The organism is Pseudomonas carassii (genome assembly GCF_036324045.1).
Lineage (GTDB): Bacteria > Pseudomonadota > Gammaproteobacteria > Pseudomonadales > Pseudomonadaceae > Aquipseudomonas > Aquipseudomonas peradeniyensis.
This window is the reverse complement of sequence record NZ_JAZDCT010000005.1, coordinates 1-57,076: the sequence shown is the minus strand read 5'-3', so window position 1 is coordinate 57,076 and position 57,076 is coordinate 1. Positions and strand designations below refer to the sequence as shown.

At 63.9% G+C, this 57,076-nt stretch carries 50 protein-coding genes and 1 pseudogene; 16 read left to right on the top strand and 35 right to left on the bottom strand.

Annotated features, from left to right (window positions below):
* Positions 1 to 133 precede the first annotated feature (133 nt).
* From tcyJ to tcyN, 3 genes are read left to right on the top strand one after another with little or no spacing between them, the layout of a single operon-like run.
* Complete coding sequence (gene tcyJ / locus V0R62_RS05320; protein ID WP_203649525.1) at positions 134 to 940, top strand: cystine ABC transporter substrate-binding protein; 807 nt, start codon at positions 134 to 136, stop codon at positions 938 to 940.
* Complete coding sequence (tcyL, locus tag V0R62_RS05315) at positions 937 to 1,605, top strand: cystine ABC transporter permease (RefSeq protein ID WP_046857530.1); 669 nt, start codon at positions 937 to 939, stop codon at positions 1,603 to 1,605. The genes tcyJ and tcyL overlap by 4 nt, the downstream gene beginning before the upstream one ends.
* Before the next feature lies 1 nt (position 1,606).
* Entirely contained in the window at positions 1,607 to 2,368 is a 762-nt protein-coding gene (tcyN, locus tag V0R62_RS05310; protein ID WP_330103005.1) for an L-cystine ABC transporter ATP-binding protein TcyN, read from the top strand.
* 16 nt (positions 2,369 to 2,384) lie between these two features.
* On the opposite strand, the gene V0R62_RS05305 is transcribed toward tcyN, so the two are convergent.
* Positions 2,385 to 3,035 (bottom strand): gamma-glutamylcyclotransferase, encoded by a 651-nt coding sequence (locus tag V0R62_RS05305; RefSeq protein ID WP_330103004.1) that lies wholly within the window; start codon positions 3,033 to 3,035, stop codon positions 2,385 to 2,387.
* Between the two features lie 365 nt (positions 3,036 to 3,400).
* Here V0R62_RS05305 and V0R62_RS05300 point away from each other — a divergent pair, with 365 nt between their 5' ends.
* Genes V0R62_RS05300 through V0R62_RS05290 form a run of 3 tightly spaced genes read left to right on the top strand, consistent with a single transcriptional unit; the run spans position 3,401 to position 5,666 of the window.
* Positions 3,401 to 4,645 (top strand): type II and III secretion system protein family protein, encoded by a 1,245-nt coding sequence (locus tag V0R62_RS05300; RefSeq protein ID WP_330103003.1) that lies wholly within the window; start codon positions 3,401 to 3,403, stop codon positions 4,643 to 4,645.
* 26 nt (positions 4,646 to 4,671) lie between these two features.
* The gene (locus V0R62_RS05295; protein ID WP_330103002.1) at positions 4,672 to 5,403 is read left to right on the top strand and encodes a tetratricopeptide repeat protein; all 732 of its coding nucleotides are present in this window, start codon (positions 4,672 to 4,674) and stop codon (positions 5,401 to 5,403) included.
* 2 nt (positions 5,404 to 5,405) lie between these two features.
* Positions 5,406 to 5,666 carry a DUF3613 domain-containing protein gene (locus V0R62_RS05290; protein ID WP_186716369.1) on the top strand — a complete coding sequence of 87 codons (261 nt, stop codon included), beginning with the start codon at positions 5,406 to 5,408 and terminating at the stop codon, positions 5,664 to 5,666.
* A gap of 78 nt (positions 5,667 to 5,744) precedes the next feature.
* Here V0R62_RS05290 and V0R62_RS05285 read toward each other — a convergent pair whose 3' ends face one another.
* The 12 genes from V0R62_RS05285 to V0R62_RS05230 form a co-directional block, all read right to left on the bottom strand.
* Positions 5,745 to 6,713 carry a type II secretion system F family protein gene (locus tag V0R62_RS05285; RefSeq protein ID WP_330103001.1) on the bottom strand — a complete coding sequence of 323 codons (969 nt, stop codon included), beginning with the start codon at positions 6,711 to 6,713 and terminating at the stop codon, positions 5,745 to 5,747.
* 27 nt (positions 6,714 to 6,740) lie between these two features.
* Entirely contained in the window at positions 6,741 to 7,727 is a 987-nt protein-coding gene (locus tag V0R62_RS05280; RefSeq protein ID WP_186734156.1) for a type II secretion system F family protein, read from the bottom strand.
* A gap of 2 nt (positions 7,728 to 7,729) precedes the next feature.
* The gene (locus V0R62_RS05275) at positions 7,730 to 9,163 is read right to left on the bottom strand and encodes a CpaF family protein (RefSeq protein WP_330103000.1); all 1,434 of its coding nucleotides are present in this window, start codon (positions 9,161 to 9,163) and stop codon (positions 7,730 to 7,732) included.
* Between the two features lie 3 nt (positions 9,164 to 9,166).
* The gene (locus tag V0R62_RS05270; RefSeq protein ID WP_330102999.1) at positions 9,167 to 10,384 is read right to left on the bottom strand and encodes an AAA family ATPase; all 1,218 of its coding nucleotides are present in this window, start codon (positions 10,382 to 10,384) and stop codon (positions 9,167 to 9,169) included.
* A complete protein-coding gene (locus V0R62_RS05265) occupies positions 10,378 to 10,881 on the bottom strand; it encodes a TadE/TadG family type IV pilus assembly protein (protein ID WP_186716038.1) in 504 nt (167 codons plus the stop codon). Before V0R62_RS05265 ends, V0R62_RS05270 begins: the two co-directional genes overlap by 7 nt.
* Positions 10,881 to 11,351, bottom strand: coding sequence for a TadE/TadG family type IV pilus assembly protein (locus V0R62_RS05260; RefSeq protein ID WP_330102998.1), 471 nt, complete (start codon positions 11,349 to 11,351; stop codon positions 10,881 to 10,883). The genes V0R62_RS05265 and V0R62_RS05260 overlap by 1 nt, the downstream gene beginning before the upstream one ends.
* 8 nt (positions 11,352 to 11,359) lie before the next feature.
* Positions 11,360 to 12,700: a TadE/TadG family type IV pilus assembly protein gene (locus tag V0R62_RS05255; protein ID WP_330102997.1), complete on the bottom strand. Its 1,341-nt coding sequence runs from the start codon at positions 12,698 to 12,700 to the stop codon at positions 11,360 to 11,362.
* Between the two features lie 92 nt (positions 12,701 to 12,792).
* The gene (gene cpaB, locus V0R62_RS05250; RefSeq protein ID WP_186734151.1) at positions 12,793 to 13,608 is read right to left on the bottom strand and encodes a Flp pilus assembly protein CpaB; all 816 of its coding nucleotides are present in this window, start codon (positions 13,606 to 13,608) and stop codon (positions 12,793 to 12,795) included.
* Positions 13,609 to 13,624: 16 nt separating this feature from the next.
* Complete coding sequence (locus V0R62_RS05245) at positions 13,625 to 14,947, bottom strand: DEAD/DEAH box helicase family protein (protein ID WP_186716031.1); 1,323 nt, start codon at positions 14,945 to 14,947, stop codon at positions 13,625 to 13,627.
* A 14-nt stretch (positions 14,948 to 14,961) separates the two neighbouring features.
* The gene (locus V0R62_RS05240; RefSeq protein WP_330102996.1) at positions 14,962 to 15,480 is read right to left on the bottom strand and encodes an A24 family peptidase; all 519 of its coding nucleotides are present in this window, start codon (positions 15,478 to 15,480) and stop codon (positions 14,962 to 14,964) included.
* A gap of 29 nt (positions 15,481 to 15,509) precedes the next feature.
* Positions 15,510 to 15,701, bottom strand: a complete 192-nt coding sequence (locus V0R62_RS05235) for a Flp family type IVb pilin (protein ID WP_186716029.1) — start codon at positions 15,699 to 15,701, stop codon at positions 15,510 to 15,512.
* Between the two features lie 608 nt (positions 15,702 to 16,309).
* On the bottom strand, positions 16,310 to 16,501 hold the full coding sequence (locus tag V0R62_RS05230; protein WP_186716028.1) for a Flp family type IVb pilin: 192 nt from the start codon (positions 16,499 to 16,501) through the stop codon (positions 16,310 to 16,312).
* A gap of 333 nt (positions 16,502 to 16,834) precedes the next feature.
* On the opposite strand from V0R62_RS05230, the gene V0R62_RS05225 reads away from it, so the two are divergent.
* Positions 16,835 to 17,713 carry a response regulator transcription factor gene (locus V0R62_RS05225; protein WP_186716027.1) on the top strand — a complete coding sequence of 293 codons (879 nt, stop codon included), beginning with the start codon at positions 16,835 to 16,837 and terminating at the stop codon, positions 17,711 to 17,713.
* Between the two features lie 68 nt (positions 17,714 to 17,781).
* Here the strand turns inward: V0R62_RS05225 and V0R62_RS05220 are convergent, their stop codons facing one another.
* The 4 genes from V0R62_RS05220 to trxA form a co-directional block, all read right to left on the bottom strand.
* Positions 17,782 to 18,750, bottom strand: a complete 969-nt coding sequence (locus V0R62_RS05220) for a CDP-6-deoxy-delta-3,4-glucoseen reductase (RefSeq protein ID WP_050707468.1) — start codon at positions 18,748 to 18,750, stop codon at positions 17,782 to 17,784.
* Entirely contained in the window at positions 18,750 to 20,216 is a 1,467-nt protein-coding gene (gene ubiD / locus V0R62_RS05215; RefSeq protein WP_330102995.1) for a 4-hydroxy-3-polyprenylbenzoate decarboxylase, read from the bottom strand. Before ubiD ends, V0R62_RS05220 begins: the two co-directional genes overlap by 1 nt.
* Positions 20,217 to 20,376: 160 nt before the next feature.
* Entirely contained in the window at positions 20,377 to 21,636 is a 1,260-nt protein-coding gene (gene rho, locus V0R62_RS05210; protein ID WP_011536308.1) for a transcription termination factor Rho, read from the bottom strand.
* A 309-nt stretch (positions 21,637 to 21,945) separates the two neighbouring features.
* The gene (gene trxA / locus V0R62_RS05205; protein ID WP_330102994.1) at positions 21,946 to 22,275 is read right to left on the bottom strand and encodes a thioredoxin TrxA; all 330 of its coding nucleotides are present in this window, start codon (positions 22,273 to 22,275) and stop codon (positions 21,946 to 21,948) included.
* Positions 22,276 to 22,519: 244 nt separating this feature from the next.
* Here trxA and ppx point away from each other — a divergent pair, with 244 nt between their 5' ends.
* Positions 22,520 to 24,022 carry an exopolyphosphatase gene (ppx, locus tag V0R62_RS05200; protein WP_330102993.1) on the top strand — a complete coding sequence of 501 codons (1,503 nt, stop codon included), beginning with the start codon at positions 22,520 to 22,522 and terminating at the stop codon, positions 24,020 to 24,022.
* A 139-nt stretch (positions 24,023 to 24,161) separates the two neighbouring features.
* Here ppx and ppk1 read toward each other — a convergent pair whose 3' ends face one another.
* Positions 24,162 to 26,402: a polyphosphate kinase 1 gene (ppk1, locus tag V0R62_RS05195; protein WP_198745210.1), complete on the bottom strand. Its 2,241-nt coding sequence runs from the start codon at positions 26,400 to 26,402 to the stop codon at positions 24,162 to 24,164.
* Between the two features lie 19 nt (positions 26,403 to 26,421).
* Positions 26,422 to 27,432, bottom strand: a complete 1,011-nt coding sequence (hemB, locus tag V0R62_RS05190; protein ID WP_050707473.1) for a porphobilinogen synthase — start codon at positions 27,430 to 27,432, stop codon at positions 26,422 to 26,424.
* Positions 27,433 to 27,639: 207 nt separating this feature from the next.
* On the opposite strand from hemB, the gene V0R62_RS05185 reads away from it, so the two are divergent.
* Positions 27,640 to 28,284, top strand: coding sequence for a DedA family protein (locus tag V0R62_RS05185; protein ID WP_082337832.1), 645 nt, complete (start codon positions 27,640 to 27,642; stop codon positions 28,282 to 28,284).
* A 501-nt stretch (positions 28,285 to 28,785) separates the two neighbouring features.
* On the opposite strand, the pseudogene V0R62_RS05180 reads toward V0R62_RS05185, so the two are convergent.
* Positions 28,786 to 29,412: pseudogene (locus tag V0R62_RS05180) on the bottom strand (sterol desaturase family protein); the annotation flags it as partial.
* 113 nt (positions 29,413 to 29,525) lie between these two features.
* On the opposite strand from V0R62_RS05180, the gene elbB reads away from it, so the two are divergent.
* Entirely contained in the window at positions 29,526 to 30,194 is a 669-nt protein-coding gene (gene elbB / locus V0R62_RS05175; protein WP_330102992.1) for an isoprenoid biosynthesis glyoxalase ElbB, read from the top strand.
* Between the two features lie 117 nt (positions 30,195 to 30,311).
* Here the strand turns inward: elbB and V0R62_RS05170 are convergent, their stop codons facing one another.
* Together V0R62_RS05170 and V0R62_RS05165 are read right to left on the bottom strand one after the other, a co-directional pair.
* Positions 30,312 to 30,764, bottom strand: coding sequence for a YaiI/YqxD family protein (locus V0R62_RS05170; RefSeq protein ID WP_050707476.1), 453 nt, complete (start codon positions 30,762 to 30,764; stop codon positions 30,312 to 30,314).
* A 133-nt stretch (positions 30,765 to 30,897) separates the two neighbouring features.
* Positions 30,898 to 32,841, bottom strand: coding sequence for a cytochrome c/FTR1 family iron permease (locus V0R62_RS05165; RefSeq protein WP_330102991.1), 1,944 nt, complete (start codon positions 32,839 to 32,841; stop codon positions 30,898 to 30,900).
* Positions 32,842 to 33,129: 288 nt separating this feature from the next.
* Between V0R62_RS05165 and V0R62_RS05160 the strand changes: the two genes are divergently transcribed.
* Genes V0R62_RS05160 through V0R62_RS05145 form a run of 4 tightly spaced genes read left to right on the top strand, consistent with a single transcriptional unit; the run spans position 33,130 to position 36,260 of the window.
* Positions 33,130 to 34,521, top strand: coding sequence for a COG3014 family protein (locus tag V0R62_RS05160; RefSeq protein WP_330102990.1), 1,392 nt, complete (start codon positions 33,130 to 33,132; stop codon positions 34,519 to 34,521).
* Positions 34,522 to 34,535: 14 nt separating this feature from the next.
* On the top strand, positions 34,536 to 34,904 hold the full coding sequence (locus V0R62_RS05155; protein ID WP_062575563.1) for a YcfL family protein: 369 nt from the start codon (positions 34,536 to 34,538) through the stop codon (positions 34,902 to 34,904).
* A gap of 21 nt (positions 34,905 to 34,925) precedes the next feature.
* Positions 34,926 to 35,513 carry a penicillin-binding protein activator LpoB gene (gene lpoB / locus V0R62_RS05150; protein ID WP_028689243.1) on the top strand — a complete coding sequence of 196 codons (588 nt, stop codon included), beginning with the start codon at positions 34,926 to 34,928 and terminating at the stop codon, positions 35,511 to 35,513.
* 3 nt (positions 35,514 to 35,516) lie between these two features.
* On the top strand, positions 35,517 to 36,260 hold the full coding sequence (locus V0R62_RS05145; protein WP_330102989.1) for a penicillin-binding protein activator LpoB: 744 nt from the start codon (positions 35,517 to 35,519) through the stop codon (positions 36,258 to 36,260).
* 151 nt (positions 36,261 to 36,411) lie between these two features.
* On the opposite strand, the gene V0R62_RS05140 is transcribed toward V0R62_RS05145, so the two are convergent.
* The 6 genes from V0R62_RS05140 to V0R62_RS05115 form a co-directional block, all read right to left on the bottom strand.
* Positions 36,412 to 37,830 (bottom strand): TolC family protein, encoded by a 1,419-nt coding sequence (locus V0R62_RS05140; RefSeq protein ID WP_330102988.1) that lies wholly within the window; start codon positions 37,828 to 37,830, stop codon positions 36,412 to 36,414.
* Entirely contained in the window at positions 37,827 to 38,702 is an 876-nt protein-coding gene (locus V0R62_RS05135; RefSeq protein WP_028689246.1) for an efflux RND transporter periplasmic adaptor subunit, read from the bottom strand. The genes V0R62_RS05140 and V0R62_RS05135 overlap by 4 nt, the downstream gene beginning before the upstream one ends.
* Positions 38,699 to 38,911 (bottom strand): DUF1656 domain-containing protein, encoded by a 213-nt coding sequence (locus V0R62_RS05130; protein ID WP_016392395.1) that lies wholly within the window; start codon positions 38,909 to 38,911, stop codon positions 38,699 to 38,701. Before V0R62_RS05130 ends, V0R62_RS05135 begins: the two co-directional genes overlap by 4 nt.
* The gene (locus tag V0R62_RS05125; RefSeq protein ID WP_330102987.1) at positions 38,908 to 40,995 is read right to left on the bottom strand and encodes an FUSC family protein; all 2,088 of its coding nucleotides are present in this window, start codon (positions 40,993 to 40,995) and stop codon (positions 38,908 to 38,910) included. The genes V0R62_RS05130 and V0R62_RS05125 overlap by 4 nt, the downstream gene beginning before the upstream one ends.
* Positions 40,992 to 41,429, bottom strand: coding sequence for a MarR family winged helix-turn-helix transcriptional regulator (locus V0R62_RS05120; protein WP_330102986.1), 438 nt, complete (start codon positions 41,427 to 41,429; stop codon positions 40,992 to 40,994). The genes V0R62_RS05125 and V0R62_RS05120 overlap by 4 nt, the downstream gene beginning before the upstream one ends.
* A gap of 262 nt (positions 41,430 to 41,691) precedes the next feature.
* Positions 41,692 to 42,504, bottom strand: a complete 813-nt coding sequence (locus V0R62_RS05115) for a tetratricopeptide repeat protein (RefSeq protein ID WP_330102985.1) — start codon at positions 42,502 to 42,504, stop codon at positions 41,692 to 41,694.
* Between the two features lie 206 nt (positions 42,505 to 42,710).
* Between V0R62_RS05115 and V0R62_RS05110 the strand changes: the two genes are divergently transcribed.
* Entirely contained in the window at positions 42,711 to 43,268 is a 558-nt protein-coding gene (locus V0R62_RS05110) for a WCX domain-containing protein (protein WP_330102984.1), read from the top strand.
* Between the two features lie 12 nt (positions 43,269 to 43,280).
* On the opposite strand, the gene V0R62_RS05105 is transcribed toward V0R62_RS05110, so the two are convergent.
* The 7 genes from V0R62_RS05105 to V0R62_RS05075 all read right to left on the bottom strand — a co-directional run bounded on the left by V0R62_RS05105 (position 43,281) and on the right by V0R62_RS05075 (position 52,208).
* The gene (locus V0R62_RS05105; protein ID WP_096049112.1) at positions 43,281 to 44,144 is read right to left on the bottom strand and encodes an ABC transporter permease; all 864 of its coding nucleotides are present in this window, start codon (positions 44,142 to 44,144) and stop codon (positions 43,281 to 43,283) included.
* Positions 44,145 to 44,157: 13 nt separating this feature from the next.
* Complete coding sequence (locus V0R62_RS05100; RefSeq protein ID WP_330102983.1) at positions 44,158 to 45,021, bottom strand: ABC transporter ATP-binding protein; 864 nt, start codon at positions 45,019 to 45,021, stop codon at positions 44,158 to 44,160.
* Between the two features lie 6 nt (positions 45,022 to 45,027).
* Entirely contained in the window at positions 45,028 to 46,047 is a 1,020-nt protein-coding gene (locus tag V0R62_RS05095; RefSeq protein WP_330102982.1) for an ABC transporter substrate-binding protein, read from the bottom strand.
* 18 nt (positions 46,048 to 46,065) lie between these two features.
* A complete protein-coding gene (locus tag V0R62_RS05090; protein ID WP_330102981.1) occupies positions 46,066 to 46,965 on the bottom strand; it encodes a TauD/TfdA dioxygenase family protein in 900 nt (299 codons plus the stop codon).
* Between the two features lie 339 nt (positions 46,966 to 47,304).
* The gene (locus V0R62_RS05085) at positions 47,305 to 48,681 is read right to left on the bottom strand and encodes an HlyD family type I secretion periplasmic adaptor subunit (protein ID WP_028689255.1); all 1,377 of its coding nucleotides are present in this window, start codon (positions 48,679 to 48,681) and stop codon (positions 47,305 to 47,307) included.
* Positions 48,671 to 50,827 (bottom strand): type I secretion system permease/ATPase, encoded by a 2,157-nt coding sequence (locus V0R62_RS05080; protein WP_186716004.1) that lies wholly within the window; start codon positions 50,825 to 50,827, stop codon positions 48,671 to 48,673. The genes V0R62_RS05085 and V0R62_RS05080 overlap by 11 nt, the downstream gene beginning before the upstream one ends.
* Positions 50,828 to 50,870: 43 nt before the next feature.
* The gene (locus V0R62_RS05075; protein WP_186734129.1) at positions 50,871 to 52,208 is read right to left on the bottom strand and encodes a TolC family outer membrane protein; all 1,338 of its coding nucleotides are present in this window, start codon (positions 52,206 to 52,208) and stop codon (positions 50,871 to 50,873) included.
* A 349-nt stretch (positions 52,209 to 52,557) separates the two neighbouring features.
* On the opposite strand from V0R62_RS05075, the gene V0R62_RS05070 reads away from it, so the two are divergent.
* Positions 52,558 to 57,076: retention module-containing protein (locus tag V0R62_RS05070; RefSeq protein WP_330102980.1), on the top strand; the 4,519-nt coding region annotated here is incomplete at its 3' end.

Below are 57,076 nucleotides of genomic sequence, written 5' to 3'. Positions count from 1 at the left end.
GCTAAGTCGGGCATAAGCGACTGCAAAATGCAGAAACGGGAATAACAACCTGATTTTTTATTATTTCCCGACCTATGAAGCCCACCTCTATAGTCGCCACCTCACTACTTCCACAACAAGCGCGGGGCCTGCCATGACCAAATTCGCCAAACCCCTTCTCAACGCCAGCCTGGCGCTCCTGCTCGGCGCCGGCCTGCTCGGCCAGGCCTTCGCCGGCGAGCAGTTGAAGACCATCCAGGAGAAAGGCGTGATCAACGTCGGCCTGGAAGGCACCTACCCACCCTTCAGCTTCCAGGACGAGAACGGCAAGCTGGCCGGCTTTGAAGTCGAACTGTCCGAACTGCTGGCCAAGGAGCTGGGGGTCAAGGCCAAGGTCCAGCCGACCAAGTGGGACGGCATCCTCGCCGCCCTGGAGTCCAAGCGCCTGGACGTGGTGATCAACCAGGTGACCATCTCCGAAGAGCGCAAGAAGAAGTACGACTTCTCCGAGCCCTACACCGTTTCCGGTATCCAGGCCCTGGTGCTCAAGGGCAGCGACAACGAGAAGAACATCAAGACCGCTGCCGACCTCGGTGGCAAGAAGGTCGGCGTCGGCCTGGGCACCAACTACGAGCAATGGGTGAAACAGGACGTGCCGACAGCCGATGTCCGCACCTACGAAGACGACCCGACCAAATTCGCCGACCTGCGCAACGGCCGTATCGACGCCATCCTGATCGACCGCCTGGCCGCGCTCGAGTACGTGCAGAAAACCGCCAAGGACAAGAAACCGACCGCGCTGGCCGGCGAGAAATTCTCCAAGCTGGAATCGGGCGTAGCCCTGCGCAAGGGCGAGCCTGAACTGCTCGCGGCGCTAAACAAGGCCATCGACAAGCTCAAGGCCGACGGCACGCTGGCCAAGCTGTCCGAGAAATACTTCGGTGCCGATGTCACCAAATGATCGCTGAAAGCCTGCAACTCGTTGTCGATTCCGCGCCCTTCCTGCTCAAGGGCGCGGGCTATACCGTGCTGCTCAGTGTCGGCGGCATGTTCTTCGGCCTGGTGCTGGGCTTTGCCCTGGCGCTGATGCGCCTGTCGAAGATCCTGCCGCTGGACTGGCTCGCCCGCATCTACGTGTCGTTCTTCCGCGGCACCCCGCTGCTGGTGCAGCTGTTCGTGATCTACTTCGGCCTGCCGCAGATCGGCATCGAGCTTGACCCGATCCCGGCATCGCTGATCGGCCTGTCGCTGAACATGGCGGCGTATATCTGCGAAATCCTCCGCGCGGCGATCTCCTCGATCGACCGTGGCCAGTGGGAAGCGGCAGCCAGCATCGGCATGACCCGCACCCAGGCCATGCGCCGGGCGATTCTGCCGCAAGCCCTGCGCACCGCCCTGCCGCCGCTGGGCAACAGCTTCATCTCGCTGGTCAAGGACACCGCCCTGGCGGCGACCATCCAGGTGCCCGAGCTGTTCCGCCAGGCGCAGTTGATCACCGCCCGGACCTTCGAGGTCTTCACCATGTACCTGGCTGTCGCGGTGGTCTACTGGATCCTCTGCAGCATCCTGGCGCACTTCCAGAACCGCATGGAAGCGCGGGTCAACCAGCACGACCAGGAGCACTGAGATGATCGTAGTAGAAGGCCTGAGCAAGCAGTTCAAGGGCCATACCGTGCTCAACGGCATCGACCTGACCGTGCAACCCGGCGAGGTGGTCGCCATCATCGGCCCCAGCGGCTCGGGCAAGACCACCTTCCTGCGTTGCCTGAACCTGCTGGAAACCCCTGATGCCGGGCGCATCCAGATCGGCGACATCAGTATCGACGCCAATCGCCCGCTGGGCGGCCAGCAGGGTGCGATCCGCCGCCTGCGCCAGCAGGCCGGATTCGTGTTCCAGAACTTCAACCTGTTTCCCCACCGCACCGCCCTGGAAAACGTCATCGAAGGGCCGGTGATCGTCAAGAAGACGCCCCGCGACAAGGCCATCGAGCTGGCCAGGTGCCTGCTGGCCAAGGTCGGCCTGGCGGGCAAGGAAGACGCCTACCCGCGCCGCCTGTCCGGCGGCCAGCAGCAGCGGGTAGCCATCGCCCGCGCCCTGGCCATGGAACCCGAAGTGATCCTGTTCGACGAACCCACCTCGGCGCTCGACCCGGAACTGGTGGGCGAGGTGCTGGAGACCATCCGCGGCCTGGCCGAGGAAAAGCGCACCATGATCATCGTCACCCACGAAATGAGCTTTGCCCGCGATGTCGCCAACCGGGTGATCTTCTTCGACAAGGGCGTGATCGTCGAGCAGGGCGAGGCCAAGGCGCTGTTCGCCAACCCCAAGGAAGAGCGCACCCGTCAGTTCCTGCGCAAGTTCCTCGGCACCGCCGCCGGCCAGGAATGAGCCCGATGCGCGGGGCTCACACCTCGCGCAGGTTGTGGCAACGCCTGAAACGGGCTTCCAGGTTGCGATCGGGCATCTGGTGGCTGCGCAGGGCGTTGAGGGTCTGCTCCACGTAATCGCGCGTCGTGCCGTAGCGCCCCTTGGCGCTGGCGAGGATCTGGCTGAGCAGGGTGTCCGGCAGGTTGCCCGCGTAGCACGGCAGGTGCCGTTCCAGCACGAAGCCCAGGGCCTGGACCTTGCTGCCGTCGCTCAGGCGGCAGCTGAGCCAGTGTGGGCGATAGGCCGGGAAAGGCATTTCCCGTTGCCACAGGGCCATCAGCGAATCATCCAGGTTGCTGTCATCCAGACGGTAGGCGAAACCGCTGCAGGAACCGCCACGGTCCAGGCCAAACACCAGGCCCGGGCATTCCGGAGTGCCGCGATGCTCGTGAGACCACAGGTACAGGCCGCGATGGTAGCCATGCACCCGTGCCCGCTGACGCTCGACCGAATTGCATTCGGGGCGCCAGATCAGCGAGCCGTAGGCGAACAGCCAGACCGGGCCGCCTTCGTGCAGAGACATGGTTTCCTGCATCGAGCGCTGCAGTTGTTCGCGGGTCAACTGCTGCCCGAAGTCGAGTGACGGCGGATAGGCTATTTGCCAGGATGAACTTTCAAGTGTCGACATGAGCTGCCGCCATAGGGGTCAATCAATCCTGCGCATCTTCACAGAGTCGACAACGCGAACTGCATGCTCCGTTGCACCTTGTTCTCGGACAAACCCCGGAAGATCCAAAGTGAGGTCTTTTCTTTGAAATGATCTTCGGCTGGATCCTAGGCTAAACGCAAGGACAGCGTCCAGTGAACAAGCGATCCCCGGCTCCGACGAATGGTATTTTCCCAATTAATAGCATTTTGACCTTTCTGCGCTAACGTCAGATAACAACGACGTTTGTTCGAACCAGTGACGTGCCCATGCCCGGGTTCCCTGGCCGAACACTAGGTTTGAGCGGGCCTCAATATCCAGACCTAAACCAGACAAGGAAGCAGTGAATGGACAGTGATTGCGTGAAAGTACTCAAACGCGTTGCATGGACGTTGATCTTCACTGGACTGTCCACAAACATCGCCCAGGCCGCCCCCGGCAATTGCTCTGCATTGTCCGCCCTGCCGGCGGTGATCGAGGTCGGCGAAGGTATGCAGAAGGTGATGAATTCTGAGGTTGCCATCACGCGTCTGGCTGTCGGCGATCCGAAAGTCGCCGACGTTCAGACCTATGGTAAAAATGATGCGTACCTGCTGACCGGCATCGCCTCCGGTGCCACCAGCCTGATGGTCTGGACTGCCTGCTCCAGCGCCCCGCGCCAAAGCATGGTGTTCGTCCAGGGCAAGGGGGCCGGCTCGCTGATGAGCACGGCGTTACCGCCGTCGGAAGACCCCTCGCTGCCCAGCCAGGTGCAAACCGACATCCGCTTCGTCGAAGTCAGCCGTACCAAGCTCAAGGAAGCCAGTACCTCGATCTTCGGCAAAGGCGGAAGCTTCCTGTTCGGCTCCCCGGGCACCGTCCCGCTGGTGACCGTGTCGCCCGGCCAACTCGGTAACACAGCCACCGCCATCCCGCTGGACAACAGGACGTTCAACATCGGCATCGGCGGCGGCAAAGTGCTCGGGCTGATCAACGCGCTCGAAGGCAGTGGCTTCGCCTACACGTTGGCGCGGCCGAGCCTGGTGGCGCTCAGTGGTCAGAGCGCGAGCTTCCTGGCCGGGGGTGAGGTACCGATTCCGGTGCCCAGCAGCGGCAGCGACACCATCTCGATCGAGTACAAGGAGTTCGGTATTCGCCTGACCCTCACGCCAACCATCGTCGGACGTGACCGTATTGCCTTGAAAGTGGCGCCAGAGGTCAGCGAGCTCGACTACAACAACGGCGTGCGCATCGCGGGCATCACCGTACCGGCGCTGAGCGTGCGTCGCACCGACACCAGTATTTCCCTGGCCAACGGCGAGAGCTTCGTGATCAGTGGTTTGATCAGTACCAGCAACATTTCGTCGGTGAGCAAGTTCCCAGGTCTGGGCGATGTTCCGGTCCTGGGGGCGTTCTTCCGTGATTCCACCATCAGCCGCGAGGAAAAGGAACTGCTGATGATCGTCACCCCGCACCTGGTGCAACCGTTGGCGGCGAATGCCCGCCTGCCGTCGTTGCCGGGGGAAAACCTGCGTAACTACGACCCGAACTGGTTCCGCATGTATTTCCTCGAAGATGGTAACTTCGACCGGCTCAGTGGGTTGTCGCAATGAGCATCAGGGCCTTGCGGGAGCACAGGGTGAAAACACTGATCGCGGTGCTGGGATTGATGATGCTCGGTGGCTGCGCCTCCGATGGGGGCGGCAGATGGTCAAGCCTGGGAAGCGCCAGTTGCGCCAAACCGACCCCCGATCAGGAGCTGTCGCTGAGCATGGCCGACGACATGATCGGCGACGGCAAGTTGCACGCAGGCCTGGCCAACCTGCAGAACCTCCCTGAGGACCTTGCCGCAGTGCGCCTGCGCAAGGCCAAGATCTATCGCATGCTTGGCCAGAGTGAGGCCGAACCGCTGTATCGCAGCTTGCTCGGTACCTGCCTGACCGCTGAGGGCGAGCACGGCCTGGGTCAGTTGGCAACTTCCCGCGCCGACGCCGAGCAAGCGCTCGAACACTTGCAGCGCGCCGCGCGTCTGTCCCCCACCGACGAGAAGATTCGCAACGACCTGGGCGTGGTCTACCTCAAGCAACTGAAACTCAAGGAAGCCCGTTTCGAACTGATCACCGCCATGGAACTGAAGCCGTCCGACACCTTGGCAGCCAGCAACCTGGTGACCCTGCTGATTTACCAAGGCAACTGGAAGCAAGCCTCGGAGCTGGCCAGCCGTGCCGGCCTGAACCCCGAGCAAGTCACCCAGGCCAAGGAGCGTGCGGAAAAACTCAAGGCATCGACGACCGCCGCGGCGGTGCCCAGTGATCGTGTCACAACGGCCATCGAGCCGTCGGTTGCCAACCCGCCAACAACGCAGAGGTAGTGATGAAAAACAACCTAGCCAGTTGCCTGGGGCTGTTGCTCGTTCCGCTCGCAGCCCAGGCCATCGAACCCGGCCCTTCCTCGGAGCAACAGCAGCAAACCGAAGTCTGGCTGGTGCTGCAATCTCACGGCCAGGCCATGTCGCCCATCCGGCAAACGGCTGCGGCCAGTGAGCGCGACCTGGCCTTGCAGCGCTGGCTGGAGAGCTACAAACACGCCATCCCCGAATACTACAAGGAATATTCCGGCGGACAACGCAAGTAACCACAGACAGTACCGGGCCCGGGCCTCCAGCGTTTCCTTGCGCTGGAGGCCCGGGCCCGGTTTGTATGCGGCGTTTGCTCAGAGCTTGCCGAACACCTTGAACACACCGACGATCGCAGGCCCGATGGCCACCAGGAAGAAGCTTGGCCACAGGCAGAAGATCAGCGGGAACACCAGTTTGGTACCGATCTTTGCCGCCTTCTCCTCGGCCATTTGCGTGCGCCGGTCACGAAACTCCTCGGCATAGATGCGCAAGGTGGCGCCGACGCTGGTACCAAAACGGATGCTCTGTGCGAGCAGGCTGACCAATCCGCGAATGTCCTCCAACCCCGTCCGATCAGCCAAGTGCTTGAGCGCCTCGGTGCTGGGAATCCCCGCGCGAATCTCGGCGTTGACCAGCGCCAGCTCAATGGCCAGGTCCGGTTGGCTGACCGCCATTTCCTCGGACACCCGCTCGATCGCCTGGGGCAATGCCAGGCCCGACTCCACACATACAACCATCAGGTCCAGGGCATCGGGAAAGGCCACCATCAACCGGGTCATCCGCGCCTGTTTTCGTGCATTGACATAAATCGCCGGTGCCAACCATCCCACGCCCAGCGCCGTGACCAGGATGACAATACCCAATGGCAGCGAAAGTGTCGGAACCAACGGCAGGGCCAGCAACGCCAGACCCACCGTCAGCAACGGCGACAACAGGCGAGTCGCCCAGTACATCTGTACCGCCGCCTGCGAGCGATAGCCAGCATGGGTCAGCAGCGTGTGGGTCGCCGAACTGGCTGTCGGCTCCGTCGGCGAGAAGCGCTGGCCGACCTGTTCCAGCAGCAGTTGCAGGCTGCTGGTGGTGTGCTGCTCGTAACCAGCCCCGGCATGACCGCGCTTGAGCAACAGCAGGCGCCGCTGTACCGGATCTTGCAACCCTTGCACCAGCAACACCAACGTGACCACCGCCAGTACCACGCTCAAGCCGATGGCTGCGGCGAACAGCAGGCGAGCCAACTCCTCGTCCCCCACCGCACTGTTGATCAGACTCAGCAGATAGTTCATGACCCCCTCCTTGACACCTGGCGGTGTTCACACCTGAATCCGGATGATTTTGCGTATCCAGAAAATCCCGATCAGCATCGCCACGAACGCCCCGATCACCAGCTTCTGGCCCAGGGGTTCACTGAGCAGCATGGGCAGATAGCTCGGGCTCGACAGCACGATCGCCGCCGCCAACACGAAAGGCACGGCAACCAGTATCCAGCCCGACATGCGCCCCTCGGCCGACAGCGTCTTGACCTTGCGCTGGAAGCGGAAGCGCCCACGAATCAGGCTGCTCAGGCGCTCCAGCACCTCGGTCAGGTTGCCCCCGGTCTCACGGTGGATCAGCACCGTGGTCACCAGCATCATCACGGTCATGCTCGGCATGCGCTCGAGCAGGCCGAGCATGGCCCGGCGTACATCGTTGCCATAGTTGATGTCGGCGAAGGTCAGGCCGAACTCGTGGGCGACTGGACCTTTATGCTCCTCGGCGACCAACTGCAGGGTCTCGTTGAATGGATGGCCGGCGCGCAGCGCGCGGCATACCGCATCCAGCGCATCGGGCAGGCCTTCTTCGAACTGAGCGAAACGCTTGCTGCGGTCACGGGAGATCTTCAGCACCGGCAGCCAGAACGTGGCCAGGCCACCGGCAAGGGCCATCCACCACAGCTGAGTGAACAGCCACAGCACCACCGCAGCGGTCACGGCCAGGATCAGGCCGAGCAGCAGCACCCGGTAGGCACGGTACTCATGCCCAGCTTGCTCGATCATCTGCGCCAGACCCTCCATGCCCGGCAACTGCTCCAGGCGCGCCTCCAGCGGCGACAGCCGGCGCAGGTATTTCTGCCGCAGTACCGACTGCATGTTCGCCAGGTTACTGCTGCTCTCCAGCACGTTCAGACGGCTACGGATACGCTTGCGGACCTTATTGGCCTCACCGAACACCGGGATCGCCAAACCTTGACTGAGCAGGAACATGGCGGTGAACACCATGCCGAGGAACGCCAGAATATATTCACTGGGAATTTGGCTCATGTTCATCCCTCCATCCAATCGGGCCGGAACAGGCTCAGTGGCAGTTCGATGCCGCGCTTGGCCAGGACCTCGCGGAACGCGGGAACCATGCCCGTGGGGCGGAACTCGCCGAGGACTTCACCACGCTCACCGATACCGTTACGCACAAATGAAAAAATCTCGGTCATGGTGATGATCTCGCCTTCCATGCCATTGATTTCCTGAACGCTGACCAAGCGCCGCGTGCCATCCTCCTGGCGCTCCAACTGGATGACCACACTCAGGGCAGAAGCGATCTGTTGGCGCAGGGCCTTGATCGGGAAGGTCGCACCGGTCATCGAGACCATGTTCTCGATCCGCCCCAGGGCATCGCGCGCGGTGTTGGCGTGGATGGTGGTGAGCGAGCCGTCGTGGCCGGTGTTCATCGCCGTCAGCATGTCCAGCGCCTCGGCGCCACGCACCTCACCGATGACGATACGGTCGGGGCGCATGCGCAAACTGTTGCGCACCAGGTCGCGCTGGCTGACCTCGCCCTTGCCCTCGATGTTCGACGGACGGGTTTCGAGGCGTACCACATGAGGTTGTTGCAGTTGCAGTTCGGCCGAGTCCTCGATCGTGACGATCCGCTCATTGTGGGGGATGAAGCTCGACAGCACGTTGAGCATGGTGGTCTTGCCGCTACCGGTCCCGCCGGAGATCAGCACGTTCATGCGCCCGCGCACGATGGCCTTGAGCATCAGGGCGATCGACGGCGTAAGGGTGCCCATCTTCACCAGGCTCTCGGTGTTGAGCAGGTCCACGGCAAAGCGCCGGATCGACATGCTCGGCCCGTCGATGGCCAAGGGCGGAATGATGGCGTTGACCCGCGAGCCATCCTTGAGCCGTGCGTCCACCAGTGGTGACGACTCATCGATGCGCCGGCCCAGACTGGAAACAATACGGTCGATGATGTTCAACAGGTGGTGATTATCGCGAAAATGCACATCGGTTCGTTGCAGCTTGCCAAAGCGCTCGACGTACACCGAGTCGGCACCGTTGACCAGAATGTCCGATACACTGTGATCGGCCAGCAACGGCTCCAGCGGGCCGAGACCGAGCACTTCGTCGGTGATCTGCTTGATGATCAACTGCCGGCTGCTGGCGCTGACCGGCGCCGAGTGCTCGTCGAGCAGGCGCTGGCAGATGTCGCGGATCTGCCGCGAGGCGTCGCCCGGTTCCAGGGAGTCGAGCAATGACAGGTCCATGACCTTGAGCAGCAACTGATAGATCTTCTCCCGCCACTCGGTCTCCACCTGGTTGAGCTTGGTCCGGGTCTCGTAAGGCACATCCGGTATGGCGGCCTCCCAGGCCATGAGTACGCTGTCGCAGCTGGCACTGTCCGGCTGCGTCCCCTGCCCGTCTGCCGGGGCGCTCTTGCCGGCCTGCTGGCGCAGGCGATTACGAAAGTCGCTGAGCATGGTTCACCCTCCGAACAAACGGCCAAAGGTACGCTTAAACAGGCCCCGCTCACTGGCCACGACCCCGATCAGGTCCTGGCTCAACTCATGCAAGCTGACAGTCACCGCAGCACGTGGCGCATGCACCTCCAGGGGCACGCCGGTGTTCTGGCTTTCGTTGACCGCCGAATAGTCATTGGGGAGCTTGTGCACATTGCTGCAGCGCAAGGCATCGCTGATGTCCTTGAGACTGACGGGAGAGGCTTTGTTGTAGCGGTTGACCACCACCTTCAGGCGATTGCCTTGCACGCCTAGGTCGTTGCGCAGGATGTGGGTCAGCCGCGTGCCATCCTTGAGGTGGCTGAGGCTTTGCTGCACCACGATGTAGATCCGGTCGGCCTGCTCCAGCGTGACCCCCGTGAGGTGGTCGATCTGCCGCGGCAGGTCAACCACCACCCAGTCATAGGTGCTGCGCGCCAGGCGCAGCAGGCTTTCCAGCTGCTCCAGGCGAACGTCCTGGGCCAGGCACAACTCACCCGCGCGACCACTGAGCACATGCAGGGTCGGGCTGAAGTGACTGCAAAAGCCGCGCAAGGCGATGCTGTCCAGCTCATCGATCTGCTTGAGCACCTCCATGTGGCAGTGCTGCGGCAACACATCCAGGCTGTGGGCCACCGTCCCGAACTGCAGATCCAGGTCCAGCAGCAACGTACGCCCGCCTCGCACGCTGAGTTGATGCGCCAGGTTGCAGGCCAGCATGGTCGCGCCTGAGCCGCCCTTGGCGTTCATCACGGCGACCAGCTTGCCCCCGGTGCCTTGCTCGGCATGGGCCTCCATCACCATACGGTTGATCGCCGCCGTCAGTTCGTCGGCGGCCACCGGCTCGGTCAGAAAATCCCGGGCTCCAGCCTGCATTGCCAGGCGCATACCCTCGCGCTCGTCCAAGGGGCCGCACACCAGCAACGGTGGGCGCTCCTTGAGCGGGTGCTGAAGCAATGCGGCCAGTTCCTCGCGCCACAGGTGGCTGACACGCAGCAGAAGCAGGTCAGGCATCTGCTCCAGCCCGAACAAGGGGTCGGTGTGGCCATTGCTAACCAAGCGGGTGGTGACATTCAGGTTGGGCAGGCACTGGCTCAGCGCTTTGAGCTGGTTCAACGCGCCCCCGTCACGGCCACTGATCAACAGGTGCATGCCGGGATTCTCAGTCACACTGGTGGTGGGTGCTTCTTTGGTCATTAGCATGGCGTAATCTCCGGGGTGACGCCCGCCTCGGGTTGCCGACCGAGGCTTTCACGCGGCACGGTCGACCTGTACACCGGCAGGGTGAAGCCCCCACCGAACCCTGGAATCAGCAGGTTGAAAGTGAAGTTGCTCAGTTGCAGCTGGATGTAGCGAATAGCGCGAAAGCCGCTGGCGCTGCCGAGGTCGTCCGGGTTGGCGACCACCGCGCCATTGGCGTCCAGATACACCAGACTGAGGTTGGCGGTGGCCAGGTTGCCGATCAGGCTGCTTTTGCCGCTGTTGTCGGCAGCATTGAAAATCGCCCGGCGCAAGATCACCGGATCACGGATATCGCACACCGCCGCCAGGCGCGCACCACGACGTACGCTCTCGTTGAGCGCGTTGACGGTGAAATACAACCGGCCTACCTCCAACACGCCGAACAGCAGCGTGAACAGCACCAGGCCGGTAATGGCGAATTCAACGACATACATCCCGCGCATACGCTGCTTATTCATCACAAGGCCCTCATCACCACAGTCGAGGTCAAGGTCAGGCCGAGCGGCACGCTCTGGCCGTACAACGCTGGTATTGCGCTACCGATTACCGGCACGAAGGTGTAGCTGATGCTGACCTGGACATGGTCGGTACCCACGGCCTGCACCGTGACCTTGTCGGTGGTCAGTCCCGGGACCACGGGCGGGTAGCCGCTGGGGTTGGCCGGCACGCCGTAGACCGCGACGCTTCGCGTCTGGGACACGAGGTCGGCACTCAGCGAGAGCTTGCCCAGGGTCGGGTTCCAGGCTTGACCGGAGACAAAGCGTCCGGCATCGCGGCTGGCCTGCATCAGGCTGTTGTACTGGAACAACATGCGACCGAACTCGCCGAAGGCGAACAACAACAGCAACAGCAGCGGCAGCGTGATCACCATTTCCACCATCGCCAGCCCTCGCTGGGCCTGCGCAGGCCTGCATCCACGGTGTCCCATGAGACCTCCTAGGAGTCGGTGCTCGGTGTCTGGTTGTTATCGATGTAGGTCTTGTACAGCTGGATGATCTGCGGACCGGTGTCGCTGGCTGGATGAGGGCCAGGCACATTGTCGCCTTCGCACTGCTTGACGAACTGGCCGAAGATTTGCGCCGAGCCGCCCTGCTGCGACTCCGGTTGCAGCACGAAGTAACAGCCAAAGCCCATTACCGGGATCGAACTGGCCCCATCGTTCTTGCCGGAGCAGTCACCGACCACCACCTTGAGAATCCGCCGCTCGAATGCGCCATTGCTCTGGCAACCGCCCGCCGAGCCGGACGCACAATCGGCGGAGGCCTGCGCCCAGTCGTTGTAGTCGTACAACGCACCACTGGCGGTGGCGAGGTTGCCGTTGGTCGAGGTCACCGACTGGTTGTTGTACTGGATCTGCGCTGGTGAACCGTTGTAGGTGAACGACTTGCTGTTGACCGTAATCACCAGGTCTGGCGGATAGTCGGCCGCGCTGAGGTTGCCGGTATACTGGTTGAAGCGAGTATTGAGGCCTTGGGCCGAAGGGCCCACGGTGTTACCCGGTTTGGTCTGCACGTTGTCGCCAACACGGTTGCACTGCTTGATGCCCCCCGCCAGCCCGTCCCGGACCGTGTTGCCCCCGGAACCGAAGTCAAGCAACTGAAAATTACCCGGGCCAATGCTCGAACTGTTGTTCGCCGCCGTTTTCAACACCTGCAGGTCACCGAAGCGAAACCCCCAGAACAGCCCATTGCCGGGGTCGTTCTTGGTTGGATCGCCACACACCAGTAGCGGGGTCAAGTCGCAGGGACTGGCAGGGCTGGGACCGGCGGTGGCCACGGCCGCCACGGCCTTGGACGGGGCAGCGCCATTACCGACCGCCTGCAACATGCCCCAGAAGAACCCGCTGAGCGGGTAATTGGGCACCGACACCCGCACATACCGTGCATTGGCCGGGCCAGGGAAAGAGAACGGCCCGTAGACACTGGCAGACAGCTCCACCGTGGCGAAACCGCTTATGTCGTTGCCAATGGCCTTGGCCAGTTCCTGGTTGCCATCGGCGTTGGCATTGCGCGCCAGCGTGTCCCTGGCAGCGGCTTGGGTGGTGCTGGCGGAGCCGGTCGCACCGTACACCTCGCTCAGTTTCTTGGCCCCGCTCAGGGCCGCGGCATCGACGGCATTCTGCAGCCGGGCCTTGTTCACCAGCATGTGACTGCCGTCCAGCGCCAGGGCCCCCATCAACAGAATGGCGGCCATGGCGATCACCACCAGCACGAGAGCCGTGCCCCGCTGATGCCGCGGGCATCTGTGCAGCGGCTGTCGAATATGCGCGTTCATCATTCAGACCCTCCAGTGCTACCGACCTTGTCCTGCAGGGTGTCGGTACACGACGCCGGTAACTCGGCGTGGCTGTCAGCGATTGCGTCCGGCGGCTACATCTGGGTGTTGACGACATTCACCTCGATACCGCGGATCACCGTAATACCGCTGGGGCCAGACACACTCTTGCGACGGACGATGGGCTTGACCATCGGCACCGGCGCCACTGGCTCAGCCTGGGCCAGCGCCACCGGCTCGGCGGGAACCGGCACCTTGTTGTTGTCGAGCGGGTTGCGCAGGGCCAGTTGCAGTTTGCCGTCGGTCATGCCCTTGACCAGCAGTTCCGCCTGGGCAGGGGTCATTTCCAAGGTCACCGCACGCACCACCACTGGCTGGGTTTTGTCGGTGCTGGCCGTCTGGTCCACGGCCAATACGCGCAGATCCTCCAGAATGGTGCGCGACTCAGCATTACCGGTACCGCCGACCTGCCTGGTCGCCAGGACATCGACCCGGTTGCCCGGCAAGAGGAACCCACCGACGCCAACCACGTCGTCAACCCGCACCGAGATCGCCCGTTTGCTCGGTTCGATCAGCGAGGACAGCGTGCTGCCGCCCAAGTGCTCGGCCAGGCGCGCACCACGCAGGATGTCGCCGCCGAGCATGGCGAAGGTGGCGATCTTGCCCACGACCTTTTCGGTGGCATCGAAGGCGTCATCCGGTATCGCATCCTTGGGCATGCGTACCAGCGTCACCTGCTGCGCCTCGACCATCTGCCCGAACGGAATCTCTACCGTGGCGACCACCACATTGCGCTGACTGTCATCGGCGCTGGCGTTGAGCCGGGCACTGAGCCAGGTATTGGCCATCCACGCAGCGCCCAATCCCAGGATCAAGGACAAGGCAATCAAGATGAAAGTACGAGAGCTCATGCCGGTATCTCCTCATCTATCCAAGAAAGTCGAACTGTACGAAGTAGTTGGTCCAGGCCCACTTCACCTCATGCGCCGACAGCGGCCCGGAGCCACCCTGATAGCGTTGGCGGTCAAGGGCCATGCTCAGCAAGTCACGGGGATGGCACGGCACCAGTGGCATGTTCTCGGCGCCGTACAACGCCTCCAGCGCGAAATGCAGCAGTCGCGGATCGAAGGCCAGACTCAGCCGCTCGCACTCCTGGCGCCAGATACGCTCGTATTCCTCGGGTTTCAGGTAGCCGAACTGCAGCTTGTAGCCAATGCGCCGCAAAAACGCTTCATCGGCCAACTCCAGCGGATTGAGGTTGGTCGAGAACACCAGGACCAAGTCGAACGGCAGCTCGCAGTGCCGCCCGCCGCCGAGGTTGAGAAAGTCGCGCTTCTCTTCCATCGGCACGATCCAGCGGTTGAGCAGCTCGGCCGGCGACATGCGCTGCCGGCCCATGTCGTCGATGATGAACAAGCCATTGCTGGCCTTGAGCTGCAACGGCGCCTGGTACTGACGGGTGAACGGGTCGTAGCGCACATCCAACTGCTCCATGCTCAGCTCACCGCCGGTGATCACCAGCGGGCGCATGCAGCGAAGCAGGCGCCGGTCGATCCCTTCGTCAAGCAGCAGGGTGTTCTGCTGATCATCCTGATCATCCAGGCAGCGGTGTACCTGAGGGTCGTAGATTTCGATCACCGACTCGTTGACCGCAATGGCATACGGAACCCAGATCGCTTCATCGAACAGGCGCGCCAGACGGCTGCTGACATAGGTCTTGCCCGTGCCCGCCGGCCCGTAAATCATGATGGCGCGACCCGAATTGAGCGCCACGCCCAGTTGATCAAGCATGCCTTGCGCCAGAACCACCCCTTTGAAAGCCTGCTGCATGTCCTGTGCATTGATCTGGCCGTGATGGATGGTCTGCACCTTGAGCAGCGCCCGGTACTGACTGACCGGAAACGGCGCCGCACCGATATAGCCGCTGCGTGCCAAGGCGTCGCGGGCGGCGCTGCGACCGCGCTCGGTCAACCCATAGCGCAATGCCTGGCCACCGTTGTGCCCGAGTATTTCGATGCGACCGTCCTTGCGCAGCGAGGTCAAGACCTCTTCAAGCACCGCCCCCGTCAGTGCCAGACGTTCCACCAGTCGGGGCATGTCCAACACGCCCGCATCGTGCAAATGCTTGCAGACCAGGTCACCGAGCAGGTTTTCCGCCAACCCGGTTTCGCGCACGGTACGCGGCTGCGGAGCCAAGCGCTGCACAAGTTCGCGCTCGTCGTGAATGGTGTCATTGTCGGCGGCGTCCATGGTGTTCTCCTGACTTACTGGCCGAAGGGCAGCCAGAAGACGCTGGTCAAGGTGCCAAGCAAGACCGCAACTGAGTAAGGAAAGGGCTTGCCTGCCACCTCATCGACCGCTGGCGCCATATAGGCCCTGGCCCTGAACATCAACCAGTAGCGCCCCACGGTCTGCTGTACCTGCCCCCGCGCAAGGACGATCAAGAGTCCGCAAAGCGCACCGGCAATCAGGCTGAAAAGCGTGGCCCACAGGGCGTCGTGCGGGGTGAGAAAGGCACCGACCATGGCCATGAGCTTGACGTCACCGGCGGCCATCCCGCCAAAGGCATACATCGGCAGGAATATGGCAAAGCCGATCGTCATGCCCAAGGCCCAGTGGCCCAAGCCAAGGGCGCCCAGAATGGAGACCTGGCTGGTCAAGCCCAGGGCAAGGCCAAGCAGTACCAAAAAGTTAGGGATACGGTGCCAGCGCAGATCGCTCAGCACCGCAGTACCCAGCAGCCCCAGCAACGTTGCAATGACGATCGACTGCTCGATGCCCATGACTGCGACCCTCGTTGGATGCTATGGCCTCAGCAAGTCTTGCCCTGGACAGCGCAGCCCAGGCTGGTGATGGCGGTTTTCACGTTGCCGCCCAGGGTGATGAACGCCGCAACGGCACCCAGCGTGATAAGCCCACCGGCGACGGCATACTCCACGATGGTCAGGCCATCTTCGTCTTTGATGAACTTCGCAACAGAAGTTTTAATTGATTGCAGTTTCATTTCGCTCACCTCACACAATGTTTGTTATCGGGCAACACTTGCCGTGTTGTTGAGTTGAACAGTAGTCAGAAGTGCACCCTTGGGGTTAGGAGTTTTTTGCTGATCGCTAGGAGTTTTTTGCCCCTGTCATCACACGCTACAAACGATGCGACTTGCGGCCTGGACACTTGGCAGCGCGTTCGTCAATGACTCATCCCCGTTACCCTGCCCCCACCCAGCGGATGAAAACACCGCGCCAAGCCATCCTGTCGAGCAATAGGCCTCGAAATGGCCAGAATGGTCATGTGTCTATCGTGATTCGATCTATTGGGAAGTGGTACAGCGACGATACTGGTCAGCGAGGAGAAACCATTCAGGAGCGCAATCGCGACAGTGCAGTCCGACTTGCCAGGAGGTGGGGTTGTTTGAATGCTCGGCACGCGCATGCCTCTGGCCTGCAGAGACACACTGATGCGTTGTCCGAACCGGACCGTGATTGGAGAATCAGGCAGAGTCTATCCATGATGCGCTTTTGTCCCCACGACGCATCCCTCGGGTGCCCCATGGTTCCTCCTTATCAGGCCCCGCTGCGAATGCTCACGACGGGGCCGAAAACACACGTGGACTGCCTAGCACGTGGTGCCTTTAACGGCACAACCGAGACTGGTGATGGCGGTACTCACATTGCCGCCCAGTGTTATGAAAGCCGCGACGGCACCCAGGGTGATCAGACCACCCGCTACCGCATACTCCACAATCGTCAGGCCTTCTTCGTCCTTGATGAATTTCAGCACCGACAGTTTCATCGATTGAATATTCATTCTGTGCACCTCATATAACATCGATCTACCGAGGCGGTTAGTTAGTGTGCCGCCTGTGTGAATCCTAGTCAGCTAGAATCACGGAGGGTTAGGAGTTTTTTGTCGATGGGTAGGACTATTTTGCAGCATGCCCTGAACACGCCAAGCAACTCACCACCAGAAATAGTTCTTTGACATTATTTAGTTAGTAGTAACAAACGCTCTGCCAGCCCTTCACCTGCGAGGACTGTAATGGATGAACGGCATCGTCAAAATGGCAACTCGCAATGAGCAAGCACACGGAGTGCGACGCGCGTCGTACGAGGACGCAGGGAACGCTACAGGAATACCAGGATGAAGTCCGCATCGGCCAGCCCGCCCCACCTGCTGTGGTTTGATCTCACCCGAGACCGATCGGCCGAGCTGTTGGTTGCGCAGTTCCGTCCGACCTGCGACTGCCGTATCGCCAAGGTCGCCGCATTGTCCGAACTTGATGTCGATGGCACGCGTCAACCGAACATGATCTGCATCCACTACGATCGCCCCGACATGCCCGGGCTCAACCTGCTGCTGGAGATCAAGCGCAAGGCGTCGTCCATACCAATCGCCATGTTCACCGTGCAGCACTCCGAGGAGCTTGCCGTGTGGGCCATGCGCTCCCGGGTCTGGGAGTACATCGTGCTGCCCCTGTCCAACAAAGAGAAGCAACGTTTTCTACATGCGCTGGAACAGCTCTGCGAGCTGCGCCGCAGCATACAGCCCAGCGGCAACAAGACACAGGTCGAGCATGGTCCCGCGCTGCCGGACAGCATCCGCCTGACGAACGAGCACCACAAACACCAGGCGCTCAATGACGTACTGCTCTACATCGACCAGCACTTTCGCAGCGAAATCGACCAAAAAGCACTGGCAAAACGTTGCGGCATGACCGCCTTCCGCTTCAGCCGGCTATTCAAGGAAGTCAACGGACTGGGCTTCATGGAATACCTGCTGAGCAAACGCATGGACTGCGCCAAGGAGCTGCTCATCAACAGTCAGATGCCTATCACCAGCATCGGCTACGGCGTCGGGTTCAAGGACCCGTCATACTTCGCCCGCGCCTTCAAGCAATTAGTCGGTTGTACCCCTAGCGAATACCGCCAGGCGCAACACGCCGACGCTGCGACGGCATCGCCATTTACCGAAGACTTGTCAGAGGTTGTCGAAAGCCTTCAGCAGCTTGCCAATCGCTGAATGAACCGCTCGCCGAAACGACGGCCTGCAAGCCCCGACCCGCTGACTTGCTCAAAGATAAGTGGCCATCACCCCCGCGGCGCGTAGGCAAACACGTCGGCACGCATGCGGTGGGCATCCATGCCGGCCTCGACCAACGCATCAAGGGTGGCGTAAACCATGTTCGGCGAGCCGCTGGCATAGACGTGCACCTGATTCAGGTCGCCGATGTCCTCGCACACTGCCTCGTGCAACAGGCCACAGCGCCCTTCCCAGCCGCACAGGTCGCTGACCACCTTGTGCAGGAACAGGTTGGGCAGGCGCTGCCACTCGTCCCAGTGCTCGATCTCGTAGAAGTCCTCGGGCCGGCGCACGCCCCAGTACAAATGCACCGGATGCTTGAAGCCCTGGGCGCGGCAGTGCTCGACCAGGCTGTGCATCTGGCCCATGCCGGTACCGGCGGCGATCAGCACCAGCGGGCCGTCAGGCAGCTCCGCCAGATGGGCATCACCGAACGGCAGTTCGATACGCGCCAGGCCACTGCGCCGCAGTTGCTCGATCAACTGCACGGCGCTGCTTTCCCGGGCCAGCACGTGCAGCTCCAGGTCACGGCCACCGTGGGGCGCCGAGGCGAGGGAGAAGGCCGCCTTGTCCATGCCCTCGCGCTCGATCATCAGGTACTGCCCCGCGTGATAGCGCGGCGGCTTGCCGGCAGGCGCGCGCAGGCGCACGCGCCAGACGTCGCCACCGACCTCGACGCATTCGCTCACGGTACAGGCCAGCTTGCGCACCGGCAGCTCGCCCAGGGCCAGCACACCATCCCACAGCAAGACGCAGTCCTCCAGCGGCTCGGCGATGCAGGTGAACAGTTCACCGTGATCGCGGACTTGGCCTTCCTGGCGAACACTGCCCTCCACCAATAGCGCGGCACACACATGGCAGTTGCCGTTACGGCAGCTGCTTGGGCAGTCGTAGCCCAGGCGCCGCGCGGCATCCAGAATCCTTTCACCCGGTTCGACCGCCAGTACCGCCCCGGAAGGCTGCAAGGTTACCTGCATCAATCTATTCCCAACTGGTCCCACAGCTCATCGATACGGCGGGTGACGGCCTCGTCCTTGACGATGACCCGGCCCCATTCGCGTGTAGTCTCGCCCGGCCATTTGTGCGTGGCATCCAGGCCCATCTTCGACCCCAGGCCCGACACCGGCGACGCGAAGTCGAGGTAGTCGATCGGGGTGTTGTCGATCATCACCGTATCACGCTTGGGGTCCATGCGCGTGGTGATGGCCCAGATCACATCGTTCCAGTCGCGGGCGTTGATGTCGTCGTCGGTGACGATAACGAACTTGGTGTACATGAACTGTCGCAGGAACGACCACACACCCAGCATGACGCGCTTGGCGTGGCCTGGATACTGCTTCTTCATGGTCACCACCGCCATGCGGTACGAGCAGCCTTCCGGCGGCAGGTAGAAGTCGATGATCTCGGGGAACTGCTTCTGCAGGATCGGCACGAACACTTCGTTCAGCGCCACGCCGAGGATCGCCGGCTCATCCGGCGGTCGGCCGGTGTAGGTGCTGTGGTAGATCGGTTTCTGCCGGTGGGTGATGCGCTCGACGGTGAACACCGGGAAGCTGTCCACTTCGTTGTAGTAGCCGGTGTGGTCGCCGTACGGGCCTTCCGGGGCCATCTCGCCGGGGTGGATCACGCCTTCGAGGATGATCTCGGCGGTGGCCGGCACCTGCAGGTCGTTGCCACGGCACTTGACCAGCTCGGTGCGGTTGCCGCGCAGCAAGCCGGCAAAAGCGTATTCGGAAAGGGTGTCCGGGACCGGGGTCACGGCACCGAGGATGGTCGCCGGGTCCGCGCCCAGGGCCACGGCCACCGGGAATGGCTGGCCGGGGTGCTTCTCGCACCATTCGCGGTAGTCCAGCGCGCCGCCACGGTGGCTCAGCCAGCGCATGATCACCTTGTTGCGGCCGATCACCTGCTGACGATAGATACCGAGGTTCTGGCGGTCCTTGTTCGGCCCGCGAGTGACGGTCAGGCCCCAGGTGATCAGCGGCGCCACGTCGCCCGGCCAGCAGTGCTGGATCGGCAACTGGCCCAGGTCGACGTCGTCACCCTCGACCACGATCTCCTGGCATACCGCGTCCTTGACCACCTTCGGCGCCATGGACACGACCTTCTTGAAGATCGGCAGTTTCGACCAGGCGTCCTTCAGGCCCTTCGGTGGCTCGGGCTCCTTGAGGAACGCCAGCAGCTTGCCGATCTCGCGCAGTTCTTCGGTCGATTCGGCGCCCATGCCCATGGCCACCCGCTCGGGGGTGCCGAACAGGTTGCCCAGCACCGGGATGTCGAAGCCGGTGGGTTTTTCGAACAGCAACGCCGGGCCCTTGGCGCGCAGGGTGCGGTCGCAGACTTCGGTCATTTCCAGTACAGGGGAGATGGGAACCTGGATGCGCTTGAGTTCACCGCGCTGTTCCAGGCCACGGATGAAGTCGCGCAAATCGCGATACTGCATGCAAGGGCCTCGTGTTGGGCGTATCGGTCGGGGGGCAGAGTGTAGCGCCGTTCACGCCTTGTTTGGGGGCAAAAATGAAAAGGGGCCGCTTCGCGACCCATCGCGGCCTTGTGCCGCGATGGGCTGCGCAGCAGCCCCAATCGGTTCCAGTCTGAAACGCTTACTTGCGCTTCATCGACAGGAAGAACTCATCGTTGGTCTTGGTCTGCTTGAGCTTGTCGACCAGGAACTCGATGGCGGCGATCTCGTCCATCGGGTGCAGCAGCTTGCGCAGGATCCACATGCGCTGCAGCTCGTCGTCGGCGGTCAGCAGCTCTTCGCGACGGGTACCGGACTTGTTGATGTTGATGGCCGGGAACACGCGCTTCTCGGCAATACGACGGTCCAGGGGCAGCTCCATGTTGCCGGTACCCTTGAACTCTTCGTAGATCACTTCGTCCATCTTCGAGCCGGTCTCGACCAGCGCGGTGGCGATGATGGTCAGCGAACCGCCTTCCTCGATGTTACGCGCGGCACCGAAGAAACGCTTCGGCTTCTCCAGGGCGTGGGCGTCGACACCACCGGTCAGCACCTTGCCGGAGCTCGGGATCACGGTGTTGTAGGCACGGGCCAGACGGGTGATCGAGTCGAGCAGGATGACCACGTCCTTCTTGTGCTCGACCAGGCGCTTGGCCTTCTCGATGACCATCTCGGCGACCTGCACGTGGCGGGTCGGCGGTTCGTCGAAGGTCGAGGCGACCACTTCGCCGCGCACAGTGCGCTGCATTTCGGTCACTTCTTCCGGGCGCTCGTCGATCAGCAGGACGATCAGGTGGCACTCGGGGTTGTTACGGGTGATGTTGGCCGCGATGTTCTGCAGCATGATGGTCTTGCCCGCTTTCGGCGGGGCGACGATCAGGCCGCGCTGGCCTTTGCCGATCGGGGCGCACAGGTCGATGACGCGACCGGTGAGGTCTTCGGTGGAACCGTTGCCGGCTTCCATCTTCAGGCGCTTGTTGGGGAACAGCGGCGTCAGGTTTTCGAAGAGAATCTTGTTCTTCGCGTTTTCCGGACGGTCGAAGTTGATGGTATCGACCTTCAGCAGCGCGAAGTAACGCTCGCCTTCCTTCGGTGGACGGATCTTGCCGACGATGGTGTCGCCGGTGCGCAGGTTGAAGCGACGGATCTGGCTGGGCGAAACGTAGATGTCGTCAGGACCGGCCAGGTAAGAGGCATCCGCCGAACGCAGGAAACCGAAACCATCCTGGAGAATCTCCAGCACGCCGTCACCCGAGATCTCTTCGCCGCTTTTCGCATGCTTTTTCAGCAGGGCGAAAATCACGTCCTGTTTGCGCGAACGGGCCATGTTTTCGATGCCCATCTGTTCGGCCATTTCCAAAAGATCGGTAATCGGCTTTTGCTTGAGTTCTGTCAGGTTCATAAGGGGAGTGACGTAATCATGTAAGGAAGGGAGAAATTAAGCGTTGGCTTAATGAGGCCGCGCCGCTAGATGGCGACAGGATCGCGTACTGATTCGAATTAGGGATGCTTCGGCGACGGCGTGCAGAGGGCACTGGAGAAGCAGTGCGAGGCCGAATGTAACACTTGCTTTTTTCGACGTCTAGTGGTTTTGGCCACCGATTTCCGGGGCTATCCGTCTGGATGGGCGCGATAGCGGGGCTCGCCGGCCCTCGCGGAAAATGCCTACGACAGATAAAGAAAAGCCCCGCATTTGCGGGGCTTCATCACATCACAGGCTGGCGTCGAGGAACGCCTTGAGCTGCGACTTGGACAGCGCGCCGACCTTGGTGGCCTCGACGTTGCCGTTCTTGAACAGCATCAGCGTCGGGATGCCACGCACGCCGTGCTTGGCCGGGGTTTCCTGGTTTTCATCGATGTTCAGCTTGGCGATGGTCACCTTGCCCTGGTATTCAGCGGCGATGTCGTCCAGTACCGGAGCGATCATCTTGCATGGGCCGCACCATTCAGCCCAGTAGTCGACCAGCACCGCGCCTTCAGCCTTGAGTACTTCGGCTTCGAAGCTGGCATCGGTGACATGTTTGATAAGATCGCTGCTCATGGATATCTCCAGGTCGTAAGCACAAAAAAACGTTGCCCATCATAGCCGCACCCAGGCGCGACAGGAAGCCACGGACGATTGAGTCTAACTATAGTTGTGCAAGACGCCACGAATCGAAACTGTCATGTCAAGGTCATAACATTGCCATGACATTGCCATGCATCAAGCCTTGCCATGCCGCTCGTTGGCGTATGCCCGCGATCGTGGCACGATTGCCGGGTTAACGACCGAGAATCTCCAGACCATGCCGCACACCACCGCGAAGAACCTGTCTCTGATCGCCGCCATCGACCTGGGCTCCAACAGCTTCCACATGGTCGTGGCCAAGGCCCATCACACGGAAATCCGCATCCTCGAAAGGCTTGGAGAAAAGGTTCAGCTCGCCGCCGGCATCGACGATGACCGCAAGCTCAGCGAAGAAGCCATGCAACGCGGCCTGGAATGCCTCAAGCGCTTCGCCCAGCTGATCAACGGCATGCCCCAGGGCTCGGTGCGCATCGTCGGCACCAACGCCCTGCGCGAAGCGCGCAACCGCAACGAATTCATCCTGCGCGCCGAAGCCATCCTCGGCCACCCGGTCGAGGTCATCTCCGGCCGCGAAGAGGCGCGCCTGATCTACCTGGGCGTGTCCCACACCCTGGCCGACACCCCCGGCAAGCGCCTGGTCGCCGACATCGGCGGCGGCAGCACCGAGTTCATCATCGGCCAGCGTTTCGAGCCTTTGCTGCGCGAAAGCCTGCAGATGGGCTGCGTGAGCTTCACCCAGCGCTACTTCCGCGACGGCAAGATCACCCCGGCGCGCTACGCCCAGGCCTACACCGCCGCGCGCCTGGAACTGATGAGCATCGAGAACGCCCTGCACCGCCTGACCTGGGACGAAGCCATCGGCTCGTCCGGGACCATTCGCGCCATCGCCGCGGCGATCAAGGCCATCGGCCAGGGCAGCGGCGAGGTCAACGCCGAGGGGCTGGCGGCGGTCAAGCGCAAGCTGTTCAAACTCGGCGAGACCGACAAGATCGACTTCGAAGGGGTCAAGCCCGATCGCCGAACCATCTTCCCGGCGGGTCTGGCCATCCTCGAGGCGATCTTCGACGCCCTGGAACTGCAGCGCATGGACCACTGCGACGGCGCCCTGCGCGAAGGCGTGCTGTTCGACCTGCTGGGCCGCCATCACCACGAGGACGTGCGCGAGCGCACCCTGAACTCGCTGATGGAGCGCTACCACGTCGACCAGGGCCAGGCCGCGCGCGTGGAGCGCAAGGCGCTGCACGCCTTCGACCAGGTGGCCGCAGCATGGGAGCTGGAGGAGGGAAACTGGCGCGATCTGCTGGGTTGGGCGGCGAAAATCCATGAAATAGGACTGGATATTGCCCACTACCACTACCACAAGCACGGCGCCTACCTGATCGAGCACTCCGACCTGTCGGGCTTCTCTCGCGAGGACCAGCAGATGATGGCCCTGCTGGTGCGTGGCCACCGTCGCAACATTCCCAAGGACAAGTTTGCCGAGTTCGGCGACGAAGGCGTCAAGCTGATCCGCCTGTGCGTGCTGCTGCGCTTCGCCATCCTGTTCCACCATATCCGCGGCACCCAGCAGATGCCCAAGGTGGAGCTACAGGCTGGCGACAACAGCCTGGCGGTGGTCTTCCCGAGCGGCTGGCTGGAGCAGAACCAGCTGACCCAAGCCGACTTCGCCAACGAGGCGGAATGGCTGGCGCGGGTCAATTTTGTTCTCAGCGTCCGGTAAGCCGCGGGGTATGGCACCGGCTGCGCCGGTGTTCGCGGCACAAGGCCGCTCCTACAGGCAATAGTGGCCCCTGTAGGAGCGGCCTTGCCGAGGCGTCGGACCGGTCGGAAAGGGCCGCGAAGCGGCCCCAGCAATATATCTAGCGTACGTTGAGCACCGGATTGCTCAGCCGCTCCAGCAGCGTCGCCTGGGCACTGCGCGGGTTCTGGTTGCCGGTCGGCGTGCTGCGCACGTAGCGCCCGTCCGGCTGCAGGGTCCAGGCCTGGGTGTTGTCGGTCAGGTACCCCTCCAGCTCCTTCTTCACCCGCAGCAGCAGCTTCTTGCCCTCCACCGGGAAGCAGGTCTCGACACGCTTGTCGAGGTTACGCTCCATCCAGTCGGCGCTGGACAGGTAGATCTGCTCCTCGCCGCCGTTGAGGAAGTAGAACACCCGGGTGTGCTCGAGGAAGCGGCCGATGATCGAGCGCACGTGGATGTTGTGCGACACCCCCGGAATGCCCGGACGCAGGCAGCACATGCCGCGCACTACCAGGTCGATGCGCACGCCCGACTGGCTGGCCTTGTACAGCGCCTTGATGATCTTCGCGTCGGTCAACGAGTTGAACTTGGCGATGATGTGCGCCGGCTTGCCTTCCAGGGCGAACTGGGTCTCCCGGGCGATCATGTCGAGCATGCCCTTCTTCAGGGTGAAGGGGGCGTGCAGCAGCTTCTTCATACGCAGGGTCTTGCCCATGCCGATCAGCTGGCTGAATAGCTTGCCGACGTCCTCGGTGAGGGCGTCGTCGGAAGTCAGCAGGCTGTAGTCGGTGTACAGGCGGGCGTTGCCGGCGTGGTAGTTGCCGGTGCCCAGGTGCGCGTAACGGACGATCTCGCCCTGCTCGCGGCGCAGGATCAACATCATCTTGGCGTGGGTCTTGAAACCGACCACGCCGTAGATCACCACCGCGCCTGCGGCCTGCAGGCGGCTGGCCATCTGCAGGTTGGACTCTTCGTCGAAGCGCGCGCGCAGCTCGATCACCGCGGTGACCTCCTTGCCATTACGCGCCGCGTCCACCAGGGCGTCGACGATCTCCGAGTTGGCGCCCGAGCGGTACAGGGTCTGGCGCACGGCGAGTACGTGCGGGTCCTTGGCGGCCTGGCGCAGCAGGTCGATCACCGGGGTGAACGACTCGAACGGGTGCATCAGCAGCACGTCCTGCTTGCCGATCACGCTGAAGATGTTGTCGGCGTTCTGCAGCAGCTTGGGGATCGCCGGGGTGAACGGCGTGTACTGCAGCTCCGGGTGACTGTCGAGGCCGGTGATGCTGAACAGGCGGGTCAGGTTGACCGGGCCGTTGACCTGGTACAGCTCGCTCTCGCTCAGGCTGAACTGCTTGAGCAGGTAGTCGGAGAGGTGTTTCGGGCAGGTGTCGGCCACCTCGAGACGCACGGCATCGCCGTAGCGGCGCGAGAACAGCTCGCCGCGCAGGGCGCGGGCCAGGTCGTCGACTTCCTCGGAGTCCAGCGCCAGGTCGGCGTTGCGGGTCAGGCGGAACTGGTAGCAGCCCTTGACCTTCATGCCCTGGAACAGGTCGTCGGCGTGGGCGTGGATCATCGACGACAGGAACACATAGTTGTCGCCCGGGCCACCGACCTCTTCCGGCACACGGATGACCCGCGGCAGCAGGCGCGGCGCCGGGATGATCGCCAGGCCCGAGTCGCGGCCGAAGGCGTCGACACCCTCGAGCTCGACGATGAAGTTCAGGCTCTTGTTCACCAGCAGCGGGAACGGGTGGGTCGGGTCGAGGCCGATCGGGGTGATGATCGGCGCGATCTCGTCGCGGAAGTAACGGCGCACCCAGGTCTTGAGCTTGGGTGTCCAGTAGCGCCGGCGGATGAAGCGGATGGCGTGCTTCTCCAGCTCCGGCAGCAGCACATCGTTGAGGATCGCGTACTGGCGATCCACCTCCAGGTGCACCAGCTCGCTGATGCGCGCCAGCGCCTGGTGCGGCTGCAGGCCGTCGGCGCCGGCCTGTTCGCGGGCGAAGTTGATCTGCTTCTTCAGGCCCGCCACGCGGATCTCGAAGAACTCGTCGAGGTTGCTGGAGAAGATCAGCAGGAACTTCAGGCGCTCGAGCAGCGGGTACGATTCGTCCAGCGCCTGCTCCAGCACGCGGATGTTGAACTGCAGCTGCGAGAGCTCGCGATGAATGTACAGGCTGCTGTCGTCCAGGCTCGGCACGGCGATCGCCGGGGCCGGCGCAGGCGCGGGTGCCGGGGCAGCTTCGACGACCGCTTCCGGCTCCGCTACCGCCGGCAGGTCGGGCGGGGTCTGCACCATTTCTTCGGGCACGGCCTGGGCATCCTTGATCTCGACAGGGGTTAGCACTTCGTTATTCATCTGACGTTCCTGGAGGGCGTTACTGCCCTCTCATCAATTGAGCGGCACGCACGGCGAAATAGGTCAGGATGCCATCAGCGCCTGCCCGTTTGAAAGCGGTGAGGGATTCAAGGATCACGGCCTCGCTGAGCCAGCCGTTCTGGATCGCGGCCATGTGCATGGCGTACTCGCCGCTGACCTGGTAAGCGAAGGTCGGCACCTTGAACTCGGTCTTTACGCGGTGGACGATATCCAGGTACGGCATGCCCGGCTTGACCATGACCATGTCGGCGCCTTCGGCGAGGTCGGTGGCCACTTCGTGCAGGGCCTCGTCGCTGTTGGCCGGGTCCATCTGGTAGGAGGCCTTGTTGGCCTTGCCCAGGTTCAGCGCCGAGCCGACCGCGTCGCGGAACGGACCGTAGTAGGCGCTGGCGTACTTGGCCGAGTAGGCCATGATGCGCACGTTGACGTAGCCGGCCTCTTCCAGGGCCTGGCGGATCGCGCCGAGGCGACCGTCCATCATGTCCGACGGGGCCACCACCTGGGCGCCGGCCTCGGCGTGGGACAGCGCCTGACGAACCAGTGCCTCGACGGTGATGTCGTTCTGCACGTAACCCTCTTCATCGAGGATGCCGTCCTGACCGTGGGTGGTGAACGGGTCCAGGGCCACGTCGGTGATCACCCCCAGCTCCGGGAAGCGGGCACGCAGGGCGCGGGTGGCGCGCTGGGCAATACCGTCCGGGTTCCAGGCTTCGGCGCCGTCGAGGGACTTCTTCTCGGTCGGGGTCACCGGGAACAGTGCCAGCGCCGGAATGCCCAATTCCACCCAGCCCTGTGCGGCTTCCAGCAGCAGGTCGATCGACAGGCGCTCGACGCCCGGCATGGACGGCACTTCTTCGCGACGGCCCTCGCCGTCCAGCACGAATACCGGAAGAATCAGGTCATCGACGGTCAGGGTGTTTTCGCGAACCAGGCGACGGGAAAATTCGTCCCGGCGGTTGCGACGCAGACGGGTGGCAGGAAACAGACGGTTGGCGGGGGTAAAGCTCACGGCAGACTCCTGAGCCCGCGCGGGCGGGCAGCGCGACAGTTATAAGCGGCCATTATGACGCCTGTGTTACATCCTTAGGCAACCCTGCGACTTGTGGCCGCAGCCATTGTCGTTGCAGGGAATCTTCACGTCGAGACACATTTGGACACTTTCCCCAACGCGCCCGAAGGGGTAGGCTGCGCGTTCATTTCGCCAGCACGCCAGAAAATGCTTCAACAATTCCTGAACGATTTCGGCTACTTTGCCCTTTTTCTCGGCACGTTCTTCGAGGGCGAGACCATCCTGGTGCTCGCGGGCTTTCTTGCGTTCCGCGAATACATGGACATCAAGCTGGTGGTCCTGGTGGCCTTCTGCGGCAGCTACGCCGGTGACCAGCTGTGGTACTTCATGGGCCGCCGCCACGGGCGCAAGATCCTTGCCCGCAAGCCGCGCTGGCAGGCCATGGGCGACCGGGCGCTGGAGCACATCCGCCGCCATCCGGATATCTGGGTGCTGAGTTTCCGTTTCGTCTACGGCCTGCGCACGGTGATGCCGGTGGCCATCGGCCTGTCCGGCTACCCGCCACGCCGCTACCTGCTGCTCAACGGCATCGGCGCCGCAGTGTGGGCCCTGGCCCTGGGCCTGGCCGCCTATCACTTCGGCGCCATCCTCGAAGGCATGCTCGGCAGCATCAAGAAATACGAGCTATGGGTGCTCGGCGGCCTGCTGGTGCTGGGCCTGCTGCTCTGGCTGCGCCGGCGTTTTCGCAACATCCGCGCCGAGCGCCGCGCGGCGGCAGAGGGCCAGGCCGCCGAGGCTGAGCAGGCTGTAGCCCAGCAGCAGCCACCAGAACACGGGCGTGACCAGCACTAAGCCAAGCGCGCCGGCCAGATACAGCGCCGGCGCATTCGACAGCAGTCGCACGGTCTCCAGGCGCCCCGCCCAGTGCCGGTCCTCCAGCGCCGCGCCCAGCACGAACAGCCCGAACGCCATCACCGTCCAGCCCAGCACCAGGGCTGCGGGCGCCACCTGCTCCGCCACCTCCATCAGATAACTGCCCAGCGCCACGTAGACCGCGAACTGCACGGTGACGTACAGCTGCTGCGCGCTGCCCAGGGGAATCGCGAACTTGCGAAACGCCGCCAGGTCCTGCTTGGGCTGTGGATAAGCTGCGGCCACATCCGCCGGGCGCCAGCCGGTGGGCATGAACCAGATACGCAGCTTGTCCCACCAGCTGGCAGTGCGGCGAGCGTCATGCCAGAGCTGGGCGTAGAACTGCACGTTGGCCCACAGCGGGTTCCAGCTGGCCAGCGGCGTGGTCACGCCGAAAATCACCGGCTCGCGCTCGTCCTCCTCCTGGAAGGTGCCGAACAGTCGGTCCCAGATTATGAACACACCGCCATAGTTGCGATCCAAGTACAGAGGATTCTGCGCATGGTGGACGCGATGGTTGGACGGCGTGATGAAGATCCACTCCAGCCAGCCCAGCTTGGGCACATGGCGGGTGTGCACCCAGAACTGGTACAGCAGGTTCAGCGACGCCACGGTGATGAACACCAGGGGCGGCACGCCCAGCAACGCCAACGGCAGGTAGAAGATCCAGGAAAACAGGAAGCCGCTGCTGGTCTGGCGCAAGGCGGTGGTGAGGTTGTACTCCTCGCTCTGGTGATGCACCGAGTGCGCCGCCCACAGCACGTTGCGCTCGTGGCCCAGGCGGTGCAGCCAGTAGTAGCAGAGGTCGTAGAGCACGAAGGCGACCACCCACACCCACCAGGCATCGGCCGGCAGCCGCAGCCAGGCAAGGTGCTCCCAGGCCACGGCATAGGTGACCAGCCCCACCCCTTTGGTCAGCAACCCGGTGCTGGTGGACAGCGCGCCGGTGCTCAGGCTGTTGATCGAGTCGGCGAGCTGGTAGTTGCGCCGCCCGCGCACGCGGTCGGCGATCAGCTCCACCGCGATCAGCACGAAGAAGAACGGCACGGCCAGCAGAATCAGGTCCATGAACGGCCACCTCCAAGGTTGTCCACGAAGATTAGGCCGCCTACGGGGCAAATCCCATGGCTACATCTGCCAAACTAGAGGACATTTAGCGCCTCGACACTGGAGTATTGAGCATGACGAAAAAAGTTGCGGTGATTCTGTCCGGTTGCGGCGTGTACGACGGCGCCGAGATCCACGAAAGCGTGATCACCCTGCTGCGCCTGGACCAGCGTGGCGCCCAGGTGCAGTGCTTCGCGCCGAACATCGCGCAGATGCATGTGATCGACCACCTGACCGGGGAAGAGATGCCGGAATCGCGCAATGTGCTGGTGGAGTCGGCGCGCATTGCCCGTGGCGAGGTGAAGGACATTCGCGAAGCCAATGCCTCGGATTTCGACGCCCTGATCGTGCCCGGTGGCTTCGGCGCGGCGAAGAACCTGTCCAACTTCGCCGTCGAAGGCGCCAACTGCACCGTGAACCCGGATGTACTGGCCCTGGCCGAAGCCTTTGCCGATGCCTGCAAGCCGGTCGGCCTGATCTGCATCTCGCCGGCCCTGGCGGCGAAGATCTACGGGCCGGGCGTGGTCTGCACCATCGGCAACGACGCCGGTACCAGCGCGGCGGTGGTGAAGATGGGCGGCACCCATGAGGAATGCGATGTGCACGACATCGTCGAGGATACCCAGCGCAAGCTGGTAACCACCCCGGCATACATGCTGGCCAAGTCGATCAGCGAGGCGGCGGGCGGCATCTACAAGCTGGTGGATCGGGTGCTGGAGCTGACCCACGAGAACGACAAGTAAGGCGCTGGGGGGCGCTCCGCACCCCTTTCGCGGCGCAAGGCCGCTCCTACAGGGGAATCGCGTCTCCTTGTAGGCGCGGCCTTATATCGCGACGGCCTGCGCAGCAGGCCCGGGCAGCTATAGCTTCGACAAGCGGCTCAGGATCCGGTCCAGCGCATTGGCAAACGCCTGCTTCTCACGCTCACCATAGGGCGCCTGGCCACCGCCGACCTGGCCCTGCTCGCGCAGTTCGGTAAACAGGTTGCGTACCGCCAGGCGCTCACCCATGTTGCGCTCGTCGAACTCGCGACCGCGCGGATCCAGCGCCGCCACGCCCTTCTTGATCAGGCGATCGGCCAGCGGCACGTCGCTGCAGATCACCAGCTCGCCGGGCTCGGCGTTCTCCACCAGGTAGTCATCGGCCGCATCCATGCCGCTGGGCACCACGATCAGCCGCACGCAGGCGAAGGCCGGCTTGATCTGCGGCTGGCCGGCCACCATCACCACTTCGAGCTTGCGCTTGAGGGCGAACTTGACGATCAGGTCCTTGGCCGCCTTGGGGCAGGCGTCGGCATCGATCCATACACGCATGGGATTATTCCTGTACTCCGGGCAATGACGTCGTGGGAGCGGGCTTGCCCCGCGATAGCGCCTGAACAGGCTGACATTATGCCAGCCCCGACGTCATCGCGGGGCAAGCCCGTACACGCGCCCCTGCACAGGTTCAGCTGGCCGCCGCCCGGCGCTTCTCGGCCAACCGGCTGCGCCCATAGAGGAACACGATGGCCAGCAACGCCAGCGCCTGCGCGCCCAGCGAATAGGCGTCGGCGTGGATACCCAGCCAGTCGAACTCGAAGAACGCCACTGGCCGCGTACCCAGCACGCCGGCCTCCTGCAGCGCCTTGACGCCATGTCCGGCGAACACCACCGACAGTGCGCACAACAGCGCCGCGTTGATGCTGAAGAACAACGATAGCGGCAGCTTGGCCGAGCCGCGCAGGATCACCCAGGCCAGGCCCACCAGCAGCACCAGCGCCGTGGCGCCACCCGCCAGCACCGCCTGGTGGCCAGCCGGACCGGCCTGCAGCCAAAGGGTCTCGTAGAACAGAATCACCTCGAACAGCTCGCGGTACACCGAGAAGAACGCCAGCAAGGCAAAGCCGAAGCGCCCGCCGCCACTGACCAGGCTGCGCTTGATATAGTCCTGCCAGGCGGCGGCGTGGCGGCGATCGTGCATCCACACGCCGAGCCACAGCACCATCACCGCGGCGAACAGTGCCGTGCAGCCTTCAAGCAGCTCACGCTGCGCACCGCCGACATCGATCACATAGGCCGCCAGGGCCCAGGTGGCGAAACCGGCGACCAGCGCCAGGCCCCAGCCGATATTGACGCTGCGCACCGCCGACTGCTGCCCGGTGTTGCGCAGGAAGGCCAGGATCGCCGCCAAAACCAGGATTGCCTCCAGGCCCTCGCGCAGCAGGATCAGCAGGCCGGAGACGTAGCTCAGCGACCAGCTCAGGCCATCGCTGCCCAGCAGCTTGGCCGCTTGCTCCAGCTTGGCCTTGGCTTCGGCCAGGCGCTGTTCGGCCTGGGCTACCGGCAGGCCGTCCTGCAACGACTGACGGTAGGCCATCAGCGACTTTTCCGTGTCCTTGCGGGCCTGAGCGTCAATGTTGTCGAGCGAGCTTTCCACCAGCTCGAAGCCTTCCAGGTAGGCCGCCACCGACAGGTCGTAGGCCTGGTCGTGGTCGCCAGCGCGGTAGGCCGCCAGGCTCTTGTCCAGGGTGCTGGAGGTGTATTCGAGCAGCTGCGCCGGGCCACGCTTGACCTGCGGCGGCTGCGCCCGCTGGGCGCGGAACGCGGCCACGGCATCCGCGCCTTCGCTGGCGGCGACTTCGGCCGGGGTCTGCCGGGCCAGGTCGGCGATGTTCCAGTTCTTGTCGCCCTTGGCCGCCTGCGGATCGGCGGTGAAGCTGGCGATATAGGCCGCCACGTCCCAGCGCTGGCGCTCGTCGAGCTGGTCGGCGAACGACGGCATCTCGGTGCCTTCGATGCCCAGCCCAAGGGTGTTGTACAGGTCGAACAGGCTCAACTGGTCGAGGCGCCCGGCATCGCGCAGGTTGGCTGGCGCAGGCTCCAGGCCGACCCCGGCCGGGCCGTCGCCGAGGCCCGTGTCACCATGACAGATCGAGCAGTTCTGCGCATACAGCGAAGCGCCGCGAGCAGGGTCGGGGGTGATCACCGGGGCCTGGCTGACCTCGTAAGCCACTGCCAGACGCGCCCCCAGTTGTCGGGCCTGGCGGGCGACGGCGGCACCGTCCTGACGCTGGTCGATGGCCTGACGCAGGCTCTGCACGCCCTGCTCGAGGGCGCCACGCTCGGCATGCGCGGGCAGGCCCTTGACCAGTTCGGCCAGCACGCCGCTGAACTCCTGCTGCTCGCGGTATTCCCCGTCGTCCACCACCTTGCCGTCGCGCACGGTCGGCGGGTAGTCGGCACCGATGTAGTCCAGCAGGTGCAGTGCCTTGGTCGCCTCGGCAGGAGCCTCGGCCAGCGTCGGGGTGCTGCACAGCGCCAGCACCGGGCCAAGCAACAGGGCAGGCAGCCAGGCAAGCAGACGGGAACGGGAAATCATGGCCAATCTCGACGGAAATACGAAAGAGAACATTGTTCACTTCCACTCTCCCCCGCTCAAGGCTCAGGGGCAGATTTCATGAAAAATCTTGAGACAAATTGGCGGAACAGTCCGTGGGAATGGCTTTTTCCGACTGATGGCATCAACCTAAAAATGCGAAGCAATTCGCCATCACCGCGCTACTACTTTGGGTATAATCCCGCGCCGCCGTAATAGCCATTAGCAATCAAGGCGCCTCCATCGAGAGGTTCTGGCGATAAAACAGAGGGATCTGCCGCCCCCGCCCACGCGGCCAACCGTTTCAGGGAAAGAAGAAGTCCGATGGTATCCCGCGCCCTCACCCTGGCGACCCTGGTCGCCGCCGTGCAGCTCACCGGCTGCTCGGTGTTCCGCAGCTACGACAGCGAACTGCAGGAGACCAACAAGCAGTTGGCCGCCGGCAACGTCGACGCCGCCCTCGCCCTGCTCGAGAGCAACAACAAGGGCGACAAGAAAGACCTGCTCTACTACTTCGAAAAAGGCGAGTTGCTGCGCTCCAAGGGTGACCTCAAGGGCAGCCAGGACGCCTGGCGCTCGGCCGACAGCGTGGTGTTCCAGTGGGAAGAGTCGGTCAAGCTCGACACCGACAAGTACCTGAGCCAGTTCGGCAGCTACCTGGTCAACGACAAGGTCCGTCGCTACGAAGGCTATGACTACGAAAAAGTCATGCTGACCACACAGATGGCCCTGAACCTGCTGGCGCAGAACGATTTCGACGGTGCCCGCACCGAAATCAAGAAGACCCACGAGCGCGAGGCGATCATCGCCGAGCTGCGCGACAAGGAATACCTCAAGCGCGAGGAAGAGGCCGAGAAGGAAGGCATCAAGACCGAGTACAAGGACCTGCAGGGTTACCCGGTCGCCAGCCTCGACGCCCCTGAGGTGGTCGGCCTGAAGAACAGCTATCAGAGCGCCTTCAGCCATTACCTGTCCGGCTATGTCTACGAGGCCCTCGGCGAGAAAGGCCTGGCCGCGCCGGGCTACCGTAAGGCCGCCGAGCTGCGCCCGAACACGCCGTTGCTTGACCAGGCGCTGCTCGAACTGGACAAGAACAGCGCCAAGGCCGGCGAAAGCGACGTGCTGATCGTGGTGCAGACCGGCCTGGCCCCGGCCCGCGACTCGATCCGCATCCCGCTGCCGCTGCCGATCCAGGACAACCTGGTGATCACCCCGCTGTCGTTCCCGATCATCCGCGAAGACACCTCGACCGCGCACCTGAGCGAGATCCAGCTCAACGACAAGGCCCTGGCCCTGACCGCGCTCAACAGCACCACGGCCATGTCGCGCCGCGCCCTGCGCGACGACATGCCGGGCATCATCCTGCGCACCAGCGTGCGCGCCATCAGCCGCGGCGTGGCGCAGAAGAACCTGAACCAGACCAACCCGATGGCCGGGCTGGTGGTGGGCATCGCCTCCACCGTGCTGGAAGGCGCCGATACCCGCACCTGGCGCACCCTGCCCGACGAAACCCAGGTGGCCCGCGTACGCCTCAAGCAGGGTGAGCACCACCTGAGCCTGCCGTCGAGCCTCGGCGGCACGCAGGTCACCGTGAAGGTAGATCGCCCGTACCAGGTGGTCAGCCTGCGCGTGGTCGGCAACCGCGTATTCGCTGGCGGCCCGGCCGTCCAAGTCGCCCCGCAGGCCGCAGCCACCGCTGTCGCCAGCCTCAAGTAACCCAAGGATCGAACATGCGCAGAACATGCCTCGCCCTGGCCGCCGTCGCCCTTCTGGCCGGCTGCGCCACCCCGCCCCCTGCCCCCGGCAGCGCCGCCAGCAAGGTGGTGACCATGGGCCAGCTGGATGACATCGAGGTCGGCCAGATGCGCGTCGCCCGCGAGAACGGCTACCTCACCGTCAACGTGGCGCTGACCAACACCAGCCGCAGCAACCAGACGCTCTTCTACCGCTTCGCCTGGCTGGGCAGCGACGGTTTCCCGGTGGCCGACGAGGAGAGCTGGAAAGCCCTGCCGCTGTACGGCAAGCAGGCCAAGTTCCTCCCCGCCATCGCCCCGACCCCCGCTGCCCGCGACTTCCGCCTCGAAGTCCACACCCGGTAACCCCTTTCAGGAGCACGTTCCATGTTTGCACGCCTTTCCCTCGCCGCCATCGCCATCGCCCTGGTCAGCGGCTGCAGCACCCCGTCGCCGGTTCTCGGCGGCAAGAACATCAGCTACGGCGACAGCAAGGCCGTCGAGCTGGTGACCAACGAGTTCGGCTCCACCGACCTGCAGATGATCGCCGAGAGCATGACCCGCTCCCTGGCCCAGTCCGGCGTGCTGCACGGCCGCCCGGTGGTGCAGGTGTACGACGTGAAGAACAAGACCAGCGAGTACATCGATACCCGCGAGATCACCACCTCGATCAAGACCCAGCTGATGAAGTCCGGCGCCGCCCGCTTCGCCAGCGACAACACCGACATGCAGAGCCAGGTCGACCAGCTCAAGCTGCAGAACCAGAGCGGTCTGTACAAGAAGAAGACCGTGGCCAAGACCGGCAACATGATCGCCGCCAAGTACCGCCTGGAAGGTTCGATCAGCTCGATCGTCAAGCGCAGCAGCGACTACAAGGACGTGTTCTACAAGTTCAGCCTGCAGCTGATCGACGTGGAAAGCGGCCTGGCCGAGTGGATGGACGAAAAAGAAATCCGCAAGACCACGGAGCGCTGATCGATGCGTGCATGGATGGCAATCATTGGCCTGGCCTGCGCCTTCGGCGCGCAGGCGGCCCCCAAGGTGGCGGTGACCGACCTGGCTTATCAAGCGCAGGTGGAGGAGTACATCCACACCATCAACGCCCAGAGCAGCGGCCAGGCCGGCATGTACCACGCCAGCGGCCAGTCGAGCTACAGCGAGTACGAGAGCCTCAACAGCTACATCGAGCAGACCGAGTTGCGCAAGTTCGGTGGCGACATCAAGGGTGAGATCCTCAAGACCGGCATGTTCCAGCTGGTCCAGGGTCGTCCTTATACCGCCGACTCGAAGGAAGACGTCTACGACGTGATCCGCCGCATCAAGAACGGCGCGTTCAAGGGCGCCGACTACGTGCTGTTCGGTACCCTGTCGGACATCGACTTCCAGCAGGACATCAACTCGCTGGACCACACCGACAGCTACTCGGCGGTGCTGGGCCTGACCGTGGTCGCCGACTTCAGCCTGATCAACACCCGCACCTACGAGATCACCTCGGCGTTCACCGCCATGGGTGAGGGGCAAGACACCAAGCTGGTGAAGAGCCAGGACCGCCGCGTGACGCTGAACCGTCCGCGGGTGGTGCGGGATGTGTCGAAGGCGCTGGGCGAGGATGTGGCGCAGCAGTTGGCCGAGCAGTTGGGCGGCTCGGTGCCTGGGCAGCCGAAACAGCCGCGTGGCCGGGACAACCTGCCGCCGGATGAGCCGGCGCGGGTGCTGAACTGAGCCACACGCAATCCCTGTAGGAGCGGCCTTGTGCCGCGAAAGGGCTGCAAAGCAGCCCCAGCGATTTTTGCATCAGTGCTGAAACCCTGGGGCCGCTTCGCGGCCCTTTCGCGACACAAGGCCGCTCCTACAGGGGAGCGTGCCCTCCCCGTCAGGGCCTGGCACTGCCCTTCCAGCCGCCACCCAACGCCAGGAACACCCCGATCTGCCCCATCGCCACCTGGCTGTTGGCCGCCGCCAGCTGCGCCCGCACATCGGTATAGGTCCGCGTCGCCTGCAGGTCCGCCAGGAACGACTCACGCCCTACCTGGTAACGCAGATGCGTCTGGTCCGCCGACTCCTTGGCGGAGCGCTCCGCCTCGGCCAGGGCATCGCGCCGATCCAGCAGCGCGCTGTACTGCGCCAGGCGGGTCTGGGTTTCGCGAATGGCGTTGAGCACCACCCCGTCGAAATGCGCCAGCGCCGCCTGGGTCGAGGCCTCGGCCATGCGGATGCGCGCGCGGGTGCCGTTGGTGGGGATGTTCCAGCTGATCTGCGGGCCGAAGCCCCAGCGATTGGTGGCCGGCTCGCCGAGGTTCTCGAGAATGCCGATGGTGCCCACCTGGGCGCCGATGCTGATATCCGGGTACAGCGCGCCGGTGGCCACGCCGATGCTGGCGGTGGCCGCCGCCAGCTGGCGCTCGGCCTGACGCACGTCCGGGCGGCGCTTGAGCAGGGCCGCGCCATCACCGACCGGCACCAGCTGCGACAGGTGGGGCAGTTCGGCGCAATCGGCGGTGCCGGCGGGCAACTGCTCGACCGGCTTGGCCAGTAACGCAGCAAGAGTGTAGAGGCCCGCCTCACGCTCGGCCTTGAAGCGCGGCAATTCGGCGCGCAGGGACTTGAACTGGGTCTGCGAACGGGTGACCTGGGTCTCGTCGCCACGCCCGGCGTCGCGCAGGCGCTGGGTCAGTTGCACGCTCTGCTGCTGCAGGTCCAGCGACTCGCGGGCGATGTGGTATTCCTCGTTGGCCGAGCACACCTGGGTGTAGGCCTTGACCACATCGGCCACCAGGGTGATGCGCGCGGTGTCGGCGGCGGCCTGCACCGCGTCGGCATTGGCCTTGGCGGCCTCGGTGCCGCGCTTGAGCGTGCCCCACAGGTCGAATTGGTAGCTGGCGCTGATGATCGCTTCGCCGATATTGGCCACCGGCACCTTTTCCGGCTGCAGGAAGGCCTCGCCGGACTCCTGCAGGCGCTGGGCGCCCAGCTTGACGCCTCCGTTGAAGCCGCCCTGGGACTCGGCCACCTCTACCTGGGCGCGAGCCTTGGCGATGTTGGCGGCGGCCACGCGCAGTTCGGTGTTGGCGCTCAGGGCCTGGTGCACCAGCTCGTTGAGCCGTTGATCCTGGTACAGCTGCCACCAGTCCTCGGGCACTGGCGCCGAGACCACGCTGTCGGCGTCTTGGCGCAGCGGGCCATTGAGGTCGCCGCGCTGCACGGCGGCGTCCTTGGGCAGCTCGTAGTCAGGCCCGACCATCATGCAGGCCCCCAAGGACAGGCACAGCCCCGCCAGGATCAGCTGTTTCATGGATGCTGACCCTCGATGATCGACACCGTGGCGGTACGTCCGGCGATCATGCGGAAGTCTTCCGGCACTTCATCGAAGGCGATGCGCACCGGAATCCGCTGGGCCAGGCGCACCCAACTGAACGCCGGATTGACGTTGGGCAACAGGTTGGCGCCGCTGCTGCGGTCGCGGTCCTCGATGCCGGCGGCCAGGCTCTGCACCCGGCCACGCAGGCGGGTGTTGTCGCCCATCACGCGAATCTCCACGGCATCGCCGATATGAATACCGCCCAGCTTGGTCTCTTCGAAGTAGCCATCGACGTGGTACGAGGCGCTGTCGACCACCGACAGCACCGGGCGTCCGGCGCTGACGAACTCGTGGGCACGCGGGGCGCGGTCGTTGAGGTAGCCGTCCACCGGGCTGCGCACCACCGAGCGGTCGAGGTTGAGCTGGGCCACATCCACCTGCACCTGGGCCTCGTTCACCGCCGAGCGGGCACGGGCTTCGCGGGACTGGCTCTCTTCAAGCTGCTCGGCCGCCACCAAATTGCCCAGCTTGCGGTTGCGCTGGGCCTCGCGAGAGGCCTGGGCCAGGGTCTCCTGACGCTCGGCCAGGGTCGCCTTGGCCTGGCGCAGGGCCAGGGTGAAGCGGTCCTGGTCGATGGTGAACAGCACGTCACCGCGCTTGATGGTCTGGTTGTCTCGCACCTCGACCTTCTGGATCAGCCCGGACACATCCGGGGCGATCTGGATCACGTCGGCGCGGATATGACCGTCGCGGGTCCAGGGGGCGAACATGTAGTACACCACCATCTGCCACACGAGCACGGCGGCGAAGGTCACTACCAGCAAGGTCAGGACCACGCGGCCCAGGGTCAGCAAAGGTTTTTTCATGGCAGCATCAGGCTTCGGCAAAAGTGGTCCACCGCGCCAAGCAGCACGGCATACAGGGCAACGTTGAACAGCGCCCGGTGCCAGACCAGGCGGTAGAAATGCAGGCGCACCAGCACCGCGTGCACCCCGAGGAACAGCAGGTAGGTGCCAAACATCATCACCAGCAGCGTGGGCAGGAACACCCCGCTGATATCCAGTTCACCAATCACAGGGGCGCTCCGTCGAGCCCGGGGGGCAGTTGCGTTTGCTCGGCAGGCTCGAGCATCACTTCAACGCCCGGCAGCAGCGCCAGGCGCAGGCCGCTCAGGGCGTGCAGCAGGTGGGTGCGGGCGTCGCCGCGTTCGTACAGTTCGTCCAGGTTCAGCGCCAGGCGCGCACGCTCCATGTTGCGCAGCAGCGCCGCCGGGGCATGCAGGCGCTCGCCCGCGCGCAGGCAGGCGGCGTAGTGACTGCCGACCTCCTCGATCACCGTGCGCAGGCGCTCGCGGGCCTCGGCGCCGGCACGCGGCAGGTAGGCCAGCAAGTCGAGCAGGTTCAGGCCCACGCGCAGGTCGCGCAGGGCCACGCCGCTGTCCTGGCCGGTCTGCGACAGCCGTGGCAGGTGCTGCATCAGGCGGTCGAGCATCTGCACGCCGACCTGGCGGTGCTCGGCCAGGGTGGCCGGCGCGGTCATTTCGACGATGTCGCGCCAGGTGAAGCGGGTCATGCGCTTGGCCGCCAGCTCCACGCCGAACGGGCGCACCACCAGGGTCCAGATGAAGGCGAATAGCAAGCCTACGGGGCCGGCCAGGTTGGCGTTGATGAAGGTGAAGAAGTCGGCGTCGTAGGCGCCCTGGATGCTGATGAAGGTCGAGGTGTTGACGATGGTCAGCAGGGTGCCGAGGTAAAAACGCGGCTGCACGGTCAGGGTGCCGACGCAGATGAACGGCACGGCGAAGGCCAGTACCAGCATCGGGAAGTCGTGCAGGTTGGGCAGCACCAGGAACAGGTACAGGCTGGAGAAGATCACCGACATCAAGGTCCAGAAAAAGAACCGGTAGATCTGCGGCGCCGGGTCGTCCATGGCGGCGAAGAAACTGCACGACACGGCGGCGAGGATCACCGCGCTGGCGCCGTCGTTCCAGCCCAGGCCGATCCACAGGCCGCAGGCGACGATGATGGCGGTGACGGTGGAGAACACCGAATAGAGCATCAGGCCACGGTCGAAGAACGGCGTCAGCCGGCCCAGGCGCCAGTGACGGTAGACCGCGCGCCACGGCGTGGCGTCGTCCTTGCGCAGGGCGTGCTGCAGGGTGCAGCAGTCCTGCCAGAGATCGGCCCATTCGGTCAGGCGGTAGAGGGCATTGGACAACAGCAGCTCGGCGCGCTGGTCGATGGCGGCGGCGCCGGGCTGCAGGCGGTCGATCTGCTCGTGCAGGGCGGTCCAGCGCGCCACCGAGGCGCTGTCGGCAGTGCCCTTGAGCCATTCACGGGCAGCATCGAGTACCGGCTTCAACTGGGCGAACTGGGCCGGGGCGCGACCCTCGAGGGCGATCAGGGCGTCGTCCAGGGCATCGATCACCGGCAACAGGTGGATCATGCGGCCACGCAGCTCACGGGCATTTTTCAGGGTATGCGGACCGGCGCCCTCGTGGCCGAGCTGGCCGATCATCAATTCCAGCGAGTTGAATGTGGCGACCATCGCGCCACGCATGCCGCCGACCTTGTCGGCGCTGGCCTCGCGGGCCAAGTAGGTATCGCTGTAGCGGATCGCCTCGGCGAACCAGTTGCCGGTCGCGCCCACCACCACCGGCGCCAGCCGGCACGGCCAGAAAATCGCGCCGACCACCGCAGCGCAGACGATACCCAGGCAGATCTCCTGGGCCCGGGACGAGGCTACGTCGAACACCGCCAGCGGGTTGTCGACCACCGCCAGGGCAATCATCGGCAGGGTGTAGCCGGCGAGCATCAGCACGTAGTTGTTGGCCGTGCGCAGGTTCAGCGAAAGGAACAGCAGGGTGCCGGTCCACAGGGCGATGGCAATGCTCAGCAACAGCGGCGACTGCACCAGTGGCGGCACCAGGAAAATCGCCCCGCCGGTTCCCAGCAACGTGCCGAGGGCACGGTACAACGCCTTGGAGGTGGTCGGCCCGAGGAACGGGCTGGAGACGATGTACACCGTGGCCATGGCCCAGTACGGGCGCGGCAACTGCATCAACAGGGCGATGTACAGGGCGATCATCGACGCGGCGAAGGTACGCACGCCGTAGAACCAGTCGCGGGCCGGGGGCACAGAGCTGAAGAAGCCGCTCATGGCATCACGCCCGCGGCTTCGAACGCCTGGATCACCCGCAAGGTGGCGTCCAGGTCGGCCTGGTCGATACCGCCGAGCACCTCACGGCGCAGGCGCACCAGTTCGCCTTCGATGGACTCCGCCAGGGCGCGCCCCTCAAGGGTCAGGCTCAGGGCCTTGGCGCGGCGGTCCAGCGGGTCCTCGCTGCGGCAGACCAGGCCGGCCTTGCACAGCTGGTCGAGCAGGCGCACCAGCGACGGGCTTTCCAGCCCGGCGGCCTGCGCCACCGCCACCTGGTGCACGCCGTCGCCCAGGCGCACGATCATCAGCAGCGGCACGGCGCAGGCTTCGGAAATGCCGTAGCCGGTCAGGGCGCCCTGGCACAGGCGACGCCAGTGACGGGCGGCCACGACCATTCCGCTGCTGATTTTCAGGTGCAGTGCGTCAAGAGACATGTGGGAACCGAGGATATTCATAGTTTGCTAACTATCAATATACGCCCTGCCCTACCCCTGTCGTCAACCGGGGGTGACGGAGGGAGTAGATGAAAGGTTGTTCATCTACCGGATATCACGATCTCTGTAGGAGCAGCCTTGTGCCGCGAAAGGGGTGCGAAGCGCCCCCATGATTCGTGCATCAAGCTGATATCGCCGGGGCTGCTACGCAGCCCTTTCGCGGCACAAGGCCGCTCCTACAGTGGCCGCGATGTCCCTTACCTCACGGCTGAATCTGATCTTCCAGCTTCATGGTCAGCGCCAGCGTGCTGCCCATCTGGATCGCCTGGTCGCGCCAGCCCAGGTAACGCAATGCATCGCGGCTGCTGAAATGCACGGCCAGCTCCTCTGCCGCCTGCATCACGCCGGTCGCCGCCGCCAGCTCCAGCCAATACAGCCCGCCCTTGGTGTCCGCCTCGACATAAAGCCCATGCAACAACCGGTAGCCCACCTCGAAGCGGCAGCGCGTCTCGCCGCGCTGGGCGCCGCGAAGAAACCACTGATAGGCCTCGAGCGGGTCGACCTGCCACACCTGGTCACCCTCGCACACCTCTTCTTCGTACAAATCTCCCAGCGCCGCAGCGGCATGCACCATGCCCCGCTCGAAAGCATGCCGGTAGTATTCGGCCGCGTTGGCGTATGAGACATCGACACCCTTGCCGAAATATTGCTGCTGGCCAAGGTTGAACCAGGCCGCAGCATTGCCCTGCAGCGCGGCCATGCGCAGCAGGTGGCCGGCGAGCACGGTATCGCCGCGCCAGTACTTGCCATTGAGCCAGATCCAGCCCAGGTCGTTGAGCGCCGCGACATTGCCCAGCAATGCCTGGCGGCACAGGTCGTGGTAGACCGCCTGCAGGTCGACCGCCTCGTCCAGCCGGTCGGTCAGACCGAAGCGCTCGCCGCTCAAGGCCTGCTGGCTGGGCATGCCGATGCCGGCGAACAGCCTGTGGCGCTGTCCGGGGCGTGCCGGGGCTGGGACGACCCGCTCGGGAAGAAGCCGGGCAAGCAGCGAATGGATATTGCTGGCGGCAGACATGTTCATCCTCATTGAACGACCCACAGCTCCAACCTCCACTGTGGTGAGGCGTGATTCTGCGCGATGCCACGACAAAACCTGTCGCGAACGAATTGATCCCAGGCAACCAATTGCATCTTCCTTGATCTGAGCAGGCTGTGGCCAATTGCCATGCCCTGCCCGTGCCGCCATCCTATGCCGGCAAGCCTAGACAAGGACGTTTCCTTTTGCCCTTCGCCACCACCCGCGCCACCCTCAGCCGCCAATGGGCCTTGCTCCGCCAGCTGCCCAGCCGCTCCCCCGGGATCACCAGTGCCGAACTGGTGTGGCGCCTGCGTGACGTGGGCTTCACCGTCAGCAAGCGCACGGTCGAGCGCGACCTCAACGAGCTGTCGCTGATCTTCCCACTGGAGCGCAACGACAAGAGCATTCCGTTCGGCTGGCACTGGTCGGCCAATGCCGGTGCCGAACTACGTGGGAATTTCGACCTGCAGGGTTATCTGCGCGGCGATACGCTGCAGCCCGGGCAAGGGGAAGGCGTCGAATTGCAGGCATGGATCAGCGACCTGCTGGCCCGCCGACTGCGCGAAGCGCCCTTGACCGCCGACATGCAGCTGACCGCCCTGGAACAGGGGCACCGGCTGCGGGCGACGGTGGCGGATGGCTGGCCCCTGCGCTGGTGGTTGCTGAGCCAGGGGGAGGGGCTGGTGGTGGAAGCGCCGCAGGCGCTGCGCGAGGAGATTGCGCGGACGCTGGACAGTGCTGCGGCGCAGTATCGGGATTGAGTTCTGCGTGATCTAGCGCTGCATCCCCCACCGCCGCACCGTCAGCCGCTCCAGGGTGTTGAACACCAGCCCCTCCACCAGCAGGCCGATCAGAATCACCACCGCCAGCCCGGCAAACACCTTGTCGGTGTACAGCTCATTGCGGTTCTGGAAGATGTACCAGCCCAGCCCGCCCTTGCCGCTGCTGGCGCCGAACACCAGCTCGGCGGCAATCAGCGTGCGCCAGGCGAAGGCCCAGCCGATTTTCAGACCCGACAGGATCGACGGCAGCGCCGCCGGCACCAGGATGTGCAGCACCAGGCGCAGGCCGCGCAGCCCGTAGTTGCGCCCGGCCATGCGCAGGGTCTCGGACACGCCGAGGAAGCCCGCGTAGGTGTTCAGCGCCAGCGCCCACAGCACCGAGTGCACCAGCACGAAGATCAGGCTGTTGTCGCCCAGGCCGAACCAGAGCAAGGCCAGCGGCAGCAGGGCGATGGCCGGCAGCGGGTTGAACATCGAGGTCAGCGTGCCCAGCAGGTCGCGCCCCACTTGCGTCGAGACGGCCAGGCTGGTCAGGCCGAAGGCCAGGACGATGCCCAGCACATAGCCTTTGAGCAGCACCACCAGCGATACACCGACCTTGGCCGGCAGCTCGCCGCTGAGCAGCCCGTCCCACAACGCGCTGGCGGTCTGCAGGAAGCTCGGCAGCAGCAGGTCGTTGCCGGTATAGCGGGCCACGGCCTCCCAGACCACCGCAAGCAGTACCAGGATCACGGCCTTGCGCAGCCAGCCCTGTTGCCACAAGCGTTGCACCAACGGCAGCTCGCGCTCCAGCGGCACACCCGGCAGGGGTTGCAGCTGCACTTCGTATTCCTGGCGTACAGGTGTCGTCGTCATGCCCTGGCTCCCGTCAGTAGGCGATACGGATATCGTTGAAGCCCAGATCGTCCGCTGGCGTCGAGGCATCGGCCTCGTCGAACAGCAGCCGGTGGATACGTCGGGCACTGGCCTGGAAGTCGCTGGCACCGAGGCTGCCGAGGTCGAACTGGTGGCTGTGCACCTCGGCCCGCACCCGCCCGGGGTGCGGCGACAGCAGCAGGATTCGATTGCCCACCACCAGCGCCTCTTCGATGGAGTGGGTGACGAACAGCAGGGTGAAGCGCACCTCCTCCCACAGCAGCAACAACTCTTCCTGCATCTTGCGCCGGGTCAGGGCATCGAGCGCGGCGAACGGCTCGTCCATCAGCAGGATCTTGGGCTGTGTGGCCAGTGCCCGGGCGATGGCCACGCGGGCCTTCATGCCACCGGACAGGGTGTGCGGGTAGGCGTCGGCGAAGGCGGCCAGGCCGACTTTCTCCAGGTAATGCAGCGCCCGTTCCTCAGCCTCGGCGCGCTTGAGCTGGCCGGACACCAGCAGCGGGAACATCACGTTCTGCTTCACCGTCTTCCACGGCGGCAACTGGTCGAACTCCTGGAACACCACGATGCGGTCCGGCCCCGGGCCGCGCACCGGCTGGCCCTGGAGCAGGATCTGCCCTTCCCGTGGTGCGATGAAGCCGGCCACGGCCTTGAGCAAGGTGGACTTGCCGCAGCCGGACGGGCCGAGCAAGACGAAACGGTCGGCGCGGTCGACCTCGAAACTGACCTGGTGGGTGGCCCGCACCACGCGCTGGGCGGTGCGGTATTCAAGGCTCAGGTTGTCCACCGCCAGCAGCGGTGGGGTGGCGACACGGCTCAGGTTGCTGGCCGTGTGGCCTGGCAATGGGGCGGTCATCGGCGCTCAGCTCCCCTGCAACGGGCGTTCATCCTGGAAGAAGTAGTCCTTCCACGATTCGGGCTTGTTCTTGATCGCGCCGACCCGGTAGAGGAACTCGGCCAACTTGTAGGTGTTCTTCGGCGTGACAGTGAATTCGTACTGCGGGTTGTCGATCAGCTTGATCAACGCCTCGCGGTCGATCTTGGCCTTGGTCACCCGGATATAGGTGTCGGCGGCGGCGGCCTTGTCCTTCTGGGCGAAATCGGCGGCTTCGGCGAGGGCATCGACGAAGGCCTTGTAGGTCTTGGGATTGTCCTTGCGGAATTTCTCGGTGGCGAACAGCAGGGTCGGCGAGTTGGGGCCGAGCAGGTCGTAGCTGTCGAGCACCACGTGCACATTCTTGTTGGCCAGTACTTGGTCCTGGAACGGCGGGTTGGAGAAGTGCCCGTTGAGCTCGGTGCCGCCGGCCAACAAGGCCGCGGTGGCGTCCGGGTGCGGCACAGCCAGGGTGTACTTGTCGAGACGGTTGTATTCCTTGTCGCCCCACTGCCGGGCGGCGGCGTACTGCAGGAAGCGCGACTGCACCGAAACGCCCACCGCCGGGACGGCGATCCGGTCCTTGTCGGAGATATCGGCGATGGTCTTCACATTGGGGTTGCTGCTGACCAGGTAGTACGGGAAGTTGCCCAGCGAGGCCACGGCCTTGACGTTCTGCCGGCCGCGGGTTCTATCCCACACGGTGAGCAGCGGCCCGACACCAGCGCCGGCGATGTCCACCGAGCCGGACAGCAAGGCGTCGTTGATCGCCGCGCCACCGGACAGCTGGGCCCAGTCGACCTTGATGTCGAGGCCCTGCTCCTTGCCATGTTTCTCGATCAGTTGCTGGTCGCGCACCACATTGAGCAGCAGGTAGACGATGCCGAACTGCTCGGCGATGCGGATCTGCCCTTCGGCGTGGGCCACGGTCGGCGCCGCCAGGCTGCCTAAACCCAAGCTCGCGCCCAGGCCGATACTTGCCGCCAGGCGGCTGATGGAGTTGCGCATGGTGTGTTTCCTCAGTCGTCAGAACGGGGCATCGCCCTGGATGGTGGTGCGGTACAGCTTGCGGCGCAGGTGCGCGGGGCAACCGGTGGCCAGGTGGATCAACGAGCGGTTGTCCCAGAACACCAGGTCGTGGGGCTGCCATTGATGGCGATAGATGTTCTGCTCCAGCACGCTCAGGGCGTACAGCTGTTGCAGCACGTCGCGGCTTTCGTCATCCGGCAGGCCGACGATGCGGGTGGTGAAGCCTTCGCTGACGAAGAGTGCCTTGCGGCCGTTTTCCGGGTGGGTACGCACCACCGGATGGATGACCTCCTGGACCTGGGCCAGTTGCTCGGCGGTCAGCGTCGGGCGCCAGTTGCCTTCGAACCTGGTCTCGGCGTAACGGGCGGTGTAGGAGTGGGCGGCGCTGCGGCCCTCGACGACCCGGCGCAGGCCCTCGGGCACCGCGTCCCAGGCCTTGTGCATGTCGGCGAACAAGGTGTCACCGCCCTCGCTGGGCAGCTCCTGGGCGTGCAGCATCGAGCCCAGGCTCGGCAGTTCCTTGTACGACAGGTCCGAATGCCAGAACTTGCCGGCATCGCCCAGGCCGACGTTGCGGCCGTCCTCGACGATATTGGACACGATCAGGATCTCGGGATGGCCGGCGAGCAGGAACTGCTTGAGCACATGGATCTGCAGCTCGCCGAAACGGCGGCTGAAGGCGATCTGCTGTTCGGGGGTGATGCGCTGGTCGCGAAACACCAGGACATGATGGTTCAGGTGGGCGCGGTGAATACGGGTGAAATCCTCGGCGTTGACCGCACGGGACAGGTCGAGGCCGATGATCTCGGCACCGACGGCGCCGGGGAACGGACGGATGTCGAAGGTTTGCGGCAGGGCGCTGTCGATGGTCGACAAGGCGTTCGAGGCGGCTGGCATTGTTCACTCCCACGCAGTGCGCGACTTCAGGGCGCGCAACGATCGGAAACGCACGGGGATTGCCCGTGTGGGTTCGAGTCGTGCGGCGCGCCGATTGGTCGGCGGGTACGCAGTGGGGTGACTATAAAGTCATAAGAACAGGATTTTAAATACCGTTAAGACATATCCATATGAAGGGGTTGCACTTCAACCCATGCGCCGACCTGTAGGAGCGGCCTTGTGCCGCGAAAGGGCCGCGAAGCGGCCCCAGCGATCTTTGCATCAACGCTGAAATCCTGGGGCCGCTTCGCGGCCCTTTCGCGGCACAAGGCCGCTCCTACAGGGATCGCGCAGACACGATCAACGCTCGCGCAAGGCTTCCGAACGGGCCTTGATGATCGGCTTGAGCAGATAACTCATGATGGTCTTCTTGCCGGTCATGATATCCACCGTCGCCACCATCCCCGGGATGATCAGCAGCGGCTTCTCATCCGTGCCCAGGTGGCTCTTGTCGGTACGCAGCTTGATCAGGTAGTAGGTGGTCTTCTTGTCTTCGTCGGTGATGGTGTCGGCGCCGATCTGCTCAAGCTTGGCCTTCATGCCACCGTAGATGGTGTAGTCATAGGCGGTGAACTTGACCGTGGCCTCCTGGCCCGGGTGCAGGAAGGCAATGTCCTTGGGCAGGATCTTCGCCTCGACCACCAGGGTGTCGTCCAGCGGCACGATCTCGATGATGTCGCTGCCCGGCTGGATCACCCCGCCGATGGTATTGACCAACAACTGCTTGACGATGCCGCGCACCGGCGAGGTGACCATGGTGCGGTGCACGCGGTCGTCCAGCGCCTTGCTGGTGGCGGTGGCCTTGTTCAGCTCGGTGCGGGCCTCGTTGAGCTGGGTCAGGGCCTCGCTGCGGAACTTGCCGCGGGTCTCCTCGATCTTGCTCTCGACCTCCTTGATTGCCGCCTCGGCACGGGGGATGGCCAGGGCGGTGGAGTCCATCTGGCCACGGTTCTCGACCTCGGCGCGACGCAGGCGCAGCACCTCGACCTGGGAGATCGCGCCCTGGGCCACCAGCGGCTCGGACATCGCGATTTCCTGGCGCAGCAACTGCAGGCTGTTGGCGTACTGGGCGCGCTTGGAGTTGAACTCGCGCAGCTCCTGCTGCTTCTGCACCAACTGCTGCTGCAAACCGCCAAGCTCGTCCTGCAGCTGCTGGCGACGGCTCTGATACAGCGACTGTTCGTTGGCGGCCTGGCTCGGCGCGGCCTTGCGCAGCTCTTCGTCGATCTGCAACGGCTTGTCCTCGACCTCGGCCGTCAGGCGCTGCACGCGCAGGGCCATGGCCAGGCGCGAGGCCTCGGTCTCGTCGACGTTGGAGGCGAAGCGGGTTTCATCCAGGCGCAGCAGCGGCTGGCCGACCTCGACGATCTCCCCTTCCTTGGCGAAGATCTCGGCGACGATGCCGCCCTCGAGGTTCTGGATCTTCTGCACCTTGGACGACGGGATGGCCTTGCCCTCCCCGCGCGTCACCTCGTCGATGGGCGCGACGCTGGCCCAGATGATCAGGAACAGGAAGAACGCGATCACGCCCCAGATGGTCAGGCGCACCACCCGTGGCGCGTCCTCGATCAACGCCTTGTTGACCTCGGGCAGCGGCTGGCCGGCCAGCGACTCGGAGCCCTTGAAGTAGCGGCGCAGGTTGTCCTTGAAACGCCCGATATCCAGCTTATGCAACACTGATCTGCCCCTTCTTCAGCGCATCCATGACGGCGGCTTTCGGGCCATCCGCGACAATCTGTCCACGATCGATGACGATCAACCGGTCCACCAGCGACAGCAACGACGCCCGATGGGTGACCAGCAGCACGGTCTTGTTCTCGATCACCGCGGCCAGGCGCTGCTTGAGACGCTCCTCGCCGGTGTTGTCCATGGCGCTGGTGGGCTCGTCGAGCAGCAGGATCTGCGGGTTGAGCAGCAGCGCCCGGCCCAGGGCGACGTTCTGCCGCTGGCCGCCGGAGAGGTTCTGGCCACGCTCGCCAACCTGCAGCTCATAGCCGTCGGGGTGCAGGCGGGCAAACTCGTGCACGCCGGCCAGTTCCGCGGCCTGAAGGATCAGCTCGTCCTCGATGTAGCGAGCGCCGCTGACCAGGTTGTCGCGCAGGGTGCCAGCCAGCAGCTGGATGTCCTGGGGCACGTAGCCGATGTTGTGGCGCAGTTCGCTGACGTCGATCTGACGGATGTCCACGCCATCGACCAGCAGCGAGCCGTTGTCCGGTTCGTACAGGCCGACGATCAGCTTGGCCAGGGAGCTCTTGCCCGAGCCGCTGCGGCCGATGATGCCGACCTTCTCGCCCGGGCGAATGTTCAGGTTGATGCCCTTGAGCGCCTGGTTCTGCTGGTTCGGGTAGGTGAACTCGACACCACGGAACTCGATGGCGCCCTGCAGCACCTGGCGGCTCAGTGGGCGCTCTTCGAAGTTGCGCTCCTGGGGCAGTTCCATCATCTGGTCGGTGGCGACCATGGTCACCTTGGCTTGCTGGTAGCGGGCCAGCAGGCCGTTCAGCGAGCCCAGCGGGCCAAGGGCGCGACCGCTGAGCATGTAGCAGGCCACCAGGCCACCCATGCTCAGGTTGCCATCGATGATCAGGTACACGCCCACGCAGATCATCGCCACGCCGGCCAGTTGCTGGATCAGCGCGGTGATGTTCATGGCCAGGCCCGACAGCACCTTCACCCGCAGCTCCAGGCGGCTCAGGGTGCCGAGGGTCTGCTCCCACATGTACTGGCGCTCGCTCTCGGCGTTGTTGACCTTGACCGCATCCAGCCCGGCGAGGGTCTCGATCAGGCTCGACTGGCGCTCGGAGGCCAGGGCCATGGTGCGTTCCATGGTTGCCATCAACGGCTTCTGCAGGGCGTACCCGATGCCCAGGGCCAACGGGAAGGCCAGGATCGGGATCCACACCAGGTGCCCGCCGATGATGGCGATGACCATGAGAATCAGGAACGTGAAAGGCAGGTCGATCAGGCTGGTCAGGGTCAGCGAGGCTAGGAAGTCGCGCAGGCCCTGGAACTCATGGATGTTCTGGGCAAAGCTGCCGACCCGCGCCGGGCGGTACTTCATCGACATCCCGACGATGCGCTCGAACAGCGTCGCCGAGATGATCAGGTCGGTCTTCTTGCCGGCCAGGTCCAGGCACAGGCTGCGCAAGCCCTTGAGAATCAGGTCGAAGACATAGGCACCGGCAATGCCGATGGCCAGCACCCACAAGGTCGAGGTGGCCTGGTTGGGCACCACGCGGTCGTATACGTTCATCACGAACAGCGGCGCGGCCAGGGCGATCAGGTTGATCACCAGGCTGGCGGCAATGGCATCGATGTACAGCCACTTGCTGCGCAGCAGGGTGTCGCGGAACCAGGAGCGCGCGCGCGGGATCAGGTTGCCGTGGTTGACGTCGAACTTGTGCTGCGGCTGGGCGAAGAACACCTTGCCGCTGTAGTCGCCCTGCAACGCCTCACGGGTGACATGCACCTCGCCGCCGTCGCTCTCGCTGAGCAGCAGGCGCGCGGTGTCTTCGTTCTCCCAGCCGAGCAGGACCGCGCAACGGCCTTCCTTGAGCAACAGCATCGCCGGCATGGCGATGCTGGGGATCTGCTCGAGCTTGCGCTGCAGCAGGCGCCCCTGCAGCCCGGCCCGGGCGGCTGCGCGGGGCAGCAGCTCGGGGGTCAGGCGCTGCGAGGGCAAGGGCAGCCCGGTGGTCAGCATGGCCCGGCTGGCGGGCTTCTGGTGCAGGACACACAGGGTCAGCAGGCTGTCCAGCAGCGGGTCGTCATGCTGACTGCGTGGATCGTGGCTGAGTTGGACTCGACTGACTTCGGATTCCACGCGGCGCTCTCTTCATCCTTGCGGGGTAGGTTCAAGGCGCCTTTCAGTTCATGCCTGGCAGGTTCACCTTGGGTTTCAGGTCGTTCTGCACAACGGACGCCATCGGTGCTACGACACCCTGGCTCTTGAGCAGCTGACCAATGGTCGCCTTGATTCGATACTGAGTAAACATTTGTGTGTTCTTCACCTCTACCAGACGACGCTGGGCGGTGAAGGTTTCATTCTCGCTGTCGAGCAGGTCGAGCAAGGTACGCTCGCCCAGGCCGAACTGCTGCTGGTAGGCGCTGCGCACGCGGTTGCTGTGATCGACGTACTGCTGGGCGATCGGCACCTGGGCGTTGGCGTTCTCCAGAGCATTCCATGCCAAGCCTAACTCCTCATTGAGCTGGCGCAAGGCGTTGTTGCGAATGTCCAGGGCCTGGTTGGCCAGGTACGACTTCGACTCCAGGTCGGCCTTGTTGCTGCCACCGGCGTACAAATTGAAGTTCATGCGCAGCATGGCCTGCCATTCGTTGTTGTGGCCGACGGCGCCGTCGAGGTTGTTGTCGGCCGTTCGTCCGAGTTCGGCATCGAATCGTGGATAGAACGTAGACTTTGCGGCTTCGTATTGCTTCTCGGCGGCGGCGATGTCCGACTCGGCCGAGCGCAGGATCGGGCTTTCCTCGACCAGCTGGTGGCGGGCCTCGTCGAGGGTGGCCGGCAGCAGGTCGACAAATGGCGCGGGCGTGCTTAACTCGTCGGGCATTTGTCCGACGACGCTCAGGTAGTTGGTATTGGCGTCGGCCAGGTTGGTCTGCTCGGTGATCAGGTTGTTGCGGGCCTGGGCCAGGCGCGCCTCGGCCTGGTCGAGGTCGGCCAGGCGGCCGACGCCGCGGCTGGTGCGCAGCTTGATCTGGTCGAGGATGCGCTCGTGGTTGCGCAGGTTGTCTTCGGCCAGGCGCACCATCTCGCGGCGCGACAGCACGTCCAGGTAGACCTGGGCGACGGTCAGCGCGGTGCGCTCGGAGGTCCCCAGCAGGGAGTAGGCGCGGGCGTTGACGGTGGCCTGCTGACGACCGACCTCGCTGGAGGTGGCGAAGCCGTCGAAGACCATCTGCCGCAGGCGGATGGCCGACTCGCCACGGTTCAGGGTCTCCCAGCGGTTGCGGGTGCTCGGGCTGTCGGTGCCCTCGCGGCCATAGCCGGCGGTCACGTCGACCCGCGGCAAATAGCCGCCCTGGGCGGCGCGCAGCTGATAGTCCGCAGCCGTGCGGGCGTTCACGCCGGCCTGGATTTCCGGATGGACCTCGAGGGCCTTCTGCATGGCTTCGGGCAAGGTTTGTGCTTGAACGAAAGAGGCGGCGAGAGCGAAAGGAAGAGCGGTGAACAGTGACGCACGCATTTTTACTGGTTCCCGAGAGAGCTGTTGTCCCAAATCACAGCCGAAGCCGTGCCTGCCTTGGAAAATGGCAAACCCTGATCCTGTATGTAGGAAGCTTCCGAATAGGCAGTGCGATTAATACGAAAGAAAGGGCTTTGCTGGCCAAATATCAATGTGACATTACCTTGGCGATTGTTTAGGATGGCAGCCAGAAGGTCAATAGTTTGGCATAAACTTAATAGCCAGAAATTATAGACGTAAAATTGACGCAGATCAGCGTCAAAAACATATTTGAAACATTCCATCAGTCGCCGCCCTCGAACGCCGGCCAGGCATGGAAGCCAACTGAACAGGTAGCCCGGAGAGTCCAATGAGCACTGTTGTCGCCATCGTCAAAAGCATTGTTGGCCAAGTCATCGCAGTTTCCCCAGAAGGCATCCGGCGCGTACTGATCGAAGGCGATCGCCTGCTGGCGGGTGAACAGGTAGACACCGGCGCGGGCGGCGCGGTCACCCTGGAACTGGCCGACGGCCGCGTGCTCGACCTGGGCCGCGACACCCAATGGAGCGCTGACGCGCCCGACAGCAGCACCGACCTGAGCCAGGCCACCGCGCAAGCCGCGCCCTCGGTCGAAGAGCTGCAACAGGCCATCGCCGCCGGTGTCGACCCGACCACCGAGCTGGAAGCCACCGCAGCCGGCCCAGCCGCGGCAGGCGGCGGCTCGGTCGGCGGCGGACACAGTTTCGTCCTGCTCGAGGAGACCGCCGGGGTGGTCGATCCGAGCATCGGCTTCCCCACCGGGCCGATAGGCTTCGCCAACGGCCTGGCGGTCGAGGAACTGGGCGGACTGGACGGCAACGCTGCCAGCACCAACACGACCAACGTCCCGCTCACCACAGGGTTGACCCTGAGCGCCACCCCCACGATCACCGAGGCGGGTGGCGTCATCGTCTATACCGCCACCGTCGGCCAGCCACCACTGACCAACCTGACCGTGACCCTGTCCAACGGCGCCGTCATCGTGATCCCGGCCGGCCAGACCACCGGCACCGTCAACGTCAACATCCCGGCCAACGACACGCCCTATATCGATGGCGGCCAGATCTCCGCGACCATTACCGGCACGACTGGCGGTAACGGCCTGATCGTCACGCCAAGCACCACCCCGGCGGTGACCCAGGTCACCGACACCATCGACACCACCACCGCCACGCTCACCGCGACCCCGAGCGTGACCGAAGGTGGCGTGATCACCTACACCGTGACCTTGAACAACCCGGCCCAGACCCCGGTCACCGTCACTCTGTCCAATGGCCAGACCGTCACCATCGAGGCCGGCAAGTCGTCCGGCAGCGTCGATTTCCAGACCCCGGCCAATGACGTCTACAACAACGGCAGCACCGTCAGCACCACGATCACGGGGGCAACAGGCGGCAACTTCGAGAAACTGGAGCCGAACCCAGCACCAGCTGAAACGAAGATCAACGACTCTGTCGACACCACCACCGCCACCCTGACCGCGACTCCGAGCGTGACCGAAGGCGGCGTGATCACCTATACCGTGACCCTGACCAACCCGGCCCAGACCCCGGTCACCGTTATCCTGTCCAACGGCCAGACCGTCACCATCGAGGCCGGCAAGTCGTCCGGCAGCGTCGATTTCCAGACCCCGGCCAACGACGTCTACAACAACGGCAGCACCGTCAGCACCACGATCACGGGGGCAACGGGCGGCAACTTCGAGAAACTGGAGCCGAACCCGGCACCAGCGGAAACGAAGATCAACGACTCGGTCGACACCACCACCGCCACCCTGACCGCGACCCCGAGCGTCACCGAAGGCGGCGTGATCACCTACACCGTGACCCTGACCAACCCGGCCCAGACTCCGGTCACCGTCACCCTGTCCAACGGCCAGACCATCACCGTCAAGGCCGGCGAAAGCACCGGCAGCGTCGACTTCCAGACCCCGGCCAACGATGTGTTCGTCAATGGCAGCACGGTCAGCACCAGCATCACCGGAGCCACCGGCGGCAACTTCGAGAAGCTGGAGCCCGACACCACGCCGACCCAGACCGTGATCAGCGACAGCATCGACACGGTGACCGTCAGCATCGCCAGCAATGGCAACGTGACCGAGGCCGAGCAGCCGACCTTCACCGTGTCGGTCAGCCAGAAGCTCGACCATGACCTGACCGTCACCCTGTCCAATGGCGCCACCGTGGTCATCAGCGCCGGCCAGACCCAGGCCACCTACAGCCTGCCGGCCCAGGGCGACGACGTGTTCAAGGACGCCAGCTCGGTGACCCTTGGCGTGACCGATGCCAGCGTGTCGGGCAAGACCTTCGAGAACCTGCAACTGGGTGGCGATGCCACCGTGCAGATTACCGACACCGTCAGTGAAGTGGTCGCAACCCTCACCGCCGACAAGACCACTGTGTCCGAAGGCGGCCAGATCACCTATACCGTGACCCTGACCAATGCCCAGGGTTTGCCGGTCAATGGCCACAATGGCCTGACCTTCACTTTGACCGATGGCACCAAAGTCACCATTCCTGCGGGCAGCGCCAGCGGTACCTTTACCATCACCGCACCGGATGACGTGTTCGTCGGTGGCCAGCCTTCGATCGTCAACAAGATCGAATCGGTTGCCGGTGGCGATAACTTCGAGAAGCTGACCCTTGGCGACAACTCGGTCACCACAAACGTGACTGACGAGCCAGGGACCGGTACTCCTGGCACTGACAACCAGGGCGACAAGGTCACCGTCACCATCGTTGGCAAAGGTGACGTCACCGAAGACCAGCAGCCGGCCTTCACCGTCAAGGTCAGCCAGAAACTCGACCATGACCTGACCGTGACCCTGTCGAACGGCGACAAAGTCGTTATTCCGGCCGGTCAAACCGAAGCCGAGTACAAAGCGAAAGCCCAAGGTGATGACGTCTTCAAAGACGGTGACACCCTGACCGTCGGCATCACCGATGCTGCCGTTGACGGCAAAGCCTTCGAGAACCTGGAGCTGGGTGGCAACACCTCGGTTCAGATCACCGACACCGTCAGTGAAGTGGTTGCGACCCTCACCGCCGACAAGACCACTGTGTCCGAAGGTGGCCAGATCACCTACACCGTCACCCTGACCAACGCCCAAGGTCTGCCGGTCAACGGCCACAACGGCCTGACCTTCACCCTGACCGATGGCACCAAGGTCACCATTCCAGCCGGCAGCGCCAGCGGCACTTTCACCATCACCGCACCGGACGATGTGTTCGTGGGCGGCCAGCCGAGCATCGTCAACAAGATCGAATCGGTTGCCGGTGGCGATAACTTCGAGAAGCTGACCCTCGGCGACAACACCGTCACCACGACCGTGACTGATGAACCTGGCACCGGTACTCCAGGTACCGACAACCAGGGCGACAAGGTCACCGTCACCATCGTCGGCAAAGGCGACGTCACCGAAGACCAGCAGCCGGCCTTCACCGTCAAGGTCAGCCAGAAGCTGGACCACGACCTGACCGTGACCCTGTCCAACGGCGACAAGGTGGTGATCCCGGCCGGCCAGACCGAAGCCGAGTACAAAGCCAAAGCTCAAGGCGATGATGTCTTCAAAGACGGCGATACCTTGACCGTTGGCATCACCGACGCTGCCGTCGATGGCAAGGCCTTCGAGAATCTGGAGCTGGGCGGCAACGCCTCGGTACAGATCACCGACACCGTCAGTGAAGTCGTTGCGACCCTGACTGCCGACAAGACTACCGTCACCGAAGGTGGCCAGATCACCTACACCGTGACCCTGACCAATGCCCAAGGTCTGCCGGTCAACGGCCACAATGGCCTGACCTTCACCCTGACCGATGGCACCAAGGTCACCATCCCGGCCGGTAGCGCCAGCGGCACCTTCACCATCACCGCTCCGGACGACGTGTTCGTTGGTGGTCAACCGACCATCACCAACAAACTGGAAAGCGTGACCGGCGCCGACAACTTCGAAAAACTGACTCTGGGTCAGGACGAAGTGAAAACCTCGGTCACTGACGAACCAGGTACTGGCACTCCAGGCACCGACAACCAGGGCGACAAGGTCACCGTCACCATCGTCGGCAAAGGCGATGTGACCGAAGACCAGCAGCCGGCCTTCACCGTCAAGGTCAGCCAGAAACTGGACCACGACCTGACCGTGACTCTGTCGAACGGCGACAAGGTGGTCATCCCCGCTGGTCAGACCGAAGCCGAGTACAAGGCCAAGGCTCAAGGTGATGACGTCTTCAAAGACGGCGATACCTTGACCGTTGGCATCACCGACGCTGCCGTCGATGGCAAGGCCTTCGAGAACCTGGAGCTGGGTGGCAACGCCTCGGTTCAGATCACCGACACCGTCAGCGAAGTCGTCGCCACCCTCACCGCCGACAAGACCACCGTCACCGAAGGCGGCCAGATCACTTACACCGTGACCCTGACCAACGCCCAGGGTCTGCCGGTCAACGGCCACAATGGTCTGACCTTCACCCTGACCGATGGCACCAAGGTCACCATTCCGGCCGGCAGCGCCAGCGGTACCTTCACCATTACCGCCCCTGACGACGTATTCGTCGGCGGCCAGCCTTCGATCGTCAACAAGATCGAGAGTGTCAGTGGTGCGGACAACTTCGAGAAGCTGACCCTCGGCGACAACACGATCACCACGACCGTGACCGATGAGCCGGGTACTGGCACTCCAGGCACCGACAACCAGGGCGACAAGGTCACCGTCACCATCGTTGGCAAAGGCGACGTCACCGAAGACCAGCAGCCGGCCTTCACCGTCAAGGTCAGCCAGAAACTCGACCATGACCTGACCGTGACCCTGTCGAACGGCGACAAAGTCGTCATTCCAGCCGGTCAGACCGAAA

Bases quoted from the DNA above. Each gene is read 5' to 3' on its own strand.
- tcyJ (WP_203649525.1), top strand. From the start codon at position 134: ATGACCAAATTCGCCAAACCCCTTCTCAACGCCAGCCTGGCGCTCCTG.
- tcyL (WP_046857530.1), top strand. From the start codon at position 937: ATGATCGCTGAAAGCCTGCAACTCGTTGTCGATTCCGCGCCCTTCCTG.
- tcyN (WP_330103005.1), top strand. From the start codon at position 1,607: ATGATCGTAGTAGAAGGCCTGAGCAAGCAGTTCAAGGGCCATACCGTG.
- V0R62_RS05305 (WP_330103004.1), bottom strand. From the start codon at position 3,035: ATGTCGACACTTGAAAGTTCATCCTGGCAAATAGCCTATCCGCCGTCA.
- V0R62_RS05300 (WP_330103003.1), top strand. From the start codon at position 3,401: ATGGACAGTGATTGCGTGAAAGTACTCAAACGCGTTGCATGGACGTTG.
- V0R62_RS05290 (WP_186716369.1), top strand. From the start codon at position 5,406: ATGAAAAACAACCTAGCCAGTTGCCTGGGGCTGTTGCTCGTTCCGCTC.
- V0R62_RS05285 (WP_330103001.1), bottom strand. From the start codon at position 6,713: ATGAACTATCTGCTGAGTCTGATCAACAGTGCGGTGGGGGACGAGGAG.
- V0R62_RS05280 (WP_186734156.1), bottom strand. From the start codon at position 7,727: ATGAGCCAAATTCCCAGTGAATATATTCTGGCGTTCCTCGGCATGGTG.
- V0R62_RS05275 (WP_330103000.1), bottom strand. From the start codon at position 9,163: ATGCTCAGCGACTTTCGTAATCGCCTGCGCCAGCAGGCCGGCAAGAGC.
- V0R62_RS05270 (WP_330102999.1), bottom strand. From the start codon at position 10,384: ATGCTAATGACCAAAGAAGCACCCACCACCAGTGTGACTGAGAATCCC.
- V0R62_RS05265 (WP_186716038.1), bottom strand. From the start codon at position 10,881: ATGAATAAGCAGCGTATGCGCGGGATGTATGTCGTTGAATTCGCCATT.
- V0R62_RS05260 (WP_330102998.1), bottom strand. From the start codon at position 11,351: ATGGGACACCGTGGATGCAGGCCTGCGCAGGCCCAGCGAGGGCTGGCG.
- V0R62_RS05255 (WP_330102997.1), bottom strand. From the start codon at position 12,700: ATGATGAACGCGCATATTCGACAGCCGCTGCACAGATGCCCGCGGCAT.
- cpaB (WP_186734151.1), bottom strand. From the start codon at position 13,608: ATGAGCTCTCGTACTTTCATCTTGATTGCCTTGTCCTTGATCCTGGGA.
- V0R62_RS05245 (WP_186716031.1), bottom strand. From the start codon at position 14,947: ATGGACGCCGCCGACAATGACACCATTCACGACGAGCGCGAACTTGTG.
- V0R62_RS05240 (WP_330102996.1), bottom strand. From the start codon at position 15,480: ATGGGCATCGAGCAGTCGATCGTCATTGCAACGTTGCTGGGGCTGCTG.
- V0R62_RS05235 (WP_186716029.1), bottom strand. From the start codon at position 15,701: ATGAAACTGCAATCAATTAAAACTTCTGTTGCGAAGTTCATCAAAGAC.
- V0R62_RS05230 (WP_186716028.1), bottom strand. From the start codon at position 16,501: ATGAATATTCAATCGATGAAACTGTCGGTGCTGAAATTCATCAAGGAC.
- V0R62_RS05225 (WP_186716027.1), top strand. From the start codon at position 16,835: ATGAAGTCCGCATCGGCCAGCCCGCCCCACCTGCTGTGGTTTGATCTC.
- V0R62_RS05220 (WP_050707468.1), bottom strand. From the start codon at position 18,750: ATGCAGGTAACCTTGCAGCCTTCCGGGGCGGTACTGGCGGTCGAACCG.
- ubiD (WP_330102995.1), bottom strand. From the start codon at position 20,216: ATGCAGTATCGCGATTTGCGCGACTTCATCCGTGGCCTGGAACAGCGC.
- rho (WP_011536308.1), bottom strand. From the start codon at position 21,636: ATGAACCTGACAGAACTCAAGCAAAAGCCGATTACCGATCTTTTGGAA.
- trxA (WP_330102994.1), bottom strand. From the start codon at position 22,275: ATGAGCAGCGATCTTATCAAACATGTCACCGATGCCAGCTTCGAAGCC.
- ppx (WP_330102993.1), top strand. From the start codon at position 22,520: ATGCCGCACACCACCGCGAAGAACCTGTCTCTGATCGCCGCCATCGAC.
- ppk1 (WP_198745210.1), bottom strand. From the start codon at position 26,402: ATGAATAACGAAGTGCTAACCCCTGTCGAGATCAAGGATGCCCAGGCC.
- V0R62_RS05185 (WP_082337832.1), top strand. From the start codon at position 27,640: ATGCTTCAACAATTCCTGAACGATTTCGGCTACTTTGCCCTTTTTCTC.
- elbB (WP_330102992.1), top strand. From the start codon at position 29,526: ATGACGAAAAAAGTTGCGGTGATTCTGTCCGGTTGCGGCGTGTACGAC.
- V0R62_RS05170 (WP_050707476.1), bottom strand. From the start codon at position 30,764: ATGCGTGTATGGATCGATGCCGACGCCTGCCCCAAGGCGGCCAAGGAC.
- V0R62_RS05165 (WP_330102991.1), bottom strand. From the start codon at position 32,841: ATGTTCTCTTTCGTATTTCCGTCGAGATTGGCCATGATTTCCCGTTCC.
- V0R62_RS05160 (WP_330102990.1), top strand. From the start codon at position 33,130: ATGGTATCCCGCGCCCTCACCCTGGCGACCCTGGTCGCCGCCGTGCAG.
- V0R62_RS05155 (WP_062575563.1), top strand. From the start codon at position 34,536: ATGCGCAGAACATGCCTCGCCCTGGCCGCCGTCGCCCTTCTGGCCGGC.
- lpoB (WP_028689243.1), top strand. From the start codon at position 34,926: ATGTTTGCACGCCTTTCCCTCGCCGCCATCGCCATCGCCCTGGTCAGC.
- V0R62_RS05145 (WP_330102989.1), top strand. From the start codon at position 35,517: ATGCGTGCATGGATGGCAATCATTGGCCTGGCCTGCGCCTTCGGCGCG.
- V0R62_RS05140 (WP_330102988.1), bottom strand. From the start codon at position 37,830: ATGAAACAGCTGATCCTGGCGGGGCTGTGCCTGTCCTTGGGGGCCTGC.
- V0R62_RS05135 (WP_028689246.1), bottom strand. From the start codon at position 38,702: ATGAAAAAACCTTTGCTGACCCTGGGCCGCGTGGTCCTGACCTTGCTG.
- V0R62_RS05125 (WP_330102987.1), bottom strand. From the start codon at position 40,995: ATGAGCGGCTTCTTCAGCTCTGTGCCCCCGGCCCGCGACTGGTTCTAC.
- V0R62_RS05120 (WP_330102986.1), bottom strand. From the start codon at position 41,429: ATGTCTCTTGACGCACTGCACCTGAAAATCAGCAGCGGAATGGTCGTG.
- V0R62_RS05115 (WP_330102985.1), bottom strand. From the start codon at position 42,504: ATGTCTGCCGCCAGCAATATCCATTCGCTGCTTGCCCGGCTTCTTCCC.
- V0R62_RS05105 (WP_096049112.1), bottom strand. From the start codon at position 44,144: ATGACGACGACACCTGTACGCCAGGAATACGAAGTGCAGCTGCAACCC.
- V0R62_RS05100 (WP_330102983.1), bottom strand. From the start codon at position 45,021: ATGACCGCCCCATTGCCAGGCCACACGGCCAGCAACCTGAGCCGTGTC.
- V0R62_RS05095 (WP_330102982.1), bottom strand. From the start codon at position 46,047: ATGCGCAACTCCATCAGCCGCCTGGCGGCAAGTATCGGCCTGGGCGCG.
- V0R62_RS05090 (WP_330102981.1), bottom strand. From the start codon at position 46,965: ATGCCAGCCGCCTCGAACGCCTTGTCGACCATCGACAGCGCCCTGCCG.
- V0R62_RS05075 (WP_186734129.1), bottom strand. From the start codon at position 52,208: ATGCGTGCGTCACTGTTCACCGCTCTTCCTTTCGCTCTCGCCGCCTCT.